Origin of the sequence: Rhizobium sp. GR12 (genome assembly GCF_036596185.1) — a bacterium.
Taxonomy (GTDB): domain Bacteria; phylum Pseudomonadota; class Alphaproteobacteria; order Rhizobiales; family Rhizobiaceae; genus Agrobacterium; species Agrobacterium nepotum.
The window spans coordinates 510,696-567,274 of record NZ_JASXTH010000002.1; the positions used below are offsets into that span (position 1 = coordinate 510,696).

The following is a 56,579-nucleotide window of genomic DNA, read 5'->3' on the forward strand; positions in this document are numbered from 1 at the left end:
GACAGCGCCGGCCGGCATTTTGCCGATCCCGATACCGGCAAGCAAATTGCGGGCCTCGGGCGAATAAAAGCCCCAAAGACAGAGCCCCGTTCCCGCCACGGCAAGACAGACACCCACCTGTTTCCAGACCCGCATACAATTCTCCGGTTAATCCGCACAGCATATCCGTCCCGAAAAAGACCTTCGCGGAACGTTTGAAGTATTCCCGCATGCCTTGACGAAGGCAACGCACAAATCCGTTTCTTACATAATTGTAATTTGTGATGAATTGTCGTCGAAAGTACCCGACGGCCATTTCTATCGCAAATATTTGTCGATCCGCTACTCTGCCACGGAAACAGCCGTGACCGGAGGACGCCATGAGCACCGTAACGAAAGCCGAAAATCCAGAAGCCAATCCCCGCATCAAGGCGGTGTTCGACGATATCCGTGCCACGCGCAAATCGGATTTCATCAACAATATGTGGCTTTATCTCGCCTTCGATCCCGATCTTCTGGAAAAGACCTGGGCCGAGGTCAAGGCGGTGATGGCCACACCCTCAGTGCTCGATCCCGTGGTAAAGGAAATGCTCTACATCGCCGTTTCCGTTACCAATGGCTGCTCCTATTGCGCTCACTCCCACACGGCAGCCGCCAAAGCCAAGGGCATGACGGACGAGCAGCATGCCGATCTGCTGCGGGTCATCGCGCTTGCAGCCAAGACCAACCAGCTGGCCGTGGCGCTGCAATTGCCGGTGGATGCCGCTTTCGATGCCGACAGTCGGCCATGAGACGAAAAAACGCCTTGGAATAGGCGTTTTGACTGACGATACCGGAATAAAAGCAGAACACGGTTCTGGCCTTTATATCCCGAATCACTACATTGGGCCGCATGAGCAACAGTTTTGACGATATGCCGTTCTTCGATGAGGAACCCGAAGCGCCGCGCAAGGCGACGAACAATGCCGATGCGGCAAGCGGCGGCGGGCTTGGCATTGCCGCGCGCGCCATGGCGGCACGCGATCAGGCGCGGCCGATCCCCGACTATCTTTCCGGCCTCAACCCGGAACAGCGCGAAGCCGTGGAAACGCTGGACGGCGCGGTTCTAGTGCTTGCGGGCGCCGGCACCGGCAAGACCCGCGTTCTGACCACCCGCATCGCCCATATTCTGGCCACCGGCCGCGCCTATCCCAGCCAGATCCTTGCCGTGACCTTCACCAACAAGGCGGCACGCGAGATGAAGGAACGTATCGGCGTTCTGGTCGGCGGCGCAGTCGAGGGCATGCCGTGGCTCGGCACCTTCCACTCCATCGGCGTCAAGCTTCTGCGTCGCCATGCCGAACTCATCGGCCTGAGGTCGGATTTCACCATTCTCGATACCGATGACGTGATACGGCTTTTGAAACAGCTCATTCAGGCCGAAGGTCTTGATGACAAGCGCTGGCCCGCCAAACAGTTTGCCGGCATGATCGACGGCTGGAAGAACAAGGGGCTGACGCCGCCGGATATTCCGGAAGGCGATTCCCGCGCTTTCGCCAATGGCAAGGGCCGCGAGCTTTACGCCGCCTATCAGGCACGGCTGAAAACGCTGAACGCCTGCGATTTCGGCGATCTTCTGCTGCACCCGATCAGCATCTTCCGCCGCCATGCCGATATTCTGAAGGAATATCACCAGAAGTTCCGTTATATTCTGGTCGACGAATATCAGGACACCAATACGTCGCAATATATGTGGCTGCGGCTTCTTGCCCAGCGCCCGAAAGGCGAGCCGCAAAACGTCTGTTGCGTGGGCGACGACGACCAGTCGATCTATGGCTGGCGCGGTGCCGAAGTGGACAACATCCTTCGCTTCGACAAGGATTTCCCCGGCGCCAAGGTCGTCAAGCTTGAACGCAACTACCGTTCCACCGAACATATTCTCGGCACCGCCGGCCATCTGATCGCCCACAATGAAGGGCGTCTCGGTAAAACCCTGTTCACCGAGCGGAGCAGCCCGGATGACGAAAAGGTGGTGGTGCATGCGGCATGGGACTCCGAAGAGGAAGCCCGCGCCGTCGGCGAGGAAATCGAGCAGCTTCAGCGCAAGAACCACAAGCTGAACGACATGGCCATCCTCGTTCGCGCCTCCTTCCAGATGCGCGAGTTCGAAGATCGCTTTGTGACGCTTGGCCTCAATTACCGCGTTATCGGCGGTCCGCGATTCTATGAGCGTCTCGAAATCCGCGATGCCATGGCCTATTTCCGGCTCGTCTGCCAGCCGGCCGACGATCTCGCCTTCGAGCGTATCGTCAACACCCCCAAGCGTGGCCTTGGCGATACGACCATCCGCAATCTGCATGACTACGCCCGCGCCCGCGACATTCCGATGCTGGCGGCGGCGACCGACATCATCGAGACCGACGAGCTGAAACCGAAGGCGCGCAAGGCGCTGTTCGACGTGGTGCAGGATTTCCGCCGCTGGCAGGGCCTGCTGGAGAACACCGAACACACCACGCTTGCCGAGCAAATCCTCGACGAAAGCGGCTATACCGCCATGTGGCAGGCCGACAAGAGCGCTGAAGCGCCCGGCCGGCTGGAAAACCTGAAAGAACTCATCCGCTCGATGGAGGTCTTCGAAAGCATGCGCGGCTTCCTCGAGCACGTCGCGCTGGTGATGGACGCCGAGCAGAATGCAGAGCTGGATGCGGTTTCCATCATGACGCTGCATTCCGCCAAGGGGCTGGAATTCGACACCGTCTTCCTGCCCGGCTGGGAAGAAGGACTGTTCCCGCACCAGCGCGCGCTGGACGAAGGCGGCCGCTCCGGTCTGGAGGAAGAACGCCGCCTCGCCTATGTCGGCATCACCCGCGCCAAGAAGCTCTGCCATATCTGGTTCGTATCGAACCGGCGTATCCATGGGCTGTGGCAATCCACCCTGCCCTCGCGTTTTCTGGACGAACTGCCGCCGGCCCATGTGGATGTCGCGGCATCCGACAGCAATTACGGCGGTTATGGCGGGCGCGGCAGCTACGGTCAGTCCCGTTTCGACAAGGCGGAACCCTTCGCCAACAATTATTCCACCCCCGGCTGGAAACGGGCCCAGGCCAACAAGTCCGACGCCACCCGCGATAACTGGGGCACGCGCTCCGGCCATGCGGTCGAGCGGATCGGTTATGGCGAAAGCGGCCCGCGCGCGCGCACGATCGACGGCGAACTGGTGGCGAAATCCGTCGCCGACACCCCGTCGAAATTCGTGGTCGGCGACCGTGTTTTCCATATCAAATTCGGCAATGGCAATGTCTCCGCCATCGAGGGCAACAAGCTGACCATCAATTTCGACCGCGCCGGACAAAAACGCGTGCTGGATGGATTTGTGGAAAAGGTTTGATTCGACAACTGCCAATGCCTGAAGACAGCTTTTTCCGTAGCCCGCGTCATGCCGTTGCAATAAAGAAGTTGCAACCCCAGAGCGGGATGACGAAGAGTATAAGCCGTTTCGCCTGAAATCGTCGTGATCCGGGCAAAATCGGGCGGAGACTGTTTTGCATATATTACCGAAAAGCCAGCGCAAGCTTGCCGTTTTCCTGATCAATATGGACAGCGCCACCAAGCGCCTCGAAGACATGAACACCCGCCTCGACGCCATCGGGCTGAAGGCGGAGCGGGTTCCGGGCGTCAATGGCCGCGAACTGAATTATCCGATCCCGGAATTCAGCGAGCTTTCCTACATGCTCATGCATGGCCGCCGCACTTCGCCGCCGGAAATCGGCTGTTATCTCAGCCATGTTGCCTGCGCCGGCAAATTCATGGATAGCGATGCCGACATCGCGCTCATCCTCGAAGACGACGTGATCTTCCAGAGCGATTTTCTCGACGCGCTCGACGAGGCGGTGCTCAACGGCAGCGACTGGGATCTGCTTCGGCTCACCACGGTCAGCAACGGCCGGAAATTTCCGTTCCGCCCGCTTGAAAGCGGCCGCTCGCTTGCCATCGCGCTGACGCGTGAAAAGGGAGCTGGCGCCTATCTCGTCAACCGCCGCGCCGGAAAATGGATATCTAAACTCATCCCCATGCGGCTCGCTTACGATATTGCTTTCGATCTGGAATATCTTGCCTGCCTGAAAGCGGCATTCATCTATCCCCTCTGTGCCACGCAGGATGGCGACAAAGACAGCCAGATCCAGAGCAATCTTCGCATATACCGCTTACCCCGCTGGCGCTACTTCACCGTCCTGCCCTATCGCGCTTATCTGGAATCCAGCCGTTTCCTGCTGCGTGGCATCCGCCTCGCCATCGCCAAGGCGCGTGTGGCAATGGAACGCGGCAAGGGCAAGACCATTCCTGCGAACAATTGAACGGGCCGGCCTACGGCTCTCCGGGCGTGAAGCCGATAAGATAAACGGCCGCGATCACGGCCGCGAGAATGAAAATCGAAATGACGAAAATCGTCATCCGGTTCAATGGTTTGCGCGTCGTTTTCTTCATGCTGGAATAATGCGTGACCACATGGCTTGTTCCGCAGCACACAGGATAATGTTGTTTGAAGCGGTGAAACGTCGCAATTCGATTCCGCTTCAAGGATATATCGGCTAATGCTCGAATCCGTCTTCAGCTTTACCCGGCCAGCCATGACAGAAACGACGCATCCCCACCTCAATCCGCTGCATCTTGCCGCCGCCTTCGCAAGCGGCTGTCTTTTGACGCTGATGGTGCATTTCAACGGCCAGCTTGCCCATTACGGCAATGCGCTTTTTTCCTCCTGGACGGCGCATGGCACCGGCACGGTGGCGGCCCTGATCTATCTGGCGATCATGCGACCAAAGAAAGATACGGGCGCAGCAAAAAAACCGAAGGCGCCGCTCTGGGCCTATTGCGGCGGGGTCGTGGGTGCGGCCATCGTCATCCTCACCTCCACCGCCGTCAATTCGCCGCTGGCACTTTCCGGCACCATTGCGCTCGGGCTCGGCGGACAGGTGATCTTCAGCCTGCTGGCTGATTTTTTCGGTCTTTTCGGCCTGCCCAAACGGCGGCCGGATTTGCGTGACATGGTGGTGGTGGCGCTGATTCTCTGCGGCAGCGCGCTCATCATCCTTGTCGGGAGAACGGCATGATCGTCTGGATAGCCATGGCTTTCGCCGGCGGCGTCTTCGTGGCGCTGAGCCGCCAGGTCAACGGCCGCCTCAGCCTGTCGAACTCACCGCTGATCGCCTCGTTCTGGAACCACATCGTCGGTTTCGGGGTGCTGACGGTTATCGGCCTCATCGTCGGCGGCCTCATTCCGCCGGGTGCGGCGGATGCGCCCTGGCTCGCCTTCATCGGCGGCCCCATCGGTGTCGTCTTCATCGCTTCGGGAAGCTGGCTCATCCCGCGCATCGGCGCGGTCAATACCGCACTTCTGGTCATCGGCGGACAGATGGTGTCTGGCGTCGTGCTCGATCTTTTCAGCGATCATCCACCGGAAATCTGGGCAAGCGCGCTCGGCATTCTGCTGATCCTTGCCGGCATGATGCTGACGCAGCGGCGCGGCCGCTAAAGCATTTCCAGCAAAACCGCACAGCGTTTTATGTTCAGAACCTGCGTAGAATCCTGAACTCAGGTATCGCCGTCGCGCGAAAACATGCCGATCAGGGTCTTGCCGCCGCTCTTTCCGCCGCTGCTCGCCAATGTCGGACGGCCGTTGTTCAGCTTCGGCACCACCACCATGCGCTTGACTTCGCCGCGCTTGAAGGCCGCAAGGAACCGGGAATAGTCCCGGAACACGACGCAGCCGTTCGATTCGCCGCGTTTCGCCAGCATGTAGGTGTGGGCAAGAAGACCATCGCGGCCATGCGGGTTCACGCCGCTTTCCGGCGTCAGCCGAATGGCCTCGACACCGTGGAACCGCGCCTCGCGCATCGTCAGCTTGTAGCTTGAGGGCGGCGTCGAGCCGCGCATTCTGACGTGCACATAGTCCGGGTTGTCGCGCATCTTGCCGATGCCCGAATGCGCCTCGAGCTTCTCGCCGTTCGGCATGTGAACCAGGCCCGAGGAAATATCGTAGATCGCCGTGCCGTTGCCGCGATCCGGCCATGGAACGGCATCCATCTTGCTCGGCTCGCGCACCGGATTGTCCGGTTTCGCAAAGGCGAGCATGCCGCCGGTGCCCTGCCGCTGCTGCTGGGGTGCACGCGCAGGAACCGGCGCATCGAAAGCAGGCGCTGAAGCAAGGGCGGCCGGGTGTTCATCGGTCTTCGCAAGAGCGGCGGGGCGCGGGGATGGCTCAACCGTTTCGGCAGCCGCCACCTCGGGCCGGAAGCTTGGCAGCGGAACGTCGTCCGGAAGCAGGCTGTTCGCCTCCTCCTCGATCTGCGGACGCGCCAGCGCCACTTCAAATGCCGGATGTTGCGAAGCGGCGCTCTGATAGGCAACCTCGGAGGTGCGTCCAAGCGCCGAATCGACGATTGCCGAAGGCTTGAGCGCTGCAAGTTCCTTGACCGTCGCCTGCCCTTTCGCATTCGCGGCCGCTCCAAAGCGCTCGCCGAATTCCTTCGCGCCGATCTCGGGCATGATGCCGGCAAGACGGACAGCCTTTTGCTGACCATGGCTATGGTCGCTCAGGCGGGAAAATTTGCGGACGTGAATATCCCGCACGGCTGCACGATCGATCGCCATCTCGGCGGAATCAAGCCGGGCCACCAGCGTCTTTTCAAATTGCCCGACGCCATGCGAGGCGGCCGCGATGCTGTGAAGCGAGGCGAAGGCAGCCACGGCGAACAGACCGGCAAAAGCGCCGCCGCCGAGAAGTGCGGACATTCGGCCAAGCGAAAAGGATTTGCCTCCCTTGAGGCAGGACGAACCGGCAACACCGGCGCCATTATAGGCCGCAGCAGAAAACGCCATGATACTCGTTACTCGAACCGTTCACGCACACCCGGCCAAGGCCGGAGAGATTTTGGGGCATCCGAACAGCGGGTGGACACCCGGCCGGTTTCGGAATTGACTGGCTCGAAGCATGACGAATTATGGTAACCAAAGTGTTTACGAGTCCCTGCAAAAATAATTCGTTAAGGTCTGCGCATTGTCAGGCGAAGGTAAAACAACCGGGCGCGACTGTTGCGTCCGAGCGTCCCGGTGCAAAATCGCATTCGATTTCCGCGAGGCACGCCACGCCGGTTCAACAATAAGCGCTGTCCTGTCGCGGACATTGCCCTTCCGGACGTCATCGGCCTTTAAAGTTTCCTTCGCCGCATCGTCAGGTAAATTCCGACTTGGCCGGAAATTTGCTGCAAATGCGGCGGGACTGCGACGGGCAGGCCTATGTGATCGCCCATCAAGCCCGTACAAAGGTCGAAAGGGCACTTGATCCGCCAGTGCCAGCTTGGCATCTTGCCCGGAAATAAGGGAGGAAATCATGAAGGCGCTGCTGCTTATCGATATCCAGAACGGCTTTTGTCCGGGTGGTAATCTGGCCGTTGCCGATGGCGACAGGGTCGTGCCCGTCGCCAATGCCCTGATCGACAATGGCGGTTACGATCTGATCGTCGCCTCGCAGGACTGGCACCCGGAAAATCACGGCAGTTTCGCCTCGCAACATCCCGGCAAGACGCCGTTCGATATGGGCGAACTCTCCGGCAAGCCGCAGATGATGTGGCCGGACCATTGCGTGCAGGGCACACCGGATGCGGAATTCCACCCCGATCTGAAGGCTGACGCTTTCGACTACATTCAACAGAAGGGCGAAAATCCCGCCGTCGACAGCTATTCCGCCTTTCGCGACAACGATCAGGGGGCGACGACCGGCCTTGCAGATTATCTGACCCGCCAGGGCGTGAAGCAGCTCGATATCTGCGGCCTCGCTACCGATTATTGCGTCAGTTTTTCAGTGCTCGATGCCCTCGACATGCTGCCCGGCGTCAAGGTGCGTTTCATTGAGGATGCAAGCCGCGGCATCGATCCGCAGGGAATAAAAGCTTCGATCGCGACCATGCGGGAAAAGGGTGCAGCGATCATCAAGAGCCGTGACATCTTGCGCGACTAGGGTCTGTCACGTTTAAAACGAACGCTACCTGGCACTACATACAAACGTTCTGTACCGGAGCATCCCCCCACGCTCCTCATTCCTGTGCTCGTCACAGGAATCCAGCCGACGCGCGTCTGCGCGGCGAACAGAGTCCCTTTCAGCCCAAAGACTTGGGCTGGCTGGATCCCTGTGACAAGCACAGGGATGAGGGAAGGAAACCCACTAGCGCAACCTCGGTTTCTCCAGCACGTCGATATCGCCTGCCGCATCCTCCAGACGCCTCATGATCGCGGCCTGCGCATCCTTGAGCCCCTGATTGTAAAAAACATACCCGACTTCCTCGGCCAGAAAATCGACGAAGATTTCCGCCTGTAGGGAGCCGATCTCGATTTCGGTCTCCTGGGCAAGATATTCCTTGATACGCGCGGCCAAGACCGCCTTTTCCTGCTTCTCCAGCATCGATCCCTCATAATTCAATTGTTTCGGCGAGGAACAAAAACCGGATGAGGCCTTCCGTCCGACGTCGCATTTCGGCGTTACCGTAACGGAAGCTTCAAGGGAATCAATCGATCCATTCATGCAATTTGTTTGCCACCCGGCCGGGACGGCGATAGAGCGGCGGGCAAGGAGTTCCTATACAATGTCCAATACTGATTTTCGCGAAGGTCTTAAAAGCGGCTTCCCGATTGCCCTTTCCGCCGCCCCCTTCGGTGCGCTGTTCGGCGCGGTCGCGGTCGATAACGGGCTGAGCGTCGTCGAAGCCACGATCATGAGCGGCACCGTTTATGCCGGCGCGAGCCAGCTGGTCGGCATAGAATTATTCGGCCAGAAGGTCGCCCCCTGGCTGATCGTTCTCTCGGTCTTCGCCGTCAATTTCCGCCATATCCTCTATTCGGCCGCCATTGCCAAAATGATCTCCAACTGGTCTTTCCTGCAAAAGGCGGCTGGCTTCTTCGTGCTGGTGGATCCGCAATTCGCCGAATCGGTCAGAAAATATGAAAATACCGGCACCGTCGGCTTCGCCTGGTATATGGGCTTCGCCGCACCGGTCTATGTCCTGTGGCTGGCCATGACCATTGTCGGTGCGTCGCTCGGCAACCTCATCGGCGATCCGAAAGCCATCGGCCTCGATGTGCTGTTGCCGATCTATTTCATGGGCATGGTCTTAAGCTTCCGCCAGCGGGAGAATTTCTACCCGGTAATGCTGGCAAGCGCGCTCGGCGCAACGGTCGCCTATCACATCGTCGGTTCGCCCTGGCATGTCAGCCTCGGCGCGCTTGCGGGCATTCTCGTCGCAGTCCTCTATCCGCCGAAACCGAACGGCGAGGCCAATCCTGAAAACAAGGTGGAAACGCCATGAGCGATCTGCTGCACGCCGATACCCTGATCCTGATCGCGCTCGCCGCCGTCGCCACCTATCTCACCCGCATCGGCGGTTATGTTCTGATGACGCGGATGAAATCCATCCCGCCACGCATGGAGGCGGGACTGAACGCCGTTCCCGTCGCGGTTTTGACCACGTTGGTCGCACCCGCCTTTTTCGAAGGCGGATACGAAGTCAAGATCGGCATGGTGGCGGCACTTCTGGTCTGCCTGCGTTTCCCCGGCCTGACGATGCTGGCCGTGGGCTGGGCGATCGTCATCACCATCAGGCACTTTTCTGTCCTTTAAGCGCTCCGCTCCAGAGGCCGCGTGGCTGCTACCAGCCACGCCTTCACCTCTTCATCAGCGATCAAAGGCAGAAGCTTTACCAGAACGTCGGCGTGATAGGCGTTCAGCCAGTCAAGCTCTTCGTCGGTCAAAAGTGCCGTGATGACCAGCCTGCGGTCAATGGGGCACCAGGTCAGTGTCTCGAACGACAACATCGGCTGATCGCCGCCCGCCACCGCTTCCGCCTCTCGCACATAGATCAGGTTTTCGATGCGGATGCCGAAAGCGCCCGGACGGTAATAACCCGGCTCGTTTGACAGGATCATGCCCGGCAGCAATTCCTGCGTCGAAAGCCTTGAAATACGCTGCGGCCCCTCATGCACCGAAAGATAGGAACCGACGCCGTGGCCGGTGCCATGGGCATAATCCGCCCCGGCCTTCCAAAGCGCGACGCGCGCCAGAGGATCGAGATCGCAGCCACGCGTTCCCTTCGGAAACCGTGCGGCGCTGATGGCGATCATGCCTTTCAATACCAGCGTGAAGAAACGTCGCTGATCTTCAGGGACATTCCCGATCGCCACGGTGCGGGTGATGTCCGTGGTGCCATTGACATATTGCGCGCCAGAATCGACGAGGAACATCTCACCGTCGGCAAGTGTCCGGTCGGTATCGGTGGTGACGCGGTAGTGGATGATGGCGGCATGTTCGCCCGCGCCGGAAATCGTATCGAAAGACACGTCCTTCAGCGGGTTTTGCAGCCCCTGCCCTATTTTAGCGCGCGTCGCCTCCAACGCCTTCACGGCCGCGATTTCGGTGACGCTGCCCGGCTGCTGACGATCCAGCCAGCAGAGATATTCAACCATGGCCGCGCCGTCCTGCACATGGGCTGAGGCCGAACCGGCAAGCTCCGCGTCGTTCTTGCAGGCACGCGGCAAGCGGACGGGATCGGCCTCCTCGACCAGGGAGCCGCCCGCCGCCGTGATCGCCCCTGTCAGCGCCACGGGCGTCAGATCGGCGTCGACAAGGACACGGCCTTTGGCGCTGGCAATGGCGTGCAGGCGATCAGCGATCTTCGATGGCGGCAATTGCGTCGCCAGCTGCGCCAGATAGGCCTCGGCCTCGATACCCGTCTTGCGTTTGTCGAGAAAAATATCAGCCTTGCCATCCGCATAAATGATGGCGCGGGCAAGCGGATGCGGCGTATGCGGCACGTCGTTGCCGCGAATATTGAAAATCCAGGCAATGGAAGACGGATCAGTCACCAGCAGGGCGTCCGCACCCTTGGACGACACCGTCTCCGCAAGCGAGGTGATCTTTTCCTTCGCCAGCTTGCCCGCAAAGGCCTCCGGCTGGATGACGACAGGTTCCAGCGGTTCGGAAGGACGGTCTTGCCACAGGGCATCGAGCGGATTGGTTTCAAGCAGGACGACGGAGCCGCCCTTGGCCGCAAGTACTTTTTCCAGCCGCTTCAGTTCAGCGCCGGTATGCAGCCAGGGATCGATGCCCAGCCGGAAGCCCTTGGTCCCATGCTCGGACAACCAGATGGAAGGCGGTGCGCCGACCAGATCGCCGCCGCTGAATACCGATTGGTCGACCTGCGAGGCAAGCTGCGTCGTGTAACGGCCATCGACAAAAACCACCGCCTGCGCACGCGTTATCAGCGCGATGCCCGCAGAGCCGGTAAAGCCGGTCAGCCATGACAGCCGCTCGGAGGATTCCGGCACATATTCGCCCTGATATTCATCGGCGCGCGGCACCAGAAAACCGTCGATACCGAGGGCGTCGAAACTGGCGCGCAGCGCCTCGACGCGTGCCTTGCCGAATTGCGGCGCGGATTTGTTTTCGAAGGTCTGGAACATGGGCATCTTTCGGAAACTGTCATGAGGAAAGCTGTTCTGTCGCGCCGTCACATCGACAGCGCAACCAGACAATGCCATGCGGGCAAACCCGGTTTCAAGCCATATATGACGGAACCGACTACGGCGATAAATTGTGCATATTTGGTGAAATAAGTAATACTGAAAAACGAGTGATATGCATTAAATGCATATCTACCCTGAAGCATCCCCTCTAACTAAACAAAAACACATCGCTTATATCAAGATCAACACAGCGAGAGAGATACTCTCCTGGCAAACAAGGATTTGAAGCAATGGCAAAATCTTTCCTCCGCAACGCCTTCGATCGCGTTATTGAAGCACGCGAGCGTCAGGTCAGCCGTCATGTCAACGCTGCCCTGCTTAACCTCGACGACAAGTCGCTCGAAGCGCTCGGCATGAACCGCGCCGATCTTCGCCGCAATGCAAAGTCCAGCTACGTATTCTGATCACATCCGGCGCGGCGATCCTCCCTCCACCGCGCCTGAACAGGAATACGTCGACCCGCTTGAGCAACTTCCCTCCCATATGCTCGCGGGTTTTCAGGCGGCGCGAAAGCGCCGCCTTTTCTTTTGCCCCAAAGGGATACCCCGAGAGCCTCAGTCCTTGCGCAGATGCAGCGTGACCCAGCCATTGCGCCAGATGGTGCGGACATGGGATAGCCGCGCGCCATTATAGGCGGCGAGAACCTTCCAGCGCTGCGATGCGAGAATTCCCGACAGGATGACGGTGCCGCCGGGCGCCAGATGCGTGACGAGCTGCGGCGCCATCTTGATGAGCGGCCGCGCCAGAATATTGGCGATGATGAGGTCGAACGGACCATGTTTGCGGAAGGCATCCGAATGGAAGCCCGGCGCCGTTTCCAGTGCCAGCCCGGAGACGATGCCGTTCAGCCGCACATTCTCCTTCGCCACCTTGACGGCGATAGGGTCGATATCCGTCGCGAGCACGGGAATATGGCGCATCTTGCGCACAGCAATCGCCAGGACGCCGCTGCCGGTGCCGAGATCCAGCGCATTGCGCACGGTTCGCGCCCGCAGAACGTCCTCGATCATCTCAAGGCAGCCCGCCGTCGTGCCATGATGGCCGGTGCCGAAAGCCTGCCCCGCTTCGATTTCGATCGCCAGATCGTTCGGCCGCACCTTGTCGCGATCATGCGCGCCATAAACGATGAAGCGCCCTGCCCGCACCGGTTTCAGCCCCTCGAGCGACTTGGCGATCCAGTCTATATCGGGAACGATCTCCTTCTCGACAACGAGACCGGGAAAGACAGGTGCGAGCAAAGCCTCGACGCGCTCGCGGAATTCTTCTTCCTGATCGGCCATGAGATAGACCGAGGCTTCCCAGATGTCGCGCTTCTCATCCACCTCGGTGGTGGCGATCGCGATATCCTCCTCGCCGAAATAGTCCGACATGAGATCGATGATTTCACCGGCCTTGATTTCGGTCGTGGTGACGTAAAGTCGGATTTCGCTCACGGCGGGCTGCTTTCTCTGGCTAAAGCATGCCTCCCAAACGTGTGCAGCGGCTTTGGGAAGAAGACATGCGTGGAAACAAAAAATTAGAGCGTGTCACAGCGTGACGCGCTTTAATGGTCCTGTGCTTGCCTTTGCCACAAAACCTCGGCCAGTCCAATAAGCCAGGCATAATTATGCCGCCTTGCTCAGCCCTTCAGAAGATTCTGGAGCTTCTGCTCGGCAACATCGGGGTTTTCCCCGTAAGCAATGGTCCCGGAAAAGCGGCCATTGGCATCGAGCAGAATGACGGACGCCGTGTGATCCATGGTGTAATCGCCATTCGGATCCTTTTCGTCGACCGGCACCTTCTTGGCATAGATGCGATAGCCCTTCAGCGTCTCGGCGATCTTGTCGGCCGAACCGGTAATGCCGGTGATCCGCTTCGAGACGTTGGAGACATATTGCTGCATGATCTCGGGCGTATCGCGCTCGGGGTCAACCGACACGAAATAGGCCTGCAGCTTGTCGCCGGCCGGGTCCACCTTCTCCATCCAGCCGTTCAGCTCGAACAGCGTTGTCGGGCAGACTTCCGGGCAATGGGTGAAACCGAAGAACAGCGCTGTCGGCTTGCCCTGAAAGGCCTTTTCGGTGATCGGCTGACCGTTTTGCGCCGTGAGTTCGAACGGCACGCCATAGACCGTTTCCACCATCTCCTCGCGGGTTTTCGTCATCTCGATCGTCAACCAGCTGACGACACCGGCAAGAACGAGCACCACGGCCCACAATACGATGCGAATGTTTCTCATTGTCCAATCCTACCCCGAAAGACCGGCTGGATATTGCAGGCCCTGTCGTCTGATAGCGAACGGCGGCGGCGACCGCAAATCAACTGGGCGTATTTGCGGTCTACCGCGCTGATTTGTCACAAAGCTCCGGCCTGGAAAGGTGTCACAGACACCAGGCAATTCCGCTTTGCACGGTGGAGAGGAAAATATCCGTGCTGTGCCGTACCCAGCCGTCGAAGGCAAGAAGCACGATGGCAAGCGAGGCCGCTATCGCAAGACTTGCCAGAATAAACTTCAGCGGATTGGAAACGATCGCGTTCATATCTCCATCATAACCTGTTTGCATCGGCGCGAAAACCGCCAAAATACTGGGTTTTGCAGACGGAATATCGGCAATTGTTAGGGAAAGTTTAAAATCTTGCTGTGCAATATAACCATAGCGGTTTTTCAAATCCCGACATGATGTCTCCCGGTCCGTTCCGGCCACCGCATAAAGCTCAATCATGCATGGGCCTGCCCAAGAGCCGCCAGAGGAAACCTGCCGCCATGTCCAACGCCATCAAGCAATCCGGCGCATATCTCGAAATCGTTTCCTTCCATCTCGGCGGTCAGGAATTCTGCATCGACATCATGGCGATCCGCGAAATTCGCGGCTGGGCGCCCGTCACCCCGATGCCGCACACACCGCCTTATGTTCTCGGCCTCATCAATCTGCGCGGCGCCGTCATTCCCGTCATCGACATGGCAGGACGCCTCGGCATGAAGATGACCGAACCTTCCGAACGCTCCGCCATCATCGTCACCGATATCGGCGGCAAGCTGGTGGGACTTCTGGTGGAACAGGTCTCCGACATGATGACCATCCGCTCCGAGGACTTGCAGCCCGCGCCCGATATCATCCCGGAAGAACAACGCAACTTCTGCCGCGGCATCGTGGCGCTGGAAAAAAGCATGGTCTGCTTCCTCAACCTCGACACCGTGATCGCCGACGAGCTGGCGCGCGAAGCGGCCTGATAGGGCCGAGCTATTGTCTACGTCAGCGCCGTTGAAGCGGCGGGATGTTTAATTTGGCAGTCCCGATTCAGTAAAACTCCGTCACCCCGGACTTGATCCGGGGTCCAGTGCGATCAAGTCCTTGATCGCGTAAGACTCTTTCACGGCGCAGACGCTCCGTGGCTGGATGCCGGATCAAGTCCGGCATGACGGAGAGGGTTGGACAACCCTCACGGCTTGCCCTTTTCCCACGTCACCTGCTGGTTATAGAGCGGAACCGTGGAAATCGCCATCTTGGCCGAACCGTCGGTCAGTTCCCGCGCATGCACCAGATAGATCAGCGTATCATTGGCCTTGTCATAGACGCGGCTGACGACGAGCTTCTTCCAGACCAGCGACATGCCCTGCCGGAACACCTCTTCCCCGCCCTTGGACAGATCGATGTCGCCAATTTCCACCGGCCCCGTCTGGCTACAGGAAATGGCATTGTTCGAAGGGTCCTCGAACCAGTTGCCGTTCTTCAGCCGGTCGATGACGCCGCGCTCGAAATAGGTAACATGGCAGGTCACGCCCTTGATCTTGGGGTCGGCAATCGCCTCGATGACGATATCGTTGCCGATCCAGTCGACACCCACCTCGCCGACAACCTGCGAATGCGCCACTGTCACCGGAAGCAATGCCAGAAAGCCCGCAAACAAACCCGACAGAGTTTTCATCGTCATCGCATATTCTCCGTTACGCTGCTTCAAACATAAGTGCGGGGAACAGTTACGCAACCCGCGAGACGACGCGTTTTTTCATGCTGCAGGGCTGGTAACCGTTGGATGTAAGACGGCCGGCGACCATGCCGATCTTTTCCGGCAGATCGCGGATATGGGCAACGCGCAGTGCCTTGGCCGCCGCAATCGACGCGGCCGCGCAGACCACGGCGTCCTCGGCGGCATTGTGGTGCACGAAACGCAGCTGGAGATGATGGGCGATTACATTCAGCTTGTGCGATGCCAGCTGCGGCCAGACATGCCGGGCGATCTTGACGCTGCACAGATAGGAAAGGTCCGGATAGGACTGCCGGTATTTGTCGAAAGAGGCCCGCATGACGCTGAAATCGAAAGCGGCATTATGGGCGATCATCGTGGCGCCCTTGATATCGTCGATGAACTCTTCCATCACATCAGGGAATTCCGGCGCGTCCTCGACATCGGCAGGACATATCCCGTGCACGGCGATATTGAAGGGTGAAAACCGCATCTCCCTCGGGCGGATGAGTCGTTCCTCGACGCGAACGATCTCACCGTTTTCTATCCACGCAAGCCCGACGGAGCAGGCGCTGCCCCGTTCCTCATTGGCGGTCTCGAAATCGATGGCGATGGTTTTCAAGAGTGATTCCCGTTGTTTCATTCCGGCATAAACCGGATTGGCGTCAAAGAGAACCGGCCTCTGTGGAAGACGCCTCCGAAACCATCCAGTCCAGCAACCTTACAAGATCGGGATTTTCCAGCATCCGCCGCGGATAAACCAGAAAATAGGCAAGCGTGCTGGCAATATCCGTCCCGAACGGCGCAATCAGCGCTCCTTCCGCAAGCTCGCGGGAAACCAGCGAGCGCCGCGTCAGCGCCACACCGTGTCCCGCCTTGGCCGCATCCAGCGCACCGTTGCTGTCGATGAATACGGTACCGCCGGAAGCATCGACCTCCGATGCGCCCGCCGTTTCCAGCCAACGCCGCCATTCGTTGCGGTTTTCATCGTGCAGCAGCGGCACCGATTTCAGATCGCCGGCCACCCGAAGCGGCCCGTATTTTTCAAAAAGCTGCGGCGAGCAGACCGGCAAGGTGCTGTCATCTATGAAGCGGATGCTTTCCAGCCCTTCATAACGGCCAAACCCGTGCCGCACCGCCAGATCGACATCGTCCCTCGAAAAATCCACCAGCCGGTTCGTCACGCTGATGCGCACATCCACATGTGGGTGCTGTTGCTGAAAGCCGGGCAGTCTCGGCATCAGCCATTGCACGGCAAACGTCGGTGTGCAGCTCAGCGTCAGAACCGTAATCTCGGATCGTGCCGTCAGTTCCGCCGTCGCCTCGCGCATCATCCGGAACGCGGTGCGAAGCGAGCCGTAATAACGCTCCCCCTCGCGTGTCAGCTGGATACTGCGCGGCTTGCGGAGAAACAGCTGCACGCCAAGGCGGGCTTCCAGCTCCCTGATTTGCAGGCTGACCGCGCCGGGGGTGACGTTCAACTCGTTGGAAGCAAGCGTGACGCTACGATACCGCGCCGCAGCTTCAAAGGCCTGCAATCCTTTCAAGGAAGGAAGTTCCGCAATCATGATTTAGCTCAGCTCAATTATGTGACGAGAAACTATCGTTTGAAAACACCATAAAACAGGGAGTAAATGGAAGCAACACGACGTGAAGCGGCGGAAAGCCAGGAACACTGGATTGAGGTGAACTCAACCGATATCGGGTGGATGACGGCGGCGGCATCTGCGATCATGTCAAAATTCATGCCCTTGGGAGACGAAGATGGCGATACAAAAACAGATGGATGCCGGCGAATGGGGGATGCTCGTCGCGCTCTCGCTGCTGTGGGGCGGATCGTTCTTTTTCATCGGCATCGCCGTCAAGGAACTGCCGCCCGTCACCATCGTCGCGCTGCGCGTCAGCCTCGCGGCCGTGGCCCTGCTGATCGTCTGCCGCATCATGGGTCTTCACCTGCCGCGTGAGGGGGCCGTGTGGCGCGCCTTTTTCGGCATGGGCCTGCTCAACAACATCATTCCCTTCTGCCTGATCGTCTGGGGCCAGACCCATATTGCCAGCGGGCTTGCCTCGATCCTCAATGCGACGACGCCGCTCTTCACGGTCATCGTCGCCCATTTTCTTACCACCGACGAAAAGATGACCAGCAACAAGCTCGCCGGTGTTCTCATCGGTTTTGTCGGCGTGGCGACGATGATCGGCCCAGCAGCCTTTGGCGGCGCGGCATTCAACCTCTGGGGCCAGCTCGCCATTCTCGGTGCAGCCATTTCCTATTCCTTCGCGGGCATATTCGGCCGCCGTTTCAAGGCCATGGGCGTGCCGCCACTGATGACCGCCACCGGCCAGATCTCCTCCTCGACGCTGATGCTGATCCCGGCGGCGCTCCTCATCGACAAGCCATGGACGCTTGCCATGCCGAGCCTTGGCACCTGGGGCGCGCTTGTCGGCATCGCCTTGCTGTCCACCGCACTCGCCTATCTCATCTTCTTCCGTATTCTTGCCACAGCCGGCGCCACCAACCTCGCGCTCGTCACCTTCCTCATCCCGGTCAGCGCCATCCTGCTAGGCTCACTCATTCTCGGCGAACAGCTGGAAATCAAGCACTTCGCCGGCATGGCGATGATTGCCGCCGGCCTCGCAGCGATCGACGGCAGGCTGTTCAGGCGCCTTCGAACAGCCCGAGGCTAAGAAGATGGCATTGACAAGCCTTGCGGCCCCGGCCAATCTGTCGGCCATGATCGCACAGTCGCGCAAAACCATGCTCACCAATACCACCTCCGGTAAGCCGGCGGGCGGTGGAGCATTGTCGCGATAGATTAGCGATCATTGTCCATCACGCCCTGCCGCAAGAGCAGGGCGAATGGTCCCCTGCTCTCCGGCCCAACAGGAGAACAGCCAGTGCCCCAGCCGCAAAGCGACCTGCCGCCCTTTCAGGATTTCAAGATCGATGAATTGCTCATCCGCGGCATCAGGCCAGATGATGCCGAAGGCTTGACGCAGGTGCTCAACATGCCCGGCGTGCGCTGGGGCACATTGCGCCAGCCCTTCCAGAGCGTCACGCATACCCGGCAATATATCGAAGGCCTTTCCCAATCCGACATCGTCGTGGCCGCCGAATGGCGTGGCAGGATTTTGGGCAATGCCGGCCTGCACGCCAGAACCGGACGGCAGAAACACATCGCTTCCCTCGGCATCGGCATCCATGACGATTTCGCCGGCAAGGGCATCGGCTCGAAGCTTCTGGCGGCGCTGATCGATGCCGCCGACAACTGGCACGATATTCGCCGCATCGAACTGAACGTCTTCACCGACAATCTCGCCGCCATCCGGCTCTATGAGAAGTTCGGCTTCGAACACGAGGGCACCTTGCGCAACTATGCCTTTCGCGATGGGAAATATGCCGATTCATACGGGATGGCGCGGCTGCGCTGATGCTTCTCAGGCGGACAAAGAATGATCCGCAAACGCTTCCCGAATGGTCCTGCGCGACCATTCGGCCAGTTTCTCGTCGCGACCCCGCTGCACTTCGAGCGTGATCAACGCTTTCCAGAGCGCCCAGCCGCGCCCGCGCTGCCATGTGGCATCGTCCATATCCATCGCCCCGTGAAAAACGGCGCGGCTTTCCGCGTCCAGCACATTCCACGCGAGAATGAGATCGGAAGACGGGTCGCCGACGCCGGAACTGCCGAAATCGATGACGGCTGACAGGCGACCATCTCTCACCAGCAGATTGCCTTCGGCGATATCGCCATGCACCCAGACGCCCGGCCCCTGCCAGCGGCTCGAAAGGGCGAGCTGCCATATCTCCATGGCCAGCGCCTGATCAACCTCATCGGCAAGATGCAACGCCGCCGCTCTCGCCTCACCGTCATAGACCGCGAGCGATCCGCCCCGATGGAAATTATGCTTACCCGCAAGCGGACCATCCGAGGCATCGATACCGTGCAGGGCTTTCAAAAACGCAGCCACGTCTGTGGCAATGGTTGCGAGATCAATGCGGTCGAGATGCTGGGCTAGAGGCTCGCCCTCAAGCCAGCCATAAACGGACCACGGAAACGGATAATCCTGCCCCGGCTCACCAATCGCCAATGGCTCCGGGATCGGAAGAGGCAAAAGAGGCGCAAGCTCCGGCAGCCAGCGATGTTCCTTCTCCACCTGCGCCACATAACGCGCAGCACTCGGCAGCCGCACCAGCATGTCGTCACCAAGGCGAAAGCTGCGATTGTCCCAGCCGCTCAGTTCCACCGGCCTGACATCGAGATGCCCCCACTGCGGAAACTGGCCCGCAATCAGCGCCCGGACCTGCTGCGAAGAGATGACGATGCGATCATCCATGTCCCGTTCCCCATTTCAGGATGAGACCCTTAGCCGTGCAAAACAACGCGGCGATGACGATACCTCAGCCGCCGATCAGCGCCAGCCACTCATCCTCATCCATCGTCTGCACGCCAAGCTCCGCGGCCTTGGCAAGCTTGGAGCCTGCCCCCGGCCCGGCCACCAGAATATCCGTCTTTTTCGACACGGAACCAGCCACTTTCGCACCAAGGCTTTCGGCACGCGCCTTGGCCTCGTCGCGGGTGAATTTTTCGAGCGAGCCGGTAAAGACCACCGTCTTGCCCGCCACGGGGCTGCCCTCGGTCGAGGGCTTCTCGGCTTCCTTCGGCCGCAGTTCCCGTATCAACCGGTCGATGACATCGAGATTGCGCGGTTCCTTGTAGAATTCGATGATGGCGCGGGCCACGACCTCGCCAATGCCGTCGATGCTGTTGAGTTCGGCCCAGGCATCGCTTGCCAGATCGGCTGCCGCCTTCATGCCCTCCTCGAAATGCTCGTAGGTGCCATAGGAGCGCGCCAGAAGCTTCGCCGTGGTCTCCCCAACATGGCGGATGCCGAGCGCGAAGATCAGCCGGTGAAGATCGATCTCACGGCGGGCATCGATAGCATCGAACAGCTTTTTGACGCTGACCTTGCCGAAGCCGTCGATATTCTCAAGCTTGGTCAGCGTGGAGGATTCCTGCCGCGCCTTCAGCGTGAAGATATCAGGCGCAGTCTTGATCGACAGGGTGGGATCGTCGCTCTCGAAGAAGAAGTCGATCTGCTTGGTGCCCAGCCCCTCGATATCAAAGGCATTGCGCGAGACGAAATGTTTGAGATGCTCCACCGCCTGCGCCCGGCAGACGAAACCACCGGTGCAGCGCGTGACGGAATCAAGCTTGCCGGTCTTTTCATTGCGCTCCCGCACCGCATGGCTGCCGCAAACAGGACATTTCTCCGGGAATGCATATTTCACCGCATCAGTCGGGCGCTTCTCCAGCAGCACGTCCAGCACCTGCGGAATGACGTCGCCGGCCCGCTGCACGATGACCGTGTCGCCGATGCGAATATCGTGATCCTCAGGACGGATGCGCTCGCCGCCATTGCCGATGCCTTCAACGTAGTCGGCATTGTGCAGCGTCGCATTGGTGACGACGACGCCGCCGACGGTGATCGGCGTCAGACGTGCGACCGGTGTCAACGCACCGGTGCGCCCCACCTGGATTTCGATGTTCTCGACTATGGTGAAAGCCTGCTCGGCCGGAAACTTGTGCGCGGTGGCCCAGCGTGGACTGCGCGAGCGGAAACCCAGCCGTTCCTGAAGATCGAGCCGGTCGACCTTGTAGACCACGCCGTCGATATCGTAATCGAGATCCGGCCGCGCGATGCCGATTTCATTATAATGTTCAAGCAATTGCTCGGCAGAGGTGAATCGCTTCATCAGCGGATTGACCGGAAAACCCCACTCCCGGAATTTCTCGACGATGCCATATTGCGTATCGGCAATCCGCGTCGGCTGGCCGCCATTCGAGACCTCGCCCAGAGCATAGGCGAAGAACCTGAGCTTGCGTTTCGCCGTCACATTGGCGTCAAGCTGGCGCAGCGAACCGGAGGCGGTATTGCGCGGGTTCACATAGGTCTGTTTGCCGTCGGCCTCCATCTGGGCGTTAAGCGCCAGAAAGTCGCTCTTGGCCATATAGACCTCGCCGCGCACCTCCACCACATCGGGCGCACCGGCAAGCAGAGTGTTCGGAATTTCCTTGATGGTCTTGATGTTGGCGGTGACGTTTTCGCCCGTCGTGCCATCGCCACGGGTCGCCGCCGTCTTCAGCTTGCCGTTCTCGTAGCGGATGGACATGGAAAGCCCGTCAATCTTCGGCTCGGCCGTAAAAGCGATCGAATCATCGGGCAGATGCCCGAGGAAGCGATAGACGGAACTGACGAAATCGCGCAGATCCTCTTCAGAAAACGTGTTGTCCAGCGACAGCATCGGCCGCGCATGGACGATTGGCGCAAAGGTCGGAAGCGGCGTGAAGCCAACTTTCTTCGATGGGCTGTCAGCCCGCACCAGCGCCGGGAAGGCCGCCTCGATGGCATCGTTGCGCCGCTTCAGCGCGTCATACTCCGCATCCGAAACCTCCGGCGCGTCCTTGCCGTGGTAGAGCGCATCGTGGCGGGCAAGCTCGGCCGCCAGGAATGCCAGCTCGGAAGAGGCTTCAAGCTCGGTCAGGTTTTCGACGGGAATCTGATCTTTCGACATGGCGGCCTCGTTGAGAAATACCGAACGCTTTTAGCCGAAATAAAATACAATAAAAACAAGTTTTGCCGCCGGAGTCACAACACCGAAAGGCACCCTCACCCTGGCAGCACTGTCGCGATCGGTCAGTCCTTGGCGGCCAGCAGGCGGGCGGCCGCGGCCCTCGCCTCGTCGGTCACCGAGGCGCCGGCAAGCATGCGGGCGATTTCTTCGGTGCGGTGTTTCGGCTCCATGGTCGCGACGCGGGTGGCGATGCGTTCGGTGCCGTCGCCGGAAGGGCCTTTGGAGATGAGAAGATGCGTGGCCGCCCGGGCTGCCACCTGCGGCGCATGGGTGACGGACAGGACCTGCACGGTTTTCGACAGGCGACGCAGCCGCTGGCCGATGGCATCCGCCACAGCACCACCGACACCCGTATCGATTTCGTCGAAAACCAGCGTCGGCGCGGAACCGCGATCCGCCAGCGCCACTTTCAGGGCCAGCAGGAAGCGGGACAATTCGCCACCCGAGGCGACTTTCATGATCGGGCCGGGACGCGTTCCCGGATTGGTCTGGACGTGGAATTCCACGGTGTCGATACCGTCAGCCGTCGCCTGCTCGGGATCGGACGTCACCTCGACGGTAAAACGTGCCCGCTCCAGCTTGAGCGCCGGAAGCTCGGCCATGACAGCCTCGGAAAGTGCACCCGCCGCATAGCGGCGCTTTTCGGAAAGCGATTTCGCTGCATGGTCGAAATCGGCCTTCACCATGCCGAGATTGGCCTCAAGCTTGCCGAGCTTTTCTTCGCCGGCATCGAGATCGGCGAGATCCGCGACCATTTTTTCCGCAAGCACCGGCAGATCAGGCACCGGGACATTGTATTTGCGCCCGGCGGCGCGCAGCGCAAACAGCCGCTCCTCCACCCGCTCCAGCTCACGCGGATCGAACTCGGTGCGGCGCAGCGCCGCCTCCACTTCCATCTGCGCGTTGGAAAGACTGTCGAGCGCAGCATCCAGCAATTGCACGGTATCTTCCAGCAGTCCCGGCGCCTCGTGGCTCTTGCGCTCCAGACGTCGCATCATCGAGGCGATGACAGGCACGGGTGACGCGTTGCCGTTCAAAAACTCGCTCGCTTCGGCGATATCGCCGGCGATACGTTCGGATTTCTGCATTATGGCCCGGCGGCCGGCAAGCTCGTCCTCCTCACCGTCGCGCGGCGAAAGCACTTCAAGCTCCTCGACGGAAGAACGCAGGAAGTCTGCCTCGCGGGCAGCAGCCTCCACCTTGGCGCGGTGAATTTTCAACGCCCGCTCGGCGTCCTTCCAGGTGCGGTAGAAACCCTGCACGGCGCGGGCATCGTCGCTGAGCCCGGCAAAGGCATCCAGCAGCGTGCGGTGGGCATCGGTATCGACAAGCGCGCGGTCGTCATGCTGGCCATGAATTTCGACCAGCAATTGCCCGAGTTGGCGCATCATCTGCACGCTGACAGCTTGATCGTTGATATAGGCCTTGGTGCGCCCGTCTGCGGATTGCACCCGGCGAAAAATCAGGTCGCCATCATCATCGAGACCGTTTTCGCGCAGGAGAAGCCGTGTCGGATGGTTGTTCGGCACCTCGAACGTGGCGGTGACCTGGCCCTTGTCTTCGCCGTGACGCACAAGGTCGCCATCGCCGCGTCCACCGAGCGCCAGCGACAGGCTGTCGAGCAGAATGGATTTGCCCGCACCCGTCTCGCCCGTCAACACGGAAAGGCCCGCCTCAAAACCGAGGTCGAGCCTTTCAATCAGAACGATGTCACGAATCGAGAGCTGGACCAGCATGGCCTATGCCCTGTCTCAGGCGCCGATAAGCTTCTTGCCGGCACGCGAAATCCAGGACCCCTTGTTTTCACGCGGCTCCAACCCGCCGCCCTTCAGCAGCTTGTAGGAATCCGCATACCATTGGCTGTCGGGATAGTTGTTGCCGAGAACGGCGGCAGCAGTCTGCGCTTCGTCGGAAAGACCCATCGCATAATAGGCTTCCGTCAGACGCGCCAGCGCTTCCTCGATCTGGTTGGTGTTCTGGTATTGCTCGACGACGATGCGGAAACGCGAAACGGCGGCCAAAAATTCCTTGCGCTCGAGGTAATAACGGCCGACCTGCATTTCGCGGCCGGCGAGCTGGTCGCGGGCGAAACGGATCTTGGCCTGCGCGTCGGCGACATATTCCGAATCAGGGTAGTCGTTGACCACCTTGTTCATCGCCTCAATGGTGCGCTGTGCGGCGCGCTGATCCTGCGTCACGTCGGAAATCTGCTTCGAATAGGCAAGGCCGATCATGTACTGAACGTAAGCGGCATCCTTGGAGCGCGGATATTGCCGCAGGAAACGGCTGCCCGACGCGATTGCCACGTCGTTCTTGTTCGTGCGCGTGGCGATGAAGGTCTGCATCACCAGCGACTTCTGACCCCATTCGGTGAAGGGATACTGCTTGTCGATCGCCTCGAATTTGCGCGAGGCTTCCGTCATGTTGCCGGCGTTCATGTTGGCAAGCCCCTGCTTGTACAGAACGTCTGGCGGATCGGACTCGAAGCCGAGCTTGGTAATGTCGATATCCGGATCGGACTGGCAGGCCGTGACGGCGACACTTGCACCGACCAACATCAACGAAACGGCGATCCCCCGCATCGTACCCTTCATTGCACCAGACCCTACATGCTTCATTCGACAGTTCCCACTTCCCGCGCAAATACATAAGCATCGGCTTCGCACTGGCGTTTCTAGCCATAAAAGCATCCGCAGGGCAACGCAATGATGATGCATTAACGCATTTTTATGGCATCCGCCCATGCAATCGCATGAATATCAGGCGATACGGCAAAACATCCCGCCCGCATTACGAAAAAGCCGCCCCGAAAGGGAGCGGCTTTTTCTGTCAATCAATAGCCTGCAAACAAAATCAAGCCGACCAGGGTGCAAATTCCGGCATGTTGACCGGAACGAACTCACGGGCGCGCACCTGATTGCGGGCGGCTGGAGCCTCCACGATCTCATAAGCCGAACGGTCGCTCAGCAAAGCCTTCAGCGCATTCGCATTGACCTTGTGGCCGCCGCGATAGGAGCGGTAGCAGCCGATGAACTGCGCGCCGGCAAGCGCCAGGTCGCCCACGGCGTCCAGCGTCTTGTGGCGGACGAATTCGTCCTTGGCGTAACGCAGGCCTTCCATGTTGATGACGCTGTTGTCGTCCGAGATGACAACCGAGTTCTCAAGCGAGGAGCCAAGTGCATAACCGGCGGCCCACAGGCGCTCCACGTCACGCATGAAACCGAAGGTGCGGGCGCGGGAAAGCTCGTTCTTGAACGTATCCGCCGTCAGGTCGCCCTTCCAGGACTGCTTGCCGATCAGCGGCGTGTCGAAATCGATATCGACCTCGAACCGCGTGCCGTCATAGGGACGGAACTCCGCCCAGGATGCACCCGAATCGATGCGGACCGGCTTGATGACGCGAATATAGCGGCGCTTTACGCCGAGGTTCTTGATGCCGGCCGATTCGATCGCCTCGATGAAAGGCGCGGAGCTGCCGTCCATGATCGGTACTTCGGGACCGTCAACCTCAACGACGAGGTTATCGAGGCCTACGGCGTAGATGGCAGCCATGACGTGCTCGATCGTCGCCACTGAATGGGACAGCGAACGGCCGAGCACGGTGCACAGATCGGTATTGCCGACATTGGCGGAAACCGCCTTCAACTCTGTTACGCTGCCATTCTCATGAAGGCGCTGAAACACGATGCCTGTTCCGGCTTCTGCGGGCTGGAAGGTCATCGAAACCGGATTGCCGAAATGCACGCCAATGCCCTTGAGCTGAACAGCATTTGCGATAGTCGTCTGAAATCCGAGCAGTCCGATAGTCATGCATATATGCCTTGTTTTGCAAACCGCGCCGCATATCCAGCGCCGTTCAAGTTTTTCAAGCCGGTTTTTAACGACCGGCGAGGTCAATGTTTTCCTCTACCAGCCTCATACATACGCATATGAAAGTGCCACGACAAATCACTGTTCGTTTCGGATTGTTACACGCACAAGCCATTGAAAACGTGAATTAATTTACTGTTAATAACGCATAATAAACAAAACGCCCGGATCGTGTGATCCGGGCGTTTCGACAGGTGGGCGGAATCGCTGTTAGTTGGACTGGCGGCGCAGGAAGGCCGGAATTTCCAGCTGGTCGTCGTCATGGTGGCTGGCCGAAGAAGGCGTCGCGCGACCGTGATCGTCAAGCTGGCCACGACGCGGTGCGTAGAGGCTGGCTTCCGGCGAAAGCGCGCGGCGCTGCTGCGGCGCCATGTTCGGCGCATCCATCATGTCGGAAGGAACTTCTTCCTCTTCGCGGCGACCAAGCGAGTTGGTGATGCGCTTCAGAAGACCCATCGGGCCACGTTCTTCCTGCGCGGCAGGAGCGGCGTGGGCGCGGTGATCCATCTCGGCCTTCACGACCGGCGGAAAGTCCTCGACCTTCGGCATGCGGACAGGTTCTGGCTGGCGCGCAACCGGAGCCTGATCCTGGTAGACCGGGGCCTGCGGCTGCTGCAGACGCGGAGCCTGTGCGGCAACCTGTTCCGGCGCATGGTAGACCGGTGCCTGAGCAACAGGAGCCGGAGCGGCCTGCTGAACCGGCTGGGCCGGACGGAGGGCCGCCGGCGCTTCAGCCGGGGACGATGCGAACAGCTTGCTCTGCGGACGGAAGTCCTGAGAAGGCTGCTGGTGTGCCGCGAAACCAAGTTCACGTTCCATTTCGGCTTCCACCGAACGGATGGTCTGGGCGATCTGGTCTACCTTCGGTGCCTGCGATACTGCTTGAGCAGGCTGAACTGCGGCCGGAGCGGGAGCAACGGCCGCGGAAGGACGGATAAGCGGCTTGGCGGCTGCGGCGCGCATATCGGCAATGTTCTGTTCGCCAATACCCGCAACGCGGTCGATGCCGGTCGCCACGACGGAGACGCGGATGAGACCTTCCAAAGCCTCGTCGAAGGTCGCACCGAGGATGATGTTGGCATCCGGATCGACTTCTTCGCGGATACGGGTTGCAGCCTCGTCGACTTCGAACAGGGTGAGGTCGCGACCACCGGTGATGGAGATCAGCAGGCCCTGTGCGCCCTTCATCGAGGTTTCGTCGAGCAGCGGGTTGGCGATTGCCGCTTCCGCGGCCTGCATTGCGCGGCCCGGACCGGAAGCCTCGCCGGTGCCCATCATCGCGCGACCCATTTCACGCATGACCGAACGGACGTCGGCGAAGTCGAGGTTGATGAGACCTTCCTTCACCATCAGATCGGTGATGCAGGCAACGCCCGAATAGAGAACCTGGTCAGCCATGGCGAAGGCGTCGGCAAAGGTCGTCTTGTCGTTTGCAATACGGAAGAGGTTCTGGTTCGGAATGACGATCAGCGTATCGACGGACTTCTGCAGTTCCTCGATGCCCTGTTCGGCCAGACGCATGCGGCGGCCGCCTTCGAAGTGGAAAGGCTTGGTGACGACGCCGACCGTCAGGATGCCCTTGTTGCGGGCGGCCTGTGCGACGACCGGGGCTGCACCGGTACCGGTGCCGCCGCCCATACCGGCGGTGACGAAGCACATGTGGGTGCCGTTCAGGTGATCGATGATCTCGTCGATGCATTCTTCAGCGGCGGCGCGTCCGACTTCCGGCTGGGAACCGGCACCGAGACCCTCGGTGACGTTGACGCCGAGCTGAATGACCCGGTCTGCCTTCGTCATGGTCAGCGCCTGCGCATCCGTGTTGGCGACGACGAAATCGACACCCTGGAGGCCAGCCGTGATCATGTTGTTGACAGCGTTACCACCGCCACCGCCCACACCGAAAACGGTGATGCGTGGCTTCAGCTCGGTGATATCAGGCTTTTGCAGCTGTATCGTCATTTTACCATTCCTTCTTTCTCTGGCCGCATCGCCCCGCTGGCCGATTCTTGAAAACTCAACTTGGAAACCTCCGGCTTACGCCACGAGGCCACTCAGAAACTCTCTTTCAGCCATTGCCCTACCCGGGCTATCCGGCCGCTACCCGTACCAAACGGCGAGAACATTCCGCCTTGCGCCGCATGAATTTCCACGTCCGCCACCTGCGGATAGATCATCAGTCCGCAGGCGGTTGAAAATGCCGGTCCCTTTGCCGCAATCGGAAGACCCGCGACCCCCATGGGGCGGCCGATACGAACGTTGCGGGCGAGAATGCGCCGTGCCGTTTCCGGCAGCCCCGTCAGCTGGCTTGCGCCGCCCGTCAGGACAACGCGCTTGCCGACGATGGGACTGAAGCCGGACTTCTGGATGCGATCACGGATCAATTCCAGCGTCTCTTCGATACGCGCCCGCACGATGCGGGTAACAAGTGCCCTTGAAACTTGCGATGGTTGATCGCGATCGTCTTCGCCAATCGGCGGGATCGAAATCATGTCGCGGTCATCCGCGCCATTCAGCAATGCCGAACCATGCACAACCTTCAGTCTCTCCGCATCTTCGATTCGTGTCGAGAGGCCACGTGCAAGATCTGTGGTGACGTGATGGCCGCCAAGGCCGATCGCATCGGTGTGAATGAGACGGCCTTCGGCAAAAACCGAGATCGTCGTGGTGCCGCCCCCCATGTCGATGGCCGCACAGCCCAGCTCGACTTCATCATCGACAAGCGCCGCAAGACCGCTGGCATAGGGCGTTGCCACCATGCCCTCGACCGAAAGATGCGCGCGGTTGACACAAAGCTCGAGGTTCTTCAGCGCCGTGCGTTCGACAGTCACGACGTGCATATCGACGCCGAGAAGATCGCCATACATCGACAGCGGATCGCGAATGCCACGCTCGCCGTCCAGCGAATAACCCGTTGGCAGCGAATGCAGGATCGCCCGATCCTGACGCATGGACTGCTGGCTTGCCGCCACCAGAACCTTGCGCAGGTCGCTCGCTTCCACTTCCTGGCCGCCGAGATCGATGCTCGCCGTATAGATGTCGCTCGCCAGCCGTCCGGCGGAGACATTGACGATCAGGCTATCGACGGTCAGGCCCGCCATGCGTTCGGCCGCGTCCACCGAAAGACGGATCACACCTTCGAGCGCGTCGAGATCGGCGATCACGCCGGATTTCACGCCGCGCGAACGCTGATGGCCAATGCCGATGATTTCCACCTTGTGGGTACGACCTGGTAAGATTTCGCTTTCCTGACGCGGCGTCAGCCGCCCGATCATGCACACGACCTTGGTCGAACCGATGTCGAGCACCGAAACGATGTGGCTGCGCTTGGAGGAAAGCGGCTTCAGGCGAGGCAGACCGAACTGGGAAGAACCGAAAAAGCTCATGTGTTCTTCTCCGCCTTCTTGAGAGCCTTGGTGCGTGCGTCGACAGCCGTCTGGCGGCGTTCCGTGGCGCCTTCGGTCAACTGGATCGTGGTACGGTCCGTCAGACGCAGATCGACCGCCGCAACATCGCGCGACAGGACCTTTTCCTCGAGATCGAGCCGCGCCAGCAATTGCAGTGCCTGCGGCAGGTTTTCTTCCGGCAGCTTGACGACGATGCCGTTGTCGAGGTGCAGATCCCACCGGCGACCGGCGATGCGAACATAAGCGCGGACACGGTTGCGAATTTCGGGCCAGTCGGCCAGTTGCGCGACGAAACCGGCAGCACCCGTTTCTGCATCACGTCCAACGAACAGCGGCAGGGCGGCGAATTTATTGTCGCGCAGCGGCGCGATCACGCTGCCGCTTTTTTCGATCAGCGAAAGTTCCGAACCATGCTGCCAGATGCCGAAAGCCTCACGCTCCTTCAGGCGAACCTCAACCGTCTTCGGATAGACCTTGCGGATGTCGACATCTTCTACCCAGGGAAGCTGGACGAGCTTGCGGCGCGCGGCGTCGATATCAAGCGCGATAAGCGAGGTGCTGCCATCTAGACCGAGAAGCTGAAAGACGTCGATTTCCGACGTCTGCAAATTGCCGGAAACCTTGACGTCTTCTACCGCGAACCCGGCGGCCGATGTCGTCGTCTGCGTGACGATGTTTGTGTGTCCGCCAAGCGACATGCCGTAAAGTCCCGTCACCGCATAAAAGGCGACAGCCGAAATCGTGCCGGTATGGCTGGGAATGTGAATGCGCCCGGTCGCAAGGCTGACGCAGAAGCGAACGACGCGACGCAGCGGGCGCGGCAGCACCATGCGATCGTCGGCATTTGCCGTCGCCACGAATTGCTCGCGCTTTTTTGCCGTCGACTTTTTGCCGGTCACCGCAAACACGAAGCGTCCTCCACCATCCAGCTGACAAGGTTACCAAAGGAGCGGCCCGCGTGGGCCGCCATTTCCGGCACCAGGGAGGTCGGCGTCATGCCCGGCTGCGTATTCACTTCAAGCCAGATAACTTCGCCATCTTCTGAGAAGCGGTCGTCGTAACGAAAGTCTGAACGGCTTACGCCACGGCACCCGATCGCCCGATGCGCCATAACCGCCAGTGTTTGAATTTTTTGGTAAATTTTCGGTGAAATTTCTGCCGGAATGACATGCTTTGAGCCACCAGCAGCGTATTTAGCGTCAAAATCATAGAAATTGTGACCAAGCGGCACCACTTCCGTGACACCGAGCGCCTTACCGTCGAGCACGCCACAGGTTAGTTCGCGGCCATGAATGTAACGCTCGACCATCACCTGATCGCCATAACGCCATTCGGACGAGGTGAGTATCTGTGGTGGATGCGACTGATCTTCCTTGACGATCACCACTCCGAAGCTGGAACCTTCGCGCACCGGCTTCACCACATAGGGAGGTGTCAGCGGGTGTTCGCTGGTGAAATCGAAGCGGTTCATGACGCGTTCGGCAGCCACCGGAATGCCGGCGGCAGCCGCGACCTTCTTGGCCTGCGCCTTGTCCATGGCAAGTGCGGAGGCGAGAACGCCGGAATGGGTATAGGGAATGGCCAGATATTCGAGAATGCCCTGAATGGTGCCGTCTTCACCGAAGGGACCGTGCAGCGCATTGAAGACGACGTCCGGGCGCAGTTCAGCGAGTACGGCCGCGACATCGCGCCCCACATCCACGCGGGTGACCCTGTACCCCTCATCCTCAAGGGCAAGGGCGCAAGCTTCCCCCGACGAGAGGCTGACCGGCCGCTCCGACGAAAACCCACCCAAAAGAACAGCTACGTGCTTGCCGCCCATCGATACCTCTGACACCAATTCTCCGCTACGAACCGCACCGAAACCGACCGAATTTAACGAACGGTGATTCTGGCACATGATCCTTGGGATCAGTTAAACGCCATTAAGGTTAATGAATCGTTTACTTTCGTTAACCGCCGCGCCCAACATGCCGAGTTCTGTTAAAGAATCAGCATCGATCCGAATTCCCTCCTTGGAATCAGAGAGTTGCACGGATTGCAACATGCAGGTTTTCAATGATCGGAAATAAAACCGCGCCTCCACGGGCCTCTGCCGCTGAAGAAGGCAAGACGAAAACGTTAACGGGAGACGCTTTTCCCCAGTGAAAATTATCTGCCGTTTCAGCGTTTTAAATCGGCAGCCTGAATCAGTCTCTCAACCGCAGGACTGCGCGCCCGGCGGCGTTGCCGCACCTGTCGCCCAGACGATCACGTTGTCTGCATTATTTCTTTTTTAGCATTCCAAAAGAACAAAAATTGCGTTAACGCAGTCAGCGCCTCCCAAGGCATGACATGCAATCATCAAAAATGGGACCAAAACCATGACTGACGCGATATCTCCGGTATCGCCGACAGCTGGCAATTCGAACGTTGTAAAGACAAATTCGCCTGCACGAGTTCTCACTGCCAGCCTGGTCGGCACGACCATCGAGTTTTTCGATTTTTACGTTTACGCCACGGCCGCAGTGCTCGTGTTTCCGGCATTGTTCTTCCCGAACAACGACCCGATGACGGCGCTTCTGGCATCTTTCGCGACCTTCTCCATCGCCTTTTTCGCCCGCCCGCTCGGCGCGGTCGTTTTCGGCCATTATGGTGACCGCGTCGGCCGCAAGGTCACGCTTGTCGCCGCCCTTTTGACCATGGGCGTGTCGACGGTCGTTATCGGCCTTCTACCTACCTACGAGACAGCAGGCGTTCTGGCGCCGCTGTTGCTGGCGCTTTGCCGCTTCGGTCAGGGTTTCGGCCTTGGCGGAGAATGGGGCGGCGCGGTCCTGCTCGCCACGGAAAACGCTCCGCCTGGCAAACGCAGCTGGTACGGCATGTTCCCGCAGCTCGGCGCGCCTGTCGGCCTGTTCCTCTCCTCCGGCGTCTTCTGGATCCTGCTGCATTTCATGTCGCAGGAAGCGCTTCTGAGCTGGGGCTGGCGCATTCCCTTCATCGCTTCGATCATCCTGATCGCTGTCGGCATGTGGGTTCGCCTGTCGATCACCGAAACGCCTGACTTCCAGAAGGCGATCGAGAAGGAAGAACGTGTCGCCGTGCCGGTCGTGGAGCTGTTCCGCAACCACAAGCGCAGCCTCTTACTTGGCACCTTCGTGGCGCTGGCCACCTTCGTGCTCTTCTACATCGGCACCGCCTATCTGCTGTCCTACAACGTCAAGGTCCTGAAAATCCCGTTCCTCGACGCGCTGGAAGTGCAGATCCTCGGTTCCATCATCTTCGGCCTCTTCATCCCGATCGCCGGCAAGCTCGCCGAACGGTTCGGCCGTCGTGAAATCCTGATCCTGACGACGGTGCTGATCGGCCTGTTCTCCTTCCTTCTGCCCAGCCTGATGACCGGCGGCGAAGGTTCGATCTTCGTCTTCGCGGCTCTTGCGATGATGCTGATGGGCATGACCTACGGCCTGATCGGAACGGCGCTCGCAGCCCCCTTCCCGACCCGCGTGCGCTACACCGGCTCATCCATCACCTTCAACATGGCAGGCATCTTCGGCGCATCGCTGGCGCCCTATATCGCCACTTGGCTGCAGGTGAATCACGGCATGGGATATGTCGGCTATTACCTCTGCGTATCCGCCATCATCACGCTCGGCTGCATCCTGCTTTCCCGCAAGGACGAAGTCTGAGCCAACAGAAAATCCTGACAGCAAAAAGCCCGCGAAACGTCTGTTTCGCGGGCTTTTATTTGGATGCCAATCAGCGTCCCGGATGTTTGTAGTGGTCGTAGGCCAGCCAGCACAAACCTATTGCTGAAACCAGCCACGGGAAAACGTACCAGATGAATATTTGCGAGGTCATGTTTTCAAGCCTCCAAGCACACGTCTTGCAATCAAATGTAGTATGACTGCCCCCAAAATCCAACCTGTCATCACGACGACACTGAAAATACTCGCAGAGGTCGGCGTCAATGATAACGCCTGACCGACAACACCCAAGGCAATAAACGCCGTGGAAAGCCGGTCCAGCGCATTGGCCATGAGCTTGCGGCGCTCGTTGGAAACAATGTCCAGCCGACGCCGCTCCCGCTCTTGCTCAACCGTTGCGCCTTCGCCGACCATTCATCCTCAAGCCCCCAGGAAAGGCTCTACTTCCCGGCCCGGCATGAACAGGCCCAGGCGCTTGATTTCCCATTCCAGCCGGATGCCGGATTTCTCGAACACGCGCTTGCGAATGGTTTCGCCCAGATATTCCAGATCGTAACCGGTCGCATGACCGGTATTTATCATGAAATTGCAATGCAGCGATGACATCTGCGCGCCGCCGATGACCAGACCGCGACCACCCGCCTCGTCGATCAGTTCCCAGGCGGAATGGCCTTCGGGGTTCTTGAAGGTCGATCCGCCGGTCTGTTCGCGGATCGGCTGCACCGTTTCGCGGTGGTGGCGCACGGCATCCATATCGGCGCGGATTTTCGCGCGATCTTCCGGATAGCCCTCGAACAACGCACCGGTGAAGATCAGACCCGCATCGGCGCCGGAATGGCGGTAGCTGTAACCCATATCCGCATTGGAGAGCACATGCTGGTTGCCCTGGCGGTCGACCGCATAGACTTCCACAACACGCTCACGCGTCTCACCGCCATTGGCGCCCGCATTCATGCGCAACGCACCGCCGATGGAGCCGGGAATACCATAATAAAAGTGGAAACCGCCGATGCCATTATCCATGGCCATCGCGGCAATATGTTTGTCGGGGCAGATCGCACCCGCCTTGAGGCGATTTTCACCGGCAAGCTCCACCTGGCCGAAACCCTTGGCGGACAGACGGACAACGACACCGGGAATACCGCCATCGCGTACCAGAAGGTTCGAGCCGACGCCAACCACGGTCAACGGCACGTCTTCCGGCAGAATTTTCAGGAATGCAATAAGGTCATCGGCATCGTGCGGCTGAAACATCACTTCCGCAAGACCGCCTGCTCTGAACCACGTCACGCGGTCCATGGGCGCATCCGGTGTCAGACGTCCCCTCAGCTCATTTACCCCGTCGCCGAGCCTCCCCAGCAATTTAACCCCATCGACCTGTCTCATTCAGACTTTCCTGATATGCTCTTCAATTCCGAAGGCAGCACTGCCGCCCATTGCGTGATATTTCCAGCCCCCAAGAGAACCACGAAATCACCCGGGTTCGCAATGCCCGCAACCACTGAGGCAAGATCTTCCCGTTTCTCGAGAAAACGGGCGTCGCGGTGGCCGGCGGCCTTGATCGCCGAGACCAGCGCTTCCGAGCTTGCGCCTTCGATAGGATCTTCGCCCGCAGCATAGACCGGGGCAAGAACAATCGTGTCCGCATCGTTAAAACAATGCGCGAAATCGTCGAACAGGCTGGAAAGACGGCTGTAGCGGTGCGGCTGGTGCACGGCGATGATGCGGCCCTTGCAGGCTTCGCGCGCGGCCGCCAGCACGGCCTTGATCTCGACCGGATGATGGCCGTAATCGTCAAAGACCTGCACGCCATTGGCTTCGCCAGTCAGCGTGAAGCGCCGCTTGACGCCAGCGAAGGAGGCGAGGCCCTTCTTGATGTCGGCTTCCGAAATACCGAGACGATTGGCGACAGCGATCGCGGCGGTCGCATTCGAAACATTGTGGCGGCCGGGCATCGGCAGCACGAGGTCGGTGAAGGAGAATATCCTGCCAGTGCGGCGGCGACGGATTTCCACGTCGAAGATAGACCGCGTGCCGTCGATGCGCACATTCGAAAAGCGCACGTCGGCCTGCGGGTTTTCGCCATAGGTGATGACCTTGCGGTCCTCGATCCGACCGACCAGCGCCTGCACCTCGGGATGGTCGAGGCACATGACCCCGAAGCCGTAGAACGGAACATTCTCCACGAATTGGCGGAAAGCGGCGCGCACGGCGTCGAAATTGCCGTAATGGTCAAGATGTTCCGGATCGATATTGGTGATGACGGCCACATCGGCGGGAAGCTTCAGGAAGGTGCCGTCGGATTCGTCGGCCTCCACCACCATCCACTCGCCCTCACCCATGCGGGCATTGGTGCCATAGGCGTTGATGATGCCGCCGTTGATCACGGTCGGGTCCAGATTACCGGCTTCCAGCAGGGTCGCGACCATGGAGGTGGTCGTGGTCTTGCCGTGGGTGCCGCCGATGGCGATAGCGTTGCGGAAACGCATCAGCTCGGCCAGCATTTCGGCACGGCGAACGATCGGCAGGTGTTTTTCCCGCGCGGCGATGAGTTCCGGATTGTTCTTCTTGATCGCGGTGGAAACAACCACGACCTCGGCGTCACCGAGATTATCCGCCGTATGACCGACGAATACCTCGATACCCTTGTCGCGCAGGCGCTGCACATTGGCGCTGTCTGCCTGGTCGGATCCCTGTACGCGATGACCGAGATTGTGAAGCACTTCGGCAATGCCGCTCATGCCGATCCCGCCTATGCCAATGAAATGGACAAGGCCTATGGCTTTCGGCATCTTCATGCCTCAACTCCTTCAATGTTCTTCTTGAATTCCTGTACGGACCGGCCGCCGGCAATCGCCTCGACGAGATCGGCCAGCACATCCGCAGCATGCGGTTTTCCGGTCGCCTTGGCCGCAGCCGCCGTTGCAGAGAGGCGATCCGGCTCGGAAAGCGCCGATGATAACAGGCTGGAAAGCTTCTGCGGCGACAGTTCCGCCTGCTTGATGACGCTTGCGCCGCCGGCTGCCGAAAGCGCTGCCGCATTGGCCGCCTGATCGTGATCCAGCGCATGCGGATAGGGAACGAGGATCGAAGGCCGGCCGATCACCGAAAGCTCCGATACCGTCGAAGCACCCGACCGGCTGATGACCAGATCCGCCTCACCGATGCGCGAAGCCATATCGCCGAAGAAGGGCGAGACATCCGCCTTGACGCCCAGCTTCTGATAGGAGGCGATCACGCTGTCCTTGTCTTCGGGGCGGGCCTGCTGGGTCACGACGATACGCTTGCGCTGTTCGTCCTTCAACAGGCAAATCGCCGCCGGAACGGCGCTGGAAAAGAACTGCGCGCCCTGACTGCCGCCAAACACCACGAGCTGGAAGGTCTCGCCCGTCTGCGAGGGCGTATAGGGAATCTCCGACGCCGCCAGCACCGCCGGGCGCACGGGATTGCCGGTCGCCACCGTCTTCTCCGAATATTGGCCGTTGGCGGGCGGCAGAAACCCGCCGGCAATCGCCTTCACACGGGCAGCCAGCGCCTTGTTGGCACGGCCCATCACCGCATTCTGTTCATGTATGATCGAGGGGACGCCAAGCCCGGTGGATGCCAGAAGCGGCGGCACGGTGGGATAACCGCCAAAGCCAACGACCGCAACCGGCTTCAGCTTCGTGATCAGCCGGCGCGCTGAGCGCAACCCTGTCCACAGCTTCCACAGTGAACGCGCCACGGAAATCGGGTTTTTCGAACCGATGGTGGCAGATGGCACCACATGAATTTCATCCGCCGGGAATTTGCCCGCATAACGCTCGGCGCGGCTGTCGGTGACGAGATGCACCTGATAACCGCGCGCTTTCAGCGTGTGCGCCAGGGCCTCGGCTGGAAAGACATGGCCGCCGGTTCCCCCGGCGGCTAGCAGAACAATACCCTTGCTCATAATCATTTACTCCGCTGGGACGCCGGAACCGACGCGAAAGAAGCTGCGCTCCTGCGCCCTCTTTTCCGGTCTGTGGCGGGTCAGCGCCAGAAGGAAGCCCGCCGTGACGCAGATCGCCATCATCGACGAACCGCCATAGGAAATCAGCGGCAGAGTCATGCCCTTGGCGGGCATCAGTTCCAGATTGACGCCAATGTTGATCATCGACTGCATGCCGATCTGCAGCACCAAGCCGGCGACGGCAAAACGGCAGAAATCGTCCTTTTCCCTGAAGGCGTGCGAGAGGCCGCGCAGCACGATGAAAGCGAAGATCAACACCAGGAACATGCAGAAAACAATGCCGAATTCTTCCGCCGCCACCGAGAAGATGAAGTCGGTATGGCTGTCGGGGATGATCCGCTTGACGATGCCCTCACCCGGTCCACGACCGAACCAGTCGCCGCGAATGATCGCTTCGCGCGCCGTATCCACCTGGAAAGTATCGCCCTCACCGGTCCAGAAACGGTCGATACGGCCGGCAACGTGCGGCAGGAGCAGATAGGCGGAGACGATGCCGGCAACGCCGAGGCCACCGAGCACGACGATCCAGAACCACGGCACGCCGGCCATGAAGAACATGCCGCCCCATACCACCGATGTCAGGATGGTCTGACCGAAGTCGGGCTGGGCGATCAGAAGCGCCGCCACGATGCCGAAGGTAATGATGGCGAAAAGATTGCCCGGAATTTCAGGATGGCGCGCCCGTTCGGCAAACAGCCATGCGCAGACGATGACGAAAGCGGGCTTCATGAATTCCGACGGCTGGATCGAAAAGGTGCCGATGGAAATCCAGCGCCGCGCGCCCTTGACCTCGATGCCGAAAAAGAGCGCGAAAATCATCATCAGCAGCGCAGCAATCAGCATCATCACTGCCACGCGCCTGACCTGACGCGGCGACAGGAAGGAAAGACCGACCATGATCGCCAGCGACGGCACCATGAACATCGCCTGACGTTCCACGAAGAAGAAGCTGTTGAGACCGATACGTTCGGCAACCGCCGGCGATGCCGCGAATGACAGCATCAGGCCGATGCCCATCAGCGCGATGAACGCCGCCAGAAAGAAACGGTCGATCGTCCAGAACCACTCCGCGACCGGACCGCGATCAACTCGGCTTACCATGGCCTCAGCCCCCTTTTCCAGAGTGAACCAGCATCGTCATGCCATCGAGCGCAGCAACCTGCGCGACGAACGAATCACCTCTGATTTCAAAGTTCTTATATTGATCGAAGCTTGCGCAAGCCGGGGACAACATCACGATATTTCCGGCCGTCGCGTCTTTTTCCGCATCCGCCGCCGCATGCTGGACCGCTTTGTCCAGCGTGCCGGATATTTCGTAAGGCACGGCCTCGCCGAGCGTTGCGGCAAATTCCGCCGCCGCCTCGCCGATCAGATAGGCCTTGGCGATGCGCGGAAACAGCGGCGAAAGGCTGGCTATGCCGCCCGCCTTCGGCAGGCCGCCGGCGATCCAGTAGATGCGCTCATAGCTCGACAAAGCCGGTGCTGCGGCATCGGCATTGGTGGCCTTGCTGTCGTTGACGAAAGTGACATTACCGCGTCGGCCAACCGGCTGCATGCGATGTTTGAGGCCGGGGAAGGATTTGAGACCGGCACGGACGTCCTCTTCGGAAACGCCGACGGCAAGGCAGGCGGCAATCGCAGCCGCCGCATTCTGCGCATTGTGGCTGCCGCGAAGGGTCTGGATACCGTCCAGATCGACCAGCAGCGAAGAAGTGCCACCATGCGCCCGGAAAATGCGGCTGCCTTCGGCATAAAGACCTTCGGAAACGACATTGCGCTTCGAGATGCGCTCCACCTTCACGCCGGCGCGTTCGATGCGGTCGGCGATGAGCGTGGAATAGCTGTCATCCACGCCGACAATCGCCGTGCCGCTGCCGGCCACAAGCCGTTCCTTGACGTCAGCATAATGCTGCATCGTGCCGTGCCGGTCGAGATGATCCGGCGTGAGATTGAGCAGAATACCGGCAGTCGGATTGATCGTCGGCGCCAGATCGATCTGATAGGATGAGCATTCGACGACGTAAAAGCGTTGCGCTTTCGGCGGATCGAGACTCAGCACGGCAGTGCCGATATTGCCGCCGAGCTGCGTGTCGCGGCCCGACGATGTGAGAATATGGGCGATCAGCGCCGTCGTCGTGGACTTGCCGTTCGTGCCGGTGATGGCAATGAAGGGGCAATCCGGCGCGTGCGCCCGGCGCTCGCGAACGAAGAGTTCGATATCGCCGATGATCTCGACGCCCGCAGCCCGCGCAAGATCGACCGACCAATGCGGCTTCGGATGCGTCAACGGCACGCCCGGCGCCAGCACGAAAGATGAAAAGGAGTGCCAGTCTATCGTTCGAAGGTCCGCTGTCGTTATGCCTTCGGCTTCCGCCTTGGCGACGCTATCGGGATTGTCGTCGAAAGCAACGACATCGGCCCCGCCGGCAACCAGCGCCCGGGCCGTGACGAGACCCGAACCGCCAAGCCCGAAAAGCGCAACCTTCTTACCTCTAAACGACGTGACCGGGATCATCGCTCACCTCAACTTCAGGGTGGCGAGGCCGAGCAGCGCAAGACCCACGGAGATGATCCAGAAACGGATAACCACCTGGCTTTCCGTCCAGCCCTTTTTCTCGAAATGATGGTGGATAGGCGCCATCAGGAAAACGCGTCTGCCGGTACGCTTGAACCAGAACACCTGGATGATGACCGACAGCGTTTCAATCACGAACAGGCCGCCGACGATGACCATGACGATCTCGTGCTTGGTGGCGACCGCGATGGAGCCGATGAGGCCACCCAGCGCCAGCGAACCCGTATCGCCCATGAAGATTGCGGCGGGTGGCGCATTGAACCACAGGAAACCGAGACCAGCGCCGACCACCGCACCGACGATGACGGCGAGTTCACCCGTGCCGGGCACAAAATTGATCTGCAGGTAATTGGCGAAAACCGCGTTACCGGCGAGATAGGCGATCACGCCGAAAGTCGCGGCGGCAATCATGACAGGGACGATCGCAAGACCATCGAGGCCGTCTGTCAGGTTCACCGCATTGCCCGCGCCGACGATCACGAAAGCACCGAACAGCACGAAGAAATAGCCGAGATTGATCACGAATTCCTTGAAGAACGGAAAGGCGATGGAGCTTCCGAGCGTGCCGCCATGCGGCGCGGAAGCAAGCGCCATCTTCATCATGAAGAAAACGGCGATCGCCGCGATCACGAACTCGATACCGAGGCGCGCCTTACCCGAGAAACCCTTGTCGCTCTGCTTCGTCACCTTCAGATAATCATCGTAAAAGCCGATCGCCCCGAAGCCGAGCGTCACCATCAGAACGGCCACGACATAGACATTCGAAAGGTCGCCCCACAGCAGCGAACCGCCAAGGATACCGGCAAGGATCATCAGCCCGCCCATGGTCGGCGTTCCGGCCTTCTTGAAATGGGTCTGCGGTCCATCGGCGCGGATCGGCTGGCCCTTGCCCTGGCGCACGCGCAACGAGTTGATGATCGCCGGTCCGAACAGGAAGACGATCAACGCGGAGGTGAACATCGCCGCACCCGTCCGGAAGGTGATGTACCGGAAGAGGTTGAAGAGTTGAATTTTATCCGACAGTTCGACGAGCCAGATCAGCATAATTGCCCTTTCAAAAGGCTATTTCAGACGTGGCGTTCCGTCTCGGGGAATGCCGGATACTTGTCAAGCAGTGCCGCGACAATCTTGCCGAAACCCAGCCCAAGTGACGATTTTACCATCAGCGCGTCTCCCGGTTGCACCCATTGCAGGGCAAAATCGGCAAGTTCCGCCGTTGTCGGGAACCAGATGACCGTCACGCTGTCCGGAAGCGCATCGCGAAGGGCGGCCATCGCCTCCCCCGCCAGCCAGACATGTTCGATACCTCCCGCCAGCAGCGGTCCCGCCAGTTCCTCATGCAGCCGAGCCGAGAATTCGCCCATCTCCAGCATGTCGCCGAGAACGGCAACGCGCCGGCCATAACCTTGAGTCTCCGTTTCCGCAAGCACGGCAATCGCCGCCCGCATGGAGGCGGGATTGGCGTTGTAGCTTTCGTCGATCAGCAGGAAGGACCCGCCATCTATCGTCAGGCGATGGCGTTGGCCGCGCCCTTTCACCGCCTCAAGCGTTCCCAGTGCCTCGAAGGCACGGTCGAGATTGGCGCCGGTGACGGCAACGGCACCCAGCACGGCCATGGCGTTGTCGGCAATGTGCCGGCCCGGAACGTTCAGGTGCAATTCGCTCGTCTCGCCGTTCAGGATCGCCCAGATGGTCGAGCCGGTGGGCGTGCTTTCGAAATCGGCAAGCCGGAAATCCGCCTTGGCGTGCTGGCCGAAGGTGAGGATATGCTCGATACCCTGCTCCTGCGCCGCTTCTTCAAGTTGCTCGAACTGGGCGTTGTCGCGGTTGAGGATGACGGAACCGCCCTCCTCCAGCCCTTCGAATATCTCCGCCTTGGCGCTGGCGATCTCTTCTATGTTCTTGAAATTGCCGAGATGGGCCGCTGCGATCGTCGTGATGATCGCCACATGCGGCCGCACCATCTTGACCAGCGGGCGGATCTCGCCGGAATGGTTCATGCCGACTTCGAACACACCGAATTCGGTGTCGGCGGGCATGCGCGCCAGCGTCAGCGGCACGCCCCAATGGTTGTTGAAGGAAGCCACCGCCGCATGGACCCTGCCCGAGGGCTCCAGAGCCTGCCGCAGCATCTCCTTCGTCGTCGTCTTGCCGACAGAACCGGTCACCGCGATGATCCGCGCCGTGGTTCTTTCACGCGCCGCGATGGCGAGTTTGCCGAGTGCGGCAAGAACATCCTCCACGACGATCATCGGCACGGTCAGGCGGCCAAGAGCCGGCAGCTTGCCTTCGGCCACGACCAGAAGACCGGCCCCGTTGGCGACGGCAAAACTCGTATAGTCATGGCCGTCGACCCGGTCGCCCTTGATCGCGAAAAAGGCCTCGCCGGCTTTGACAGTCCGGCTGTCGATGGAAATGCCGGTGATCCCGGCCGGCAGGTTCCCGACGGGACGCCCTGCCGTCACGGCGATCATCTCGGCGACTGTCCATAACCAATTCAAATCTTCAATCCTTCCAGCCCTGCCAGCGCAGCGCGCACCTGTTCATGATCGGAAAACGGCAGCGTCACGGAACCGACGATCTGCCCCTCTTCATGCCCCTTGCCCGCGACGATCAGCGTATCGCCGTTCGAAAGCAGCGATACCGCATGGCGGATCGCCTCTGCCCTGTCGCCGATCTCCAATGCACCCGGCGCCGCCACTATCACCTCGGAACGGATCGTTGCGGCGTCTTCCGAACGTGGATTGTCGTCGGTGACGATGACGATGTCGGAAAGGCGTGTCGCAACCTCGCCCATGATCGGGCGCTTGCCCTTGTCACGGTCGCCGCCGCAGCCGAAGACGGTGATGATACGACCGGAGGTAAAGGGCCTGACCGAGGTCAGCACATTCTCCAGCGCATCCGGCTTGTGGGCATAGTCCACATAGGCAAGCGCGCCGTTTTTGGTCTGGCCCACAAGTTCCAGACGACCGGCAGCGCCGATCAGCTTTTCAAGCGCCTTCATGGCAGTTGCGACGGAAACGCCGGTGGACATGGCAAGACCGGCAGCGACGAGCGCATTGGCCACCTGAAAATCACCGGCCAGAGGAATGTCGACCTCGTGGATCACGCCGTCATGATGCACTTCGATCAGCTGCTTGTGGCGGAAATGCTCTACCCGCTTCAATGTCAGATAATCGCCCTTGCGGCCGACGGTGCGCACATCGAGACCCGCTTCGCGCGCCGCACGGATTGCCTGTTCCGACCACGGATCGTCGGCAAAGATCACCGCAGGCGCGCCCTTTTCCATCAGCGTGTCGAACAGCCGCATCTTCGCGGCCATGTAGTCCTCGATTGTCGGGTGATAATCCATGTGGTCGCGGCCGAGATTGGTAAACCCGGCGGCAGCGAGCTTCACGCCATCGAGACGACGCTGGTCGAGGCCGTGGCTCGAAGCCTCCATGGCCGCATGTGTCACACCTTCGGAGGCAAGCTCGGCCAGAAGCGCATGCAGCGTTACCGGATCGGGCGTGGTGAGCGCACCGTAATCTTCGCGACCGGGAGCGATCACGCCCGTCGTACCGATCTGTGCGGCGGCATGGCCAGCGAAAGCCCAGATTTGCCGCACGAAGGAGGCAACGGACGTCTTTCCCGCAGTACCGGTGACGGCAACCATGGTTTCAGGCTGTTTTCCGTAAAAACGGGAAGCGGCAAGCGAAAGATAGAGGCGCGGGTCCGTAACGGAAAGCACCGGCACATCGGCGTCTAGCGCATGTCCGGAGACAATGGCGACCGCACCCTTGGCGACCGCGTCCCGCACATACGCCGCGCCATCCGCCTTGGTTCCCGCAACCGCCACGAACAGGCTGCCGGGCGCAGCCCTGCGGCTGTCTGCGGTTATCCCCCCGATTTCGATCGCCCCGATCTCAGACAGGAGCAATTCATTCAATTCCGGAAACGCCGCCCCGGATATATCTCGCAAATTCATCGACTGTGTCCGTCTTGTCCCCCCGGCGCGAATCGCCGGAACATCATAAGCTCTAACAATCAATAAGACACGAGCAAGGCCGAGCCATCCTTGCCGAAATTCGGCTTCACGCCCAGCACCGCCGCCGTGCGGGTAATGATATCATGCACCATCGGCGCCGCAGACGTACCGGCAAGTGCCGCGCCATTGCCCTTGTCCGTCTTCGGTTCGTCGATGAAGGTCAGCACCACATATTGCGGATTGTCGATCGGGAATGCCGACAGGAAGGCATTGAAGTTCTTGTCGTGCACGTAACGGCCGTTGACGACCTTGTCCGCCGTGCCCGTCTTGCCGCCGACGTTGAAACCATCGACACGCGCGTTGCGGCCGGAACCGTTGACGCCGTTCCATTCGAACAGGAAACGCATGTCCTTGCTGGTGGTGGGTTTCAGAACCTGCTTGGCCACCAGATCCGCCTGCTCGCGAGTGCGCGGCAGGAAAGTCGGTTCGATCAGCTTGCCGCCATTGACGAGTGCCGCACCGGCAACCGCCGTCTGCAGCGGCGTCGTCGAAACGCCGTGGCCGAAAGAGATGGTGATGGAGTTGATCTTCTTCCATTCGCGCGGCTGCGACGGCATCGCCACTTCCGGCAATTCCGTCTGCATGCGGGTCAAAAGTCCGAGCCGCGTCAGAAACTCCTTATGGCCTTCCGTGCCGACCGTATCGGCGATCTTGGCCGTACCGATATTGGACGAGAACTGGAAGATTTCCGGCACGGAAAGAAGCCGTCCCTTGCCGTGAAAGTCCTTGATGGTGAAACCGCCGATGCGGATCGGATACCGCGCATCGAAAGTATCGCCAAGACGGACACGGCCCGAATCAAGACCCATGGCGATGGTGAAGGATTTGAAGGTGGAGCCCATTTCGAACGTGCCGTTCGACATGCGGTTGAGCCAGCCCTCCTTCGCGCCTTCGGCCGGGTTGTTCGGATCATAATCCGGCACCGAGGCCATGGCGAGGATTTCGCCGGTGTGCACATCCATGACCACGGCGCCCGCGCCGATTGCCTGGAACTTGGCGATGGCGGAAGTGACCACTTCGCGCACGATGGACTGCACACGCAGATCGATCGAAAGCTTCACCGGCTCCAGCGGCTGATCGCTGGTCATGCCAAGCGCCGTCAGATCGGCAAGCCCCTGACTATCGACATAACGTTCCATGCCGGCCACGCCGCGATTGTCGATGTTGACGTGACCGACAATATGGGCGGCTGTCGGGCCGCCGGGATAAAAGCGGCGCTTTTCCGGGCGGAAACCGACGCCGGGAATGCCGAGCGCAAGGATCTGGCTCTGCTGCTTCGGCGTCAGCTGACGGCGCAGCCACTGGAAGCGCGAATTGGAGGAAAGCTTCTGATAGGTGCCGCGCTGGTCGAGGTCCGGCAGGACGGTGCGCAGTTTTTCGATGGCCTCGTCGATATCGACGATGCGATGCGGCTCGGCAAACAGCGAGACGGTGCGGATATCGGTCGCCAGCACCTCGCCGTTACGGTCGAGAAGGTCGGGACGCGAAGCCATCAGCCGGTCAGCGGGGGCGATGCTCGAAACCGTTTCCTGCTCGGCAAGACCGTATTGCACCAGACGTCCGCCAACGATGCCGTAAAAAACAATGAAGCCGAAAAAGATAAGGCCGACCCGGCTTTTCGCCTGGGTCGCCCTCTTCTTGCGGGCGCCCTCGAAAGCAGCATGGTCCGTATGAACACCGTTGGTGCTGGCGGAAAAGTGAGCCTTGCTCTTCAAAACCATGGCGCGGGAGAGAAAAGACATCAGCGGTTCACCGATCCTGTCATGGTTGCATCCATATCGCCGTCTTCATCGCCTGCGACAGCAGAGACGGCCGGAGCCGCCGTGGAACGGGAAACGCGCGCCCTTGGTGTCGGAACAGGAGCGCCGTTGACGGCGATCTGGCCTGCGGGCGGCGATTTCTTTTTGGCGGCCCCGCCCAGCGTCGCGCCGGGTTTCGAACCGTTGACGGCGGCGGCGATGACATCCGCAACACTCATGCCTTCCGGCTCGGGCGGCTGCGGCAATTGCGAGCGCAGCATGGGAAGTTCGCGCGGCTGCGCCAATTGTGTGGGCAGCGTCGGTGAAAGACCAAGCTCGTCCTGATAGGCATTCACGAGACGATGCAGACGGTTCGGCTGCGTCAGCAGCGCCCAGTCGGCCCGCAGAAGATCGATCGTGTCTTTTTCGAGCTTGATTTCAGTCTCGAGCTTGCGAACCTGCTCCAGCTTCAGATCGGTCTTGTGCTTGATCGAATAGGTCACGACAGCCGCAGCGACCATGACCCCCATCAACACGACATCGAACGTGCGCAGCATGTCAGCCTCCCATTTTTTCAAGGCTGGCGAGATCGGGAAGCTCGAAAATCGAAAAATCCGCAGCACGCGCCGGCGCCGTCGTCCGCAGGCCGGCGCGCAGCTTGGCCGAACGAGCGCGTGGATTGATCTCCGCCTCCTCGTCGCTTGCGGCGATCATCGGCTTGCCGATATTTTCGAAAATGACGGGCTTGTCTTCCACCATCGGCAGATGGCGGGAACCGGCAGCCTTTCCGGAACGTTCGGAGAAGAATTTCTTGACGATGCGGTCTTCGAGCGAATGAAACGTGACGACAACCAGACGACCGCCGGGCTTCAAAGCCCGTTCGGCGGCAAACAGGGCCTGCGCCAGTTCGCCCAGCTCGTCATTGACGAAAACGCGTAGCGCCTGAAACACCCGTGTTGCGGGATGGATCTTGTCTTTCGCCTTGCGCGGCGTAACGATTTCTATGAGGCCCGCCAGATCGCGCGTGGTGCGGAAGGGCTCATCCGCCCGCCTCTTCTCGATGGCGCGGGCGATGCGGCCCGGCTGCTTTTCCTCACCGAGAAAACCGAAGATGCGGATAAGATCGCCAACCTTGGCACGATTGACCACATCCGCCGCCGAGACGCCGGAACTGGACATGCGCATATCGAGGGGACCGTTCCTCTGAAAGGAAAACCCGCGCTCGGCCTCGTCAATCTGCATGGAGGAAACGCCGATATCGAGAACCACGCCGTCGAGGCCGCCTTCCGGCGCATGCGCGGCCAGATCGGAGAATTGCGATTGAATAAGGACAAGCCTGCCGCCATTTGCGGCAACCATGGCCTGGCCGCCGGCGATCGCGTTCGGATCGCGGTCGAGCGCGATGACGTTGGCACCGTGGTCGAGAATTGCCTGGGTGTAGCCGCCGGCGCCGAAAGTGCCGTCGAGGATGATTTTTCCGGATGCGGGTTCGAGCGCAGCGATCACTTCGCGAAGCAATACCGGGATATGACGCTGAGGTCCGTCACCGGCATCAGAAGATCGCCCGCCAGAATTCGCCGTCATTCCGTGTCCCCGTCCTATGCGGGGCGTGCAGCCGAAAAACCGCGCCCCGCTCTTGCTGCCGCCTGCGCCGCCAAAAACGCCTGCGGTTGCCAAAGCTGAAAATGATCCGCTCGTCCAACGAAGGTGACATCGGTGGATATGCCGGTAAACTCCCGGACGAAATCCGTCACCATCAATCGACCTTCCTGGTCGAGCTTCATGAAAACGCCGCCGCCGTGAACCAGCAGCGACATTGCGTTCGCCTCCGGCGAGAAAGCATCCATGGACGCAATCTGCCGCTCGTAGCGTTCCAGCAAATCCGGACCGCCGACACTGATTGCCGGGAACGCGAAATCCTGAAGACAATAAAGCTCCTGAATGCCACGCTGCGCCAGCACCGAACGAAACGGAGACGGAACCGAAACGCGCCCCTTGGCGTCGATCCTGTTCGTTACGTTCGATAAAAAGCGGTCCATTACTCAACTCACCAAAACCGCTTTCCGCAAAGCAGATCACCCGCCCCACAGATAACACCGGTACGCACGACACATCGCCAAGCGCCAGGGCGACATGCCCTGTAGCAGCCCCTTGCAGGCTCCTCACTCGTTTCAGCGATTGCGGGTCAAAAACACGACCCAGTGTGGTGTGCATTTGGGATACCATGGGACACTATGGGCGTCAATGGGAGAAGCCCGCACGATGCCGACTTCGCATCGGAAATTCATAAGCCGTTAAGTTTAACGAATGGTTTACTTGGCGCCCCCACATGTCATCCGTAGCGATACGAAACCGCGTAAAAATGCCGGTTTTGTTCGGGAAAAACAGTGGCGTGAAGGGTTGCATCCGTAAACGGTTCTGCCGGCAGAAACACGCTCTCTCTTGCATTCAAAAGCGACCAAGCCTGCCGCCACGTCATTCAGGCGGGTTAATTTCAGGCGGCCTCTCAGTTCCCCACCATAAGCACTGAACAGTATTCAAGATGCTTATGTGCGTTGTTTAACTAGCCAGTTCTCGGCACATTTTAATTGTTGCGCATCGGCCTTGACTTTTTAAACTTTCAATTGATTTTACGTTCTTAAAGTTGCGTTTTAAATGAGTATTGCGAGATATAATGATGTCAGGTTATGTGGCGGGCCTGCCCGCCTTTCTAAGTTATTTCACGATCGGCTTGGTTTGTTTCGCCGTTTTTTCTGCAATTTATACCCGCCTGACACCCCATCGCGAAGTGGAGCTCATCAAGGCTGGCAATACTTCAGCAGTTGTCGCTTTTCTCGGGGCTCTGATAGGGTTCAGCTTGCCGCTGGCTTCAGCCGCTGCCAATTCTGTCAGCTTGCCTGACTACATAATTTGGGCTGTGATCGGCATATTGGTTCAAGTTCTGGCGTTTTACATCGCCAAGCTCACAATGACCGATCTTCACCATAAAATCACCGAAGGAAACATCGCAGCCGGTCTTTGGAGCGGTGGCATCGCCGTGGTGATCGGGACCCTGAACGCTGCCTGCATGACTTACTGAGGAACGGTTATGCCCAAACGCTGGATAGGAAACCACCCGTACCTCAGCATCGGTACGATTGCCGCGACAGGCCTCGCGCTGACAACCTGCTCCCCGAACGAAGACACCCTCTATTTCTCCGCCGATAAGTGCATTTCCTCAAAGATCAACCCTGAGGTTTGCCGGGTCGCAGCGGAAGATGCCAGACAGTCTCACCTCGCCACCGCACCGAGATATCGGAACATGGTCGCATGTGAGATGGAGTACGGTGCAAGAAATTGCTCGGTGCAAAAAGAAACGCCCCTCGTCAACAATTCTATCGGCAACAGCATTTTCACGCCGACACCGGTCGGATTTATCTTGCCTGCGGGTATCCAGAGCATCGAGGACTACGACAAATATCGCCGTAGACAGGAGGGGCGCCGTGATTCGGATTCCGGCTCCGCAATTTCAGTCTATAAAAAACGCAACGGCGACCTTGTTACACCTGATCCCAGCGCGAAAAATTCGGGCCAGGCGGACTTTACCAATGTGAAACCGCTAAACTCGAAGACGAACGTCACGGGCCGCAGCGGATTTGGCAGCGGATTCTTTTCCGGAGGGTGACATGCGGCGCATCTCGATCCCGCCGCGCCCGGATTGGCGTGAGAAGGCCAACGCGGTCGGGTTCTCGTTTCATGAAATGCATGGCGAACCATATTGGGTGGATGACGCAGCCTATTGCTTCGGAATCGAGGAGATTGAAGAGAGCATCGAAGCGCCAAGCCAGATGCTGCACGAAATGTGCCTGGATCTGGTCGCCGACATCGTAAAAAGCGAGGAAGCGCTGGAGCGCCTCGCTATTCCCCGCGACTACCATGATGTCATCAGCGCTTCGTGGGAACGGGGGGACCGCCACCTCTATGGCCGCTTTGATCTCGCATATGACGGCTCCGGTCACGCGAAATTACTCGAATATAACGCCGACACGCCCACCTCCGTTTTTGAAACGGCATATTTTCAGTACAATTGGCTTACAGATCAGATCGCTCTCGGAACGATCGCTGCGGAAACCGATCAGTTCAATTCGGTTCAGGAAAGCTTGGTCGAGGCGTTCGGGCAATTCTCGAATGACCGAATTTTTCATTTCGCGGCGGTTAGCGACAACCCGGAAGATTATGGCACCACGATCTATCTGATGGACTGCGCCATTCAGGCGGGCCACCGGGCTCAGTTCCTCGATATCAGCGAAATCGGCATCGATGCGAGCGGGCGTTATGCCGATCTGCAGAATCGCCTCATCGAACGCTGCTTCAAACTTTATCCCTGGGAATTCATGCTCCGGGAATCTTTTGCTGCGCAACTCCCCATGCAGAGCGCGATTTTTGTCGAACCCGCCTGGAAAGCTGTTTTATCGAACAAAGGTCTGTTGCCCATGCTTTGGCAGCGACATCCAAACCACCCGAATTTGCTGCCGAGCTTCTTCCCCGATGATCCTGATCTATACGAATTGCGGGATTATGTGGTGAAACCACTGCTGTCCCGCGAAGGAGAAAATGTCAGCCTGTTCCGCAACAGACGCGAGGTTTTGTCCGCACGGGGAAGTTATGGCGAAGAGGGCTATATCATCCAGGCCTATGCGCCATTGTTCAAGAGCGAGTTTGGTTACGCCGTGCTTGGAAGCTGGATCGTCGGCGACCGCGCCTGCGGACTTGGCATTCGCGAGGACGTGTCTCCCATAACCGCAAATCTCTCGCGTTATGTTCCTCACATCATTGAGGGATGATCTCGTGCTTTCGTGACGAGACGGCGTAGGCCCCGGGGCACGCCTTACAGACAGGAAAATTCGCCAGTTGGCCTGTAAGCCGGGTTCTGTATGGCCCCGGTTTGACCCGGAACGTGGCAGCCATTCATCTGGGACGGCATTTGCATGCCGCCTCTCGCAACCCACCCGGATGACGGGCCCGGAAACCGGCTGTAAACGGGCTTTCGCCCGTCCCATGTCATCCCTATTCGGTCTTGCTCCCGGTGGGGTTTACCTTGCCACCACTGTCACCAGCGGCGCGGTGGGCTCTTACCCCACCCTTTCACCCTTACCATGCAAAGCATGGCGGTTTGCTCTCTGTGGCACTTTCCCTGGGGTCGCCCCCGCCGGACGTTATCCGGCACCGTATTTCCGTGGAGCCCGGACTTTCCTCACCTTACCGTCTTTCGACATTGGTAAAGCGCGGCTGCCCAGCCAACTGGCATGGCGTCAATAACCATGTTCTTTGGCGAAAGCCACCGAAAAGCGCAACGAAAGATCAAAGAAATGCAGGCTTGAAATCCGTGGCATAGGCGTCATCGCTAATTTCTCCGTCCAGCAGCAGCTGGGCGCCCAACCGCCCGATCTCATCGGAACTCTTGGCCGCCGTACCGTTGCCGCCGGTTAGAACCGCGATGCGCGGCGAGGAGGTAAAGCCGATGGCGGGATAACCACCCGGTGTTTTGGACACCACGCAGGCGGCCATGGATATGCGCGACCGGTCTATGGAGGGAACCAGTGTCCCGATGATGGCCGAGAGGTGGTCACGGACGCTTTCGCGCCCACCGGAACGGAACCATGCGCGGATTTCGGGATCGCTGCCGACAGGTTTGTCATCGGGATCGCCGCCGATTTTCAGATAAAACCTGCCGTCGGGATAACGCACGGGCGGCAGAAGATAGATATGTTTCGTCACGTCGCGCGGGTCATAGATCAGCGACGGCATGCCCGCATATTGCCCCAGATCCTCCTCATCGATCTCGAAGAAGGCGACGGTGCGCGCATAGACATCGAGCGCGATCGGCTGCGGCAGCAGATCCTTCGTGATCGAAAAACCGCCCGCCGCAACCAGCACCCGGTCCGCGGTATAGACCGCGCCAGAAGCCGTCTCGACCCGAGCACGACCAGCCTCTTCCCGGCTGGAGACGACGATATCGTCGATAAGTGTGACACCGGCCTTTGCCGCCAGAATGCTTTGCGCCTTCACCAGCGCGCGCGGATTGACGTAGCCGGCATTGTCCTTTTCGAACACGCCCTCGCTGCCTGGCTCGAAGGAAAAATAGGGAAAGTCCCTTTTCAGGCTTTCGCCATCCATCAGCTCCGTGGAAACCCCAAGCCCGGCCGCAGCCTTGCGGATATTGTCGATCAAAGGATTGTCGCCGCCCCGTTCGGGACCGACGATCAGGCATCCGACAGGCGCGTAAAACTCCACGCCGCTCCTTGCCGCTATATCGGCGTAACGCGCAATCGAGCGGTTGGCGAGCAGGGCCCAATCCGCTTTGCTGTCGATAGTACGGGTAATACGCGCTTCATCGTAATGGCTGGCGAAAACGCCCTTATGCGATGTGATGTCGGCAGGTTCACCGGGACCGATAAGGGCGACGCCATCGGTCTGTTCCGCCAAATGGCGCGCGGCGGCGGCACCCATCATGCCACGACCCACGACGATATATTTGAAATGTCCCGACATGCCGTCCTCTTTGCCTCAACCCGCTTCATTCAGCCGCGACTTTGTAGCCGCTTCGCCGCTGAATGTCAGACAAAAACCGGCGACATTTCGGCGGCAAAATCAGTCTCGGTCAGCTGGCCTTCCAGAAGCAGCACCGCGCCCAACCGCCCGATCTCGTCCGACGACTTGGCGGACACGAAATTGCCGCCGGTCAGAACCGCAATATTGGAGGATTGCGTGTAGCCGATATAGGGATAGCCGCTGCGGGTGATGGAGGCGACGCAGGAACCCGACGTCACGGGGCAGCCCGCAAGTTCCGGCATCAGGGAGATCGCCCGCTTTTCCAGGAATTCGACTTCGCCAGGCGTGCCGTCCGAATGGAACCAGCCAACCGCATCAGTCAGCGTTTCAAGCCTGCCCTTTTCGCTCTCGCCGCCAATCTTCAGATAGACTTTGCCGTCGGGGTAACGCACAGGCGGCAGGATATAGACGATATCGTCCTCCGTCTCCGTCAATACAATGGTCGAGGGCATGGCGCCGAACAGGGCCTGTCTGGCCTCGTCGAGTTCGAAAAACACGATGGTGCGGCCCGTGGCCGCCATATCGACCGGCGACGGCAGAAGATCGGCCATGTTGGTGAAACCGCCGGCCGCCACGATGACCTTTTCAGCCGTGTGAACGGCCCCTTCCCGGGTCGAAACCTCCACACCATCTGAGGTATCGCGAATATGCGCCGCCGTCTCGCGCACCAGCCGCGCACCCTGCGCAACGGCAATTGCACACTGCGCCCTCACCAGCGCACGCGGATTGACGTGACCGGCATTGCGAGCCTCGAAATAACCGCTGTGGTCGGATGGCAGCGAAAACATCGGAAACCGGCGGGCCAGCACGTCAGTGCCGAGCGTTTCCACGCCGAGACCAAGACGGTCGGTCGAGGAAAGCGCCCTCGACACATAGTCTCCGGCAAGCCCCTTGCCGTTTCCGGTGAAAAGGCAGCCCGCTTCCGTGAAGAAACGAATGCCGCTTTTTGCCTCGATCTCCGCATAGCGCCGGATGGAGCGTTGCGCCAGTTCCGCCCAGACGGGATCTCCGTCGAAACCACGGGTGATGCGGGCTTCATCATAGTGGCTGGAAAACACGCCGGTATGGGTCCTGCGATCGGCGGGCTCGTCCGGTCCGATCAGCGCCACGCCATCCGTCTGCGCCGAAAGGTGCCGCGCTGCCGCAGCACCCATCATTCCGGCACCAACCAAGATATATTTGAAATCCGGCATGTCATGCTCCGCATCAGGTTTGCTCCTGACTACAGCATGCACGCACAAACCGGAATCGATTTCCGTGAAGCGGATTAAATGACCTTAGCTGGCGAGAAGCGCCTGGACCTTGCCGCAATAACGCTTGGACACCGGGTTCATACGGGTCGCGCCATGGCCGGCATTATAACGCAGGATCGTGCTGCAAACCTCGCCGCCACCAAGCTGATGGGCGGTCGCCAGATATTGCATGCCCCAGCGAATATTGGTCTCGGGATCGTAAAGGGCCTTGGTGGTGCCGCGAAAGCCCATCATGCGCGCCGTCGCCGGCTTGATCTGCATCAGCCCGACCTCGCCTGCGCTGCCGCGAGCCTTGGGGTTGAACTTGCTTTCCACCGAAACGACCGCATGCGCCAGATTGGTGGGAACGCCGTAGCGCTTGGCATATTTGACGATCAGATCGGAATAACCGCTCCTGAGCGCCGAAGGCAGGCTCTTTTCGGGAATGGGATAACCGGGCGAACGGAAGAAGGTCCCCAGCGTCACGGTTTTGGTCTTGACGTCCTCGTCTTTGGCAAAAGCAATCCCCGCCTGCGAAACGAGCATAGCAACGCCCGCTGCGACAGCAACAAAAACTCTGTTCATATGCTGAAATAGTCTCCAGATCGGATAACCGGAACAATGAAACGATACAAATGTCCAGCGCGCAGAAAGTCGATCGCGACCTTCCGCAGTCCAGTCTCCTTGATTGATATTGACGGTAAGTTCCCCTGAAGAACAGCACCGCATTCAGTGCCGCTCTTAAACTTCTTTAATGCGGATTAACTGTGGCACGACAAAAAAAGCGACTTGCACAGTCGCAAAACGGGGAACGCTTTTCCAGAAATCGTGGTCAGACGGCCGAAAATTTCGGAAGGCTGGAGATCAGCCGATGCAATGTGTCGATCGTGGAAAAATCCGCGATGCCATCCACCAGCGCCGGGCGGAAATGCCGCTGGAAGGCGGCAACGGCACCTTCCGTTTTTTCGCAATAAGCGCCTGTTATTTCAACGCCGTATCCGTAAAGGGAGAGCATGGACTGAAGCGCTTCCACCGGCTGGCCATAATCGCCGCGCTGGAAAAAGCGTCCGCCACGGATCGGCGCAGGCTCCACCCAGTGCCCGACACCGTTCTGCGACAGGATGTCCCACGGGAATTTTTCGCCCGGATCAACCTTGCGGATCGGCGCCACATCCGAATGCGCAAGCACCCTTTCAGGGGCGATAGACCAGCGCTGGCCGCAATCGCGACACAATTCGATGACGGCGGCCACCTGTTTTTCCGGAAATTCCGGCAGACCGCCGGGATGGCCCTGATTGGCGATTTCGATGCCGATGGAGCGGGAATTAATGTCCGCCTCCCCCGCCCAGGTGCTTTTGCCCGCGTGCCAGGCACGGCGGGTTTCCGGAACCAGTTGGATAACGCGCCCGTCCTCGAAGACGAAATAATGGCTCGATACCTGGCTTTCCGGATTGCAGAGCCACGAAAGCGCGCCGTCGGCCGTGGTCATGCCGGTATAATGCAGGAGAATGATATCGGGCCCGGCCACATCAAGCCTTTCGCCATGGTTGGGCGAAGGCGCAACGGTTGCGCGCCCGAAATCCGGGTTGAAATCCGGCAGAAATTCACTCATGCGACGCGGCGTTCTTTCTCGATGGCCGCATAGGCGGCATTGAGCGCCGCCATACGCTCATTCGCAGCGGCATGCAATTCCATGGGAACGCCGCGCGCAATCAACTTGTCCGGATGGTGTTCGGAGACCAACGACCGATAACGCCTGCGGATGTCGGAGAAATCGTCGGACGGCGAAACGCCGAGCACGCGGTAAGGATCGCGCCCGTCCATGTGAACGTGGCGCGCCATGATCGTTTCGAAGTGATCTTCGGTAATGTGGAAGATTTCCGCGATACGGCCAAGGAAGGCGAGTTCCCGCTCGTGGATCAGCCCATCGGCCTTGGCAATGTGGAACAGGCCGTCGATGACACTTTCCAGCATCTCGCAATTATCATGGCCGGAACCGCAAAGGCCGGCAAGACGCGAGGCATAGGCCTCGTATCCCGCAACGTCCTGGCGCGCGAGATTATAAAGGCGTGCAACGTTCTTGGCTTCTTCTTCCGGAAAATCGAAAATCTGCCGGAAGGCGCGCACTTCGGCATCGTTGACGACACCGTCGGCCTTCGCCATCTTGGCGGAAAGTGCGATGATGGCTACGGAGAAGGAAACCTTGCGGCGGGTCTCCGGATCTCCCTCGAACAGGGTGCGGATCGCTTCCACCACGCGCGAGAGCGCACCGCCTGCCGCGTCGCCGATCGCGCCGAGCAGTCGCTCCCACAGGGATGAAATATGCAGACAGGCGAAATCGAACATCATGCCGGCAGCATGACGGCATATGGTCGTGAATGCAATATGCCCGGCGCCCCTGCGTCATTAACTTTTATTCATCTTTGCGACAGTTTAGCTTCACGAACAAGGGAGTACGAAGCGCTGCGAATGCGGTTTTCCACAGGCGGCGCAAGCGGGAGCGAAAGCGAGGCCCGACGACAGAGGCCCACCGAACGGATTGAAACGATTATATTCCGATTCTTTCGTCAAGCTGCTGAAAAACCGCGAGAAATCGGCATTTTTCTTGATAAATTCACTTTACACCTACACGCAGCTGTCGCATCCATTTGCCAGACATGTCTTTGGGTATACGTGAAAAGGAGAGCCATGATGGCCAAACAAAAAGTCGCAATGCTGACCGCGGGTGGCCTTGCTCCCTGTCTCTCTTCGGCCGTCGGCGGCCTGATCGAGCGTTATAGCGACGTTGCGCCTGATATCGACATCGTGGCCTATCGCTCCGGCTATCAGGGCGTGCTTCTGGGCGACCGGATCGAGATCAGCAAGGACATGCGCGAAAAGGCCCATCTGCTGCATCGCTACGGCGGATCGCCGATCGGCAACAGCCGCGTCAAGCTCACCAATGCCGCCGATTGCGTCAAGCGCGGGCTGGTGAAGGAGGGTGAAAATCCGTTGCGCGTGGCCGCCGAACGGCTGGCTAGCGACGGCATCACCATTCTCCACACCATCGGCGGCGACGACACCAACACGACGGCCGCCGACCTTGCCGCCTATCTCGGCGCCAATGGTTACGACCTGACCGTCGTTGGCCTGCCGAAGACGGTGGATAACGACGTGGTGCCGATCCGGCAGTCGCTCGGCGCATGGACCGCAGCCGAAGTCGGTGCTTCCTTCTTCGACAATGTCAGCAACGAACAGAGTGCTGCGCCGAAGACCTTCGTCATCCATGAAGTCATGGGCCGCCATTGCGGCTGGCTGACGGCCGCGACCGCACGCGCCTACATCCAGAAGACCAACGGCAACGAATATGTCGAAGGCCT

Annotated in this window: 55 protein-coding genes and 1 other RNA gene (2 of these 56 cut by a window edge); 18 read left to right on the top strand and 38 right to left on the bottom strand. The window is 59.6% G+C overall.

Annotated features, from left to right (window positions below; all coding sequences use genetic code 11):
* Positions 1-135: the beginning of an efflux RND transporter periplasmic adaptor subunit gene (locus QSK43_RS05470; RefSeq protein ID WP_332302570.1), read on the bottom strand. Its footprint begins 1,020 nt before the window's first position; 135 of the gene's 1,155 nt are visible here — the first part of the coding sequence; it begins with the start codon at positions 133-135; its stop codon lies beyond the left edge, outside the window.
* A gap of 224 nt (positions 136-359) precedes the next feature.
* Between QSK43_RS05470 and QSK43_RS05475 the strand changes: the two genes are divergently transcribed.
* From QSK43_RS05475 to QSK43_RS05495, 5 genes are all read left to right on the top strand, one after another.
* Positions 360-770 (top strand): carboxymuconolactone decarboxylase family protein, encoded by a 411-nt coding sequence (locus QSK43_RS05475; protein ID WP_332302571.1) that lies wholly within the window; start codon positions 360-362, stop codon positions 768-770.
* 101 nt (positions 771-871) lie between these two features.
* On the top strand, positions 872-3,346 hold the full coding sequence (locus QSK43_RS05480) for an ATP-dependent helicase (RefSeq protein WP_332302572.1): 2,475 nt from the start codon (positions 872-874) through the stop codon (positions 3,344-3,346).
* A gap of 154 nt (positions 3,347-3,500) precedes the next feature.
* A complete protein-coding gene (locus tag QSK43_RS05485) occupies positions 3,501-4,313 on the top strand; it encodes a glycosyltransferase family 25 protein (RefSeq protein ID WP_332302573.1) in 813 nt (270 codons plus the stop codon).
* A gap of 273 nt (positions 4,314-4,586) precedes the next feature.
* Positions 4,587-5,069, top strand: coding sequence for a DMT family transporter (locus QSK43_RS05490; RefSeq protein WP_332302637.1), 483 nt, complete (start codon positions 4,587-4,589; stop codon positions 5,067-5,069).
* Positions 5,066-5,491: a DMT family transporter gene (locus tag QSK43_RS05495; protein WP_332302574.1), complete on the top strand. Its 426-nt coding sequence runs from the start codon at positions 5,066-5,068 to the stop codon at positions 5,489-5,491. The genes QSK43_RS05490 and QSK43_RS05495 overlap by 4 nt, the downstream gene beginning before the upstream one ends.
* 59 nt (positions 5,492-5,550) lie before the next feature.
* Here QSK43_RS05495 and QSK43_RS05500 read toward each other — a convergent pair whose 3' ends face one another.
* On the bottom strand, positions 5,551-6,837 hold the full coding sequence (locus tag QSK43_RS05500; protein WP_332302575.1) for a DUF2778 domain-containing protein: 1,287 nt from the start codon (positions 6,835-6,837) through the stop codon (positions 5,551-5,553).
* Between the two features lie 511 nt (positions 6,838-7,348).
* On the opposite strand from QSK43_RS05500, the gene pncA reads away from it, so the two are divergent.
* The gene (gene pncA, locus QSK43_RS05505) at positions 7,349-7,975 is read left to right on the top strand and encodes a bifunctional nicotinamidase/pyrazinamidase (protein WP_332302576.1); all 627 of its coding nucleotides are present in this window, start codon (positions 7,349-7,351) and stop codon (positions 7,973-7,975) included.
* Between the two features lie 204 nt (positions 7,976-8,179).
* Here pncA and QSK43_RS05510 read toward each other — a convergent pair whose 3' ends face one another.
* The gene (locus QSK43_RS05510; protein WP_045023742.1) at positions 8,180-8,416 is read right to left on the bottom strand and encodes a DUF2164 domain-containing protein; all 237 of its coding nucleotides are present in this window, start codon (positions 8,414-8,416) and stop codon (positions 8,180-8,182) included.
* Between the two features lie 181 nt (positions 8,417-8,597).
* Between QSK43_RS05510 and QSK43_RS05515 the strand changes: the two genes are divergently transcribed.
* Both QSK43_RS05515 and QSK43_RS05520 read left to right on the top strand, forming a co-directional pair.
* Entirely contained in the window at positions 8,598-9,317 is a 720-nt protein-coding gene (locus tag QSK43_RS05515) for an AzlC family ABC transporter permease (RefSeq protein ID WP_045023740.1), read from the top strand.
* A complete protein-coding gene (locus QSK43_RS05520; protein ID WP_045023738.1) occupies positions 9,314-9,628 on the top strand; it encodes an AzlD family protein in 315 nt (104 codons plus the stop codon). Before QSK43_RS05515 ends, QSK43_RS05520 begins: the two co-directional genes overlap by 4 nt.
* Here QSK43_RS05520 and QSK43_RS05525 read toward each other — a convergent pair.
* Positions 9,625-11,466, bottom strand: coding sequence for an aminopeptidase P family protein (locus QSK43_RS05525; RefSeq protein ID WP_332302577.1), 1,842 nt, complete (start codon positions 11,464-11,466; stop codon positions 9,625-9,627). The two genes, QSK43_RS05520 and QSK43_RS05525, sit on opposite strands and share 4 nt — an antisense overlap.
* 293 nt (positions 11,467-11,759) lie before the next feature.
* On the opposite strand from QSK43_RS05525, the gene QSK43_RS05530 reads away from it, so the two are divergent.
* Positions 11,760-11,933, top strand: a complete 174-nt coding sequence (locus tag QSK43_RS05530; RefSeq protein WP_045023735.1) for a hypothetical protein — start codon at positions 11,760-11,762, stop codon at positions 11,931-11,933.
* 150 nt (positions 11,934-12,083) lie between these two features.
* Here QSK43_RS05530 and QSK43_RS05535 read toward each other — a convergent pair whose 3' ends face one another.
* From QSK43_RS05535 to QSK43_RS05545, 3 genes are all read right to left on the bottom strand, one after another.
* Positions 12,084-12,962 (bottom strand): 50S ribosomal protein L11 methyltransferase, encoded by an 879-nt coding sequence (locus tag QSK43_RS05535; protein WP_332302578.1) that lies wholly within the window; start codon positions 12,960-12,962, stop codon positions 12,084-12,086.
* A gap of 185 nt (positions 12,963-13,147) precedes the next feature.
* Positions 13,148-13,747: a cytochrome oxidase assembly protein Sco gene (gene sco, locus QSK43_RS05540; RefSeq protein WP_045023731.1), complete on the bottom strand. Its 600-nt coding sequence runs from the start codon at positions 13,745-13,747 to the stop codon at positions 13,148-13,150.
* A gap of 142 nt (positions 13,748-13,889) precedes the next feature.
* Entirely contained in the window at positions 13,890-14,231 is a 342-nt protein-coding gene (locus QSK43_RS05545; RefSeq protein WP_332302579.1) for a hypothetical protein, read from the bottom strand.
* Positions 14,232-14,272: 41 nt separating this feature from the next.
* Here QSK43_RS05545 and QSK43_RS05550 point away from each other — a divergent pair, with 41 nt between their 5' ends.
* Complete coding sequence (locus tag QSK43_RS05550; RefSeq protein WP_003513183.1) at positions 14,273-14,740, top strand: chemotaxis protein CheW; 468 nt, start codon at positions 14,273-14,275, stop codon at positions 14,738-14,740.
* 209 nt (positions 14,741-14,949) lie between these two features.
* On the opposite strand, the gene QSK43_RS05555 is transcribed toward QSK43_RS05550, so the two are convergent.
* The 3 genes from QSK43_RS05555 to gcvA are packed head-to-tail and all read right to left on the bottom strand — an operon-like array spanning position 14,950 to position 17,042.
* Positions 14,950-15,441, bottom strand: coding sequence for a CreA family protein (locus tag QSK43_RS05555; RefSeq protein WP_045023729.1), 492 nt, complete (start codon positions 15,439-15,441; stop codon positions 14,950-14,952).
* A gap of 46 nt (positions 15,442-15,487) precedes the next feature.
* Entirely contained in the window at positions 15,488-16,096 is a 609-nt protein-coding gene (locus QSK43_RS05560) for a 3'-5' exonuclease (protein ID WP_045023727.1), read from the bottom strand.
* Between the two features lie 43 nt (positions 16,097-16,139).
* Positions 16,140-17,042: a transcriptional regulator GcvA gene (gene gcvA / locus QSK43_RS05565; protein WP_332302580.1), complete on the bottom strand. Its 903-nt coding sequence runs from the start codon at positions 17,040-17,042 to the stop codon at positions 16,140-16,142.
* 196 nt (positions 17,043-17,238) lie between these two features.
* Between gcvA and QSK43_RS05570 the strand changes: the two genes are divergently transcribed.
* The 3 genes from QSK43_RS05570 to QSK43_RS05580 all read left to right on the top strand — a co-directional run bounded on the left by QSK43_RS05570 (position 17,239) and on the right by QSK43_RS05580 (position 18,903).
* Positions 17,239-18,159 carry a DMT family transporter gene (locus QSK43_RS05570; RefSeq protein ID WP_332302581.1) on the top strand — a complete coding sequence of 307 codons (921 nt, stop codon included), beginning with the start codon at positions 17,239-17,241 and terminating at the stop codon, positions 18,157-18,159.
* 4 nt (positions 18,160-18,163) lie between these two features.
* Positions 18,164-18,286 carry a hypothetical protein gene (locus QSK43_RS05575; protein WP_332302582.1) on the top strand — a complete coding sequence of 41 codons (123 nt, stop codon included), beginning with the start codon at positions 18,164-18,166 and terminating at the stop codon, positions 18,284-18,286.
* Between the two features lie 83 nt (positions 18,287-18,369).
* On the top strand, positions 18,370-18,903 hold the full coding sequence (locus QSK43_RS05580; protein WP_332302583.1) for a GNAT family N-acetyltransferase: 534 nt from the start codon (positions 18,370-18,372) through the stop codon (positions 18,901-18,903).
* A gap of 6 nt (positions 18,904-18,909) precedes the next feature.
* Here the strand turns inward: QSK43_RS05580 and QSK43_RS05585 are convergent, their stop codons facing one another.
* The 9 genes from QSK43_RS05585 to QSK43_RS05625 all read right to left on the bottom strand — a co-directional run bounded on the left by QSK43_RS05585 (position 18,910) and on the right by QSK43_RS05625 (position 31,201).
* A complete protein-coding gene (locus QSK43_RS05585; RefSeq protein ID WP_332302584.1) occupies positions 18,910-19,806 on the bottom strand; it encodes an aminoglycoside phosphotransferase family protein in 897 nt (298 codons plus the stop codon).
* A gap of 64 nt (positions 19,807-19,870) precedes the next feature.
* Positions 19,871-22,045, bottom strand: a complete 2,175-nt coding sequence (gene ligA, locus QSK43_RS05590) for an NAD-dependent DNA ligase LigA (protein WP_332302585.1) — start codon at positions 22,043-22,045, stop codon at positions 19,871-19,873.
* A 122-nt stretch (positions 22,046-22,167) separates the two neighbouring features.
* On the bottom strand, positions 22,168-23,841 hold the full coding sequence (gene recN, locus QSK43_RS05595; RefSeq protein WP_332302586.1) for a DNA repair protein RecN: 1,674 nt from the start codon (positions 23,839-23,841) through the stop codon (positions 22,168-22,170).
* Positions 23,842-23,856: 15 nt separating this feature from the next.
* Positions 23,857-24,723 carry an outer membrane protein assembly factor BamD gene (locus QSK43_RS05600; RefSeq protein WP_332302587.1) on the bottom strand — a complete coding sequence of 289 codons (867 nt, stop codon included), beginning with the start codon at positions 24,721-24,723 and terminating at the stop codon, positions 23,857-23,859.
* 235 nt (positions 24,724-24,958) lie between these two features.
* Positions 24,959-25,915: a UDP-3-O-acyl-N-acetylglucosamine deacetylase gene (gene lpxC / locus QSK43_RS05605; RefSeq protein WP_332302588.1), complete on the bottom strand. Its 957-nt coding sequence runs from the start codon at positions 25,913-25,915 to the stop codon at positions 24,959-24,961.
* A gap of 270 nt (positions 25,916-26,185) precedes the next feature.
* Positions 26,186-27,934, bottom strand: coding sequence for a cell division protein FtsZ (gene ftsZ / locus QSK43_RS05610; RefSeq protein WP_332302589.1), 1,749 nt, complete (start codon positions 27,932-27,934; stop codon positions 26,186-26,188).
* Between the two features lie 92 nt (positions 27,935-28,026).
* The gene (ftsA, locus tag QSK43_RS05615) at positions 28,027-29,358 is read right to left on the bottom strand and encodes a cell division protein FtsA (RefSeq protein ID WP_332302590.1); all 1,332 of its coding nucleotides are present in this window, start codon (positions 29,356-29,358) and stop codon (positions 28,027-28,029) included.
* Positions 29,355-30,287: a cell division protein FtsQ/DivIB gene (locus QSK43_RS05620; RefSeq protein WP_442967782.1), complete on the bottom strand. Its 933-nt coding sequence runs from the start codon at positions 30,285-30,287 to the stop codon at positions 29,355-29,357. Before QSK43_RS05620 ends, ftsA begins: the two co-directional genes overlap by 4 nt.
* The gene (locus QSK43_RS05625; RefSeq protein WP_332302639.1) at positions 30,275-31,201 is read right to left on the bottom strand and encodes a D-alanine--D-alanine ligase; all 927 of its coding nucleotides are present in this window, start codon (positions 31,199-31,201) and stop codon (positions 30,275-30,277) included. Before QSK43_RS05625 ends, QSK43_RS05620 begins: the two co-directional genes overlap by 13 nt.
* A 541-nt stretch (positions 31,202-31,742) precedes the next feature.
* Between QSK43_RS05625 and QSK43_RS05630 the strand changes: the two genes are divergently transcribed.
* Positions 31,743-33,047, top strand: coding sequence for an MFS transporter (locus tag QSK43_RS05630; RefSeq protein WP_332302591.1), 1,305 nt, complete (start codon positions 31,743-31,745; stop codon positions 33,045-33,047).
* Between the two features lie 168 nt (positions 33,048-33,215).
* Here QSK43_RS05630 and QSK43_RS05635 read toward each other — a convergent pair whose 3' ends face one another.
* Genes QSK43_RS05635 through mraZ form a run of 13 tightly spaced genes read right to left on the bottom strand, consistent with a single transcriptional unit; the run spans position 33,216 to position 47,436 of the window.
* Positions 33,216-33,479: a hypothetical protein gene (locus QSK43_RS05635; protein WP_332302592.1), complete on the bottom strand. Its 264-nt coding sequence runs from the start codon at positions 33,477-33,479 to the stop codon at positions 33,216-33,218.
* Between the two features lie 6 nt (positions 33,480-33,485).
* Positions 33,486-34,451, bottom strand: coding sequence for a UDP-N-acetylmuramate dehydrogenase (gene murB, locus QSK43_RS05640; protein WP_332302593.1), 966 nt, complete (start codon positions 34,449-34,451; stop codon positions 33,486-33,488).
* The gene (gene murC, locus QSK43_RS05645; RefSeq protein WP_045023698.1) at positions 34,448-35,863 is read right to left on the bottom strand and encodes a UDP-N-acetylmuramate--L-alanine ligase; all 1,416 of its coding nucleotides are present in this window, start codon (positions 35,861-35,863) and stop codon (positions 34,448-34,450) included. Before murC ends, murB begins: the two co-directional genes overlap by 4 nt.
* Entirely contained in the window at positions 35,860-36,996 is a 1,137-nt protein-coding gene (murG, locus tag QSK43_RS05650; RefSeq protein WP_332302594.1) for an undecaprenyldiphospho-muramoylpentapeptide beta-N-acetylglucosaminyltransferase, read from the bottom strand. The genes murC and murG overlap by 4 nt, the downstream gene beginning before the upstream one ends.
* A 6-nt stretch (positions 36,997-37,002) precedes the next feature.
* Positions 37,003-38,157 (bottom strand): putative lipid II flippase FtsW, encoded by a 1,155-nt coding sequence (gene ftsW / locus QSK43_RS05655; protein WP_045023696.1) that lies wholly within the window; start codon positions 38,155-38,157, stop codon positions 37,003-37,005.
* A gap of 4 nt (positions 38,158-38,161) precedes the next feature.
* Positions 38,162-39,571: a UDP-N-acetylmuramoyl-L-alanine--D-glutamate ligase gene (gene murD, locus QSK43_RS05660; protein WP_332302595.1), complete on the bottom strand. Its 1,410-nt coding sequence runs from the start codon at positions 39,569-39,571 to the stop codon at positions 38,162-38,164.
* Between the two features lie 3 nt (positions 39,572-39,574).
* Positions 39,575-40,675, bottom strand: coding sequence for a phospho-N-acetylmuramoyl-pentapeptide-transferase (gene mraY / locus QSK43_RS05665; protein ID WP_045023692.1), 1,101 nt, complete (start codon positions 40,673-40,675; stop codon positions 39,575-39,577).
* Between the two features lie 23 nt (positions 40,676-40,698).
* Entirely contained in the window at positions 40,699-42,132 is a 1,434-nt protein-coding gene (locus tag QSK43_RS05670; protein ID WP_045023690.1) for a UDP-N-acetylmuramoylalanyl-D-glutamyl-2,6-diaminopimelate--D-alanyl-D-alanine ligase, read from the bottom strand.
* Complete coding sequence (locus QSK43_RS05675) at positions 42,129-43,598, bottom strand: UDP-N-acetylmuramoyl-L-alanyl-D-glutamate--2,6-diaminopimelate ligase (RefSeq protein ID WP_332302596.1); 1,470 nt, start codon at positions 43,596-43,598, stop codon at positions 42,129-42,131. Before QSK43_RS05675 ends, QSK43_RS05670 begins: the two co-directional genes overlap by 4 nt.
* A 59-nt stretch (positions 43,599-43,657) precedes the next feature.
* A complete protein-coding gene (locus QSK43_RS05680) occupies positions 43,658-45,400 on the bottom strand; it encodes a peptidoglycan D,D-transpeptidase FtsI family protein (protein ID WP_045023688.1) in 1,743 nt (580 codons plus the stop codon).
* On the bottom strand, positions 45,400-45,954 hold the full coding sequence (ftsL, locus tag QSK43_RS05685; protein ID WP_332302597.1) for a cell division protein FtsL: 555 nt from the start codon (positions 45,952-45,954) through the stop codon (positions 45,400-45,402). Before ftsL ends, QSK43_RS05680 begins: the two co-directional genes overlap by 1 nt.
* A gap of 1 nt (position 45,955) precedes the next feature.
* A complete protein-coding gene (rsmH, locus tag QSK43_RS05690; RefSeq protein WP_332302598.1) occupies positions 45,956-46,981 on the bottom strand; it encodes a 16S rRNA (cytosine(1402)-N(4))-methyltransferase RsmH in 1,026 nt (341 codons plus the stop codon).
* Between the two features lie 14 nt (positions 46,982-46,995).
* On the bottom strand, positions 46,996-47,436 hold the full coding sequence (gene mraZ / locus QSK43_RS05695; RefSeq protein ID WP_003513235.1) for a division/cell wall cluster transcriptional repressor MraZ: 441 nt from the start codon (positions 47,434-47,436) through the stop codon (positions 46,996-46,998).
* A 638-nt stretch (positions 47,437-48,074) separates the two neighbouring features.
* On the opposite strand from mraZ, the gene QSK43_RS05700 reads away from it, so the two are divergent.
* Genes QSK43_RS05700 through QSK43_RS05710 form a run of 3 tightly spaced genes read left to right on the top strand, consistent with a single transcriptional unit; the run spans position 48,075 to position 50,220 of the window.
* The gene (locus QSK43_RS05700) at positions 48,075-48,476 is read left to right on the top strand and encodes a DUF350 domain-containing protein (RefSeq protein WP_332302599.1); all 402 of its coding nucleotides are present in this window, start codon (positions 48,075-48,077) and stop codon (positions 48,474-48,476) included.
* Positions 48,477-48,485: 9 nt separating this feature from the next.
* Positions 48,486-49,061 carry a DUF1190 domain-containing protein gene (locus tag QSK43_RS05705; protein WP_332302600.1) on the top strand — a complete coding sequence of 192 codons (576 nt, stop codon included), beginning with the start codon at positions 48,486-48,488 and terminating at the stop codon, positions 49,059-49,061.
* Between the two features lies 1 nt (position 49,062).
* A complete protein-coding gene (locus tag QSK43_RS05710; RefSeq protein WP_332302601.1) occupies positions 49,063-50,220 on the top strand; it encodes a glutathionylspermidine synthase family protein in 1,158 nt (385 codons plus the stop codon).
* 59 nt (positions 50,221-50,279) lie between these two features.
* Here the strand turns inward: QSK43_RS05710 and rnpB are convergent.
* The 6 genes from rnpB to QSK43_RS05740 form a co-directional block, all read right to left on the bottom strand.
* Positions 50,280-50,681: RNase P RNA component class A (gene rnpB, locus QSK43_RS05715), an RNA gene on the bottom strand.
* A gap of 56 nt (positions 50,682-50,737) precedes the next feature.
* Entirely contained in the window at positions 50,738-51,928 is a 1,191-nt protein-coding gene (locus QSK43_RS05720) for an NAD(P)/FAD-dependent oxidoreductase (protein ID WP_332302602.1), read from the bottom strand.
* Between the two features lie 65 nt (positions 51,929-51,993).
* Complete coding sequence (locus QSK43_RS05725; protein ID WP_332302603.1) at positions 51,994-53,181, bottom strand: NAD(P)/FAD-dependent oxidoreductase; 1,188 nt, start codon at positions 53,179-53,181, stop codon at positions 51,994-51,996.
* An 84-nt stretch (positions 53,182-53,265) separates the two neighbouring features.
* Positions 53,266-53,805: a lytic transglycosylase domain-containing protein gene (locus QSK43_RS05730; RefSeq protein ID WP_045023674.1), complete on the bottom strand. Its 540-nt coding sequence runs from the start codon at positions 53,803-53,805 to the stop codon at positions 53,266-53,268.
* Positions 53,806-54,052: 247 nt separating this feature from the next.
* Positions 54,053-54,832: an N-acetylmuramoyl-L-alanine amidase gene (locus QSK43_RS05735; protein ID WP_332302604.1), complete on the bottom strand. Its 780-nt coding sequence runs from the start codon at positions 54,830-54,832 to the stop codon at positions 54,053-54,055.
* Positions 54,829-55,569, bottom strand: a complete 741-nt coding sequence (locus QSK43_RS05740; RefSeq protein WP_332302605.1) for a DnaJ family molecular chaperone — start codon at positions 55,567-55,569, stop codon at positions 54,829-54,831. The genes QSK43_RS05735 and QSK43_RS05740 overlap by 4 nt, the downstream gene beginning before the upstream one ends.
* 342 nt (positions 55,570-55,911) lie before the next feature.
* On the opposite strand from QSK43_RS05740, the gene QSK43_RS05745 reads away from it, so the two are divergent.
* Positions 55,912-56,579, top strand: partial view of a pyrophosphate--fructose-6-phosphate 1-phosphotransferase gene (locus QSK43_RS05745; RefSeq protein WP_045023894.1) — the 5' portion only. It continues 544 nt past the right edge of the window; only the first 668 of its 1,212 coding nucleotides appear in the window; its start codon is at positions 55,912-55,914; the stop codon falls past the right edge of the window.

Coding starts and splice junctions, on each gene's coding strand:
- murC (WP_045023698.1), bottom strand. CDS start 35,863: ATGAAGATGCCGAAAGCCATAGGCCTTGTCCATTTCATTGGCATAGGC.
- QSK43_RS05525 (WP_332302577.1), bottom strand. CDS start 11,466: ATGTTCCAGACCTTCGAAAACAAATCCGCGCCGCAATTCGGCAAGGCA.
- recN (WP_332302586.1), bottom strand. CDS start 23,841: ATGCTGGTCCAGCTCTCGATTCGTGACATCGTTCTGATTGAAAGGCTC.
- ftsZ (WP_332302589.1), bottom strand. CDS start 27,934: ATGACGATACAGCTGCAAAAGCCTGATATCACCGAGCTGAAGCCACGC.
- QSK43_RS05555 (WP_045023729.1), bottom strand. CDS start 15,441: ATGACGATGAAAACTCTGTCGGGTTTGTTTGCGGGCTTTCTGGCATTG.
- ligA (WP_332302585.1), bottom strand. CDS start 22,045: ATGTCGAAAGATCAGATTCCCGTCGAAAACCTGACCGAGCTTGAAGCC.
- rsmH (WP_332302598.1), bottom strand. CDS start 46,981: ATGACGGCGAATTCTGGCGGGCGATCTTCTGATGCCGGTGACGGACCT.
- QSK43_RS05515 (WP_045023740.1), top strand. CDS start 8,598: ATGTCCAATACTGATTTTCGCGAAGGTCTTAAAAGCGGCTTCCCGATT.
- QSK43_RS05490 (WP_332302637.1), top strand. CDS start 4,587: ATGACAGAAACGACGCATCCCCACCTCAATCCGCTGCATCTTGCCGCC.
- QSK43_RS05585 (WP_332302584.1), bottom strand. CDS start 19,806: ATGGATGATCGCATCGTCATCTCTTCGCAGCAGGTCCGGGCGCTGATT.
- QSK43_RS05520 (WP_045023738.1), top strand. CDS start 9,314: ATGAGCGATCTGCTGCACGCCGATACCCTGATCCTGATCGCGCTCGCC.
- murG (WP_332302594.1), bottom strand. CDS start 36,996: ATGAGCAAGGGTATTGTTCTGCTAGCCGCCGGGGGAACCGGCGGCCAT.
- sco (WP_045023731.1), bottom strand. CDS start 13,747: ATGAGAAACATTCGCATCGTATTGTGGGCCGTGGTGCTCGTTCTTGCC.
- ftsW (WP_045023696.1), bottom strand. CDS start 38,157: ATGGTAAGCCGAGTTGATCGCGGTCCGGTCGCGGAGTGGTTCTGGACG.
- lpxC (WP_332302588.1), bottom strand. CDS start 25,915: ATGACTATCGGACTGCTCGGATTTCAGACGACTATCGCAAATGCTGTT.
- QSK43_RS05680 (WP_045023688.1), bottom strand. CDS start 45,400: ATGTCTTTTCTCTCCCGCGCCATGGTTTTGAAGAGCAAGGCTCACTTT.
- QSK43_RS05500 (WP_332302575.1), bottom strand. CDS start 6,837: ATGGCGTTTTCTGCTGCGGCCTATAATGGCGCCGGTGTTGCCGGTTCG.
- pncA (WP_332302576.1), top strand. CDS start 7,349: ATGAAGGCGCTGCTGCTTATCGATATCCAGAACGGCTTTTGTCCGGGT.
- QSK43_RS05720 (WP_332302602.1), bottom strand. CDS start 51,928: ATGTCGGGACATTTCAAATATATCGTCGTGGGTCGTGGCATGATGGGT.
- QSK43_RS05495 (WP_332302574.1), top strand. CDS start 5,066: ATGATCGTCTGGATAGCCATGGCTTTCGCCGGCGGCGTCTTCGTGGCG.
- QSK43_RS05630 (WP_332302591.1), top strand. CDS start 31,743: ATGACTGACGCGATATCTCCGGTATCGCCGACAGCTGGCAATTCGAAC.
- QSK43_RS05730 (WP_045023674.1), bottom strand. CDS start 53,805: ATGAACAGAGTTTTTGTTGCTGTCGCAGCGGGCGTTGCTATGCTCGTT.
- QSK43_RS05700 (WP_332302599.1), top strand. CDS start 48,075: ATGTCAGGTTATGTGGCGGGCCTGCCCGCCTTTCTAAGTTATTTCACG.
- QSK43_RS05545 (WP_332302579.1), bottom strand. CDS start 14,231: ATGATTGAGCTTTATGCGGTGGCCGGAACGGACCGGGAGACATCATGT.
- QSK43_RS05705 (WP_332302600.1), top strand. CDS start 48,486: ATGCCCAAACGCTGGATAGGAAACCACCCGTACCTCAGCATCGGTACG.
- QSK43_RS05475 (WP_332302571.1), top strand. CDS start 360: ATGAGCACCGTAACGAAAGCCGAAAATCCAGAAGCCAATCCCCGCATC.
- mraY (WP_045023692.1), bottom strand. CDS start 40,675: ATGCTGATCTGGCTCGTCGAACTGTCGGATAAAATTCAACTCTTCAAC.
- murD (WP_332302595.1), bottom strand. CDS start 39,571: ATGATCCCGGTCACGTCGTTTAGAGGTAAGAAGGTTGCGCTTTTCGGG.
- QSK43_RS05740 (WP_332302605.1), bottom strand. CDS start 55,569: ATGATGTTCGATTTCGCCTGTCTGCATATTTCATCCCTGTGGGAGCGA.
- QSK43_RS05575 (WP_332302582.1), top strand. CDS start 18,164: ATGGCATTGACAAGCCTTGCGGCCCCGGCCAATCTGTCGGCCATGATC.
- QSK43_RS05625 (WP_332302639.1), bottom strand. CDS start 31,201: ATGGGCGGCAAGCACGTAGCTGTTCTTTTGGGTGGGTTTTCGTCGGAG.
- murB (WP_332302593.1), bottom strand. CDS start 34,451: ATGAGACAGGTCGATGGGGTTAAATTGCTGGGGAGGCTCGGCGACGGG.
- QSK43_RS05710 (WP_332302601.1), top strand. CDS start 49,063: ATGCGGCGCATCTCGATCCCGCCGCGCCCGGATTGGCGTGAGAAGGCC.
- QSK43_RS05570 (WP_332302581.1), top strand. CDS start 17,239: ATGGCGATACAAAAACAGATGGATGCCGGCGAATGGGGGATGCTCGTC.
- QSK43_RS05550 (WP_003513183.1), top strand. CDS start 14,273: ATGTCCAACGCCATCAAGCAATCCGGCGCATATCTCGAAATCGTTTCC.
- mraZ (WP_003513235.1), bottom strand. CDS start 47,436: ATGGACCGCTTTTTATCGAACGTAACGAACAGGATCGACGCCAAGGGG.
- QSK43_RS05530 (WP_045023735.1), top strand. CDS start 11,760: ATGGCAAAATCTTTCCTCCGCAACGCCTTCGATCGCGTTATTGAAGCA.
- QSK43_RS05635 (WP_332302592.1), bottom strand. CDS start 33,479: ATGGTCGGCGAAGGCGCAACGGTTGAGCAAGAGCGGGAGCGGCGTCGG.
- QSK43_RS05480 (WP_332302572.1), top strand. CDS start 872: ATGAGCAACAGTTTTGACGATATGCCGTTCTTCGATGAGGAACCCGAA.
- QSK43_RS05675 (WP_332302596.1), bottom strand. CDS start 43,598: ATGAATTTGCGAGATATATCCGGGGCGGCGTTTCCGGAATTGAATGAA.
- QSK43_RS05735 (WP_332302604.1), bottom strand. CDS start 54,832: ATGAGTGAATTTCTGCCGGATTTCAACCCGGATTTCGGGCGCGCAACC.
- gcvA (WP_332302580.1), bottom strand. CDS start 17,042: ATGATTGCGGAACTTCCTTCCTTGAAAGGATTGCAGGCCTTTGAAGCT.
- QSK43_RS05725 (WP_332302603.1), bottom strand. CDS start 53,181: ATGCCGGATTTCAAATATATCTTGGTTGGTGCCGGAATGATGGGTGCT.
- QSK43_RS05510 (WP_045023742.1), bottom strand. CDS start 8,416: ATGCTGGAGAAGCAGGAAAAGGCGGTCTTGGCCGCGCGTATCAAGGAA.
- ftsL (WP_332302597.1), bottom strand. CDS start 45,954: ATGCTGCGCACGTTCGATGTCGTGTTGATGGGGGTCATGGTCGCTGCG.
- ftsA (WP_332302590.1), bottom strand. CDS start 29,358: ATGAGCTTTTTCGGTTCTTCCCAGTTCGGTCTGCCTCGCCTGAAGCCG.
- QSK43_RS05600 (WP_332302587.1), bottom strand. CDS start 24,723: ATGAAGCATGTAGGGTCTGGTGCAATGAAGGGTACGATGCGGGGGATC.